This window comes from Mesorhizobium sp. Arg314, from assembly GCF_053714275.1.
The window spans coordinates 1-55,766 of record NZ_JBSKBP010000009.1 but is presented as its reverse complement, the minus strand read 5'-3'; the positions used below and the strand labels follow the sequence as shown (position 1 = coordinate 55,766).

General features: G+C 62.0%; 54 protein-coding genes, 1 tRNA gene and 2 pseudogenes (1 of these 57 running past the window's edge). 32 read left to right on the top strand and 25 right to left on the bottom strand.

The features are described 5' to 3' along the window. The 11 genes from ACWGS9_RS11985 to ACWGS9_RS11935 form a co-directional block, all read left to right on the top strand. Positions 1 to 2,808: the 3' portion of an SPOR domain-containing protein gene (locus ACWGS9_RS11985; RefSeq protein ID WP_454505443.1), read on the top strand. The gene continues 648 nt to the left of window position 1, outside the view; only the last 2,808 of its 3,456 coding nucleotides appear in the window; the start codon falls outside the window, past its left edge; the stop codon is at positions 2,806 to 2,808. A gap of 206 nt (positions 2,809 to 3,014) precedes the next feature. Then, the gene (gene nagZ, locus ACWGS9_RS11980; RefSeq protein ID WP_454505442.1) at positions 3,015 to 4,034 is read left to right on the top strand and encodes a beta-N-acetylhexosaminidase; all 1,020 of its coding nucleotides are present in this window, start codon (positions 3,015 to 3,017) and stop codon (positions 4,032 to 4,034) included. Between the two features lie 62 nt (positions 4,035 to 4,096). Further along, the gene (locus ACWGS9_RS11975; protein WP_454505587.1) at positions 4,097 to 4,897 is read left to right on the top strand and encodes a segregation and condensation protein A; all 801 of its coding nucleotides are present in this window, start codon (positions 4,097 to 4,099) and stop codon (positions 4,895 to 4,897) included. Then, positions 4,894 to 5,649, top strand: a complete 756-nt coding sequence (scpB, locus tag ACWGS9_RS11970) for an SMC-Scp complex subunit ScpB (RefSeq protein ID WP_454505441.1) — start codon at positions 4,894 to 4,896, stop codon at positions 5,647 to 5,649. Before ACWGS9_RS11975 ends, scpB begins: the two co-directional genes overlap by 4 nt. A 180-nt stretch (positions 5,650 to 5,829) precedes the next feature. Then, on the top strand, positions 5,830 to 6,051 hold the full coding sequence (locus ACWGS9_RS11965; RefSeq protein ID WP_140815787.1) for a twin-arginine translocase TatA/TatE family subunit: 222 nt from the start codon (positions 5,830 to 5,832) through the stop codon (positions 6,049 to 6,051). A gap of 83 nt (positions 6,052 to 6,134) precedes the next feature. After that, positions 6,135 to 6,860 (top strand): Sec-independent protein translocase protein TatB, encoded by a 726-nt coding sequence (gene tatB / locus ACWGS9_RS11960; protein ID WP_454505440.1) that lies wholly within the window; start codon positions 6,135 to 6,137, stop codon positions 6,858 to 6,860. Continuing rightward, entirely contained in the window at positions 6,857 to 7,732 is an 876-nt protein-coding gene (gene tatC / locus ACWGS9_RS11955) for a twin-arginine translocase subunit TatC (RefSeq protein ID WP_454505439.1), read from the top strand. The genes tatB and tatC overlap by 4 nt, the downstream gene beginning before the upstream one ends. A gap of 196 nt (positions 7,733 to 7,928) precedes the next feature. Continuing rightward, the gene (gene serS, locus ACWGS9_RS11950) at positions 7,929 to 9,227 is read left to right on the top strand and encodes a serine--tRNA ligase (protein ID WP_454505438.1); all 1,299 of its coding nucleotides are present in this window, start codon (positions 7,929 to 7,931) and stop codon (positions 9,225 to 9,227) included. 4 nt (positions 9,228 to 9,231) lie between these two features. Continuing rightward, positions 9,232 to 9,990: a 5'/3'-nucleotidase SurE gene (gene surE / locus ACWGS9_RS11945; protein WP_454505437.1), complete on the top strand. Its 759-nt coding sequence runs from the start codon at positions 9,232 to 9,234 to the stop codon at positions 9,988 to 9,990. A 13-nt stretch (positions 9,991 to 10,003) separates the two neighbouring features. Further along, entirely contained in the window at positions 10,004 to 10,657 is a 654-nt protein-coding gene (locus tag ACWGS9_RS11940; protein ID WP_454505436.1) for a protein-L-isoaspartate(D-aspartate) O-methyltransferase, read from the top strand. Positions 10,658 to 10,795: 138 nt separating this feature from the next. Further along, entirely contained in the window at positions 10,796 to 12,310 is a 1,515-nt protein-coding gene (locus ACWGS9_RS11935; RefSeq protein WP_454505435.1) for a peptidoglycan DD-metalloendopeptidase family protein, read from the top strand. A 141-nt stretch (positions 12,311 to 12,451) separates the two neighbouring features. Here the strand turns inward: ACWGS9_RS11935 and ACWGS9_RS11930 are convergent, their stop codons facing one another. Then, complete coding sequence (locus tag ACWGS9_RS11930) at positions 12,452 to 13,321, bottom strand: isocitrate lyase/PEP mutase family protein (RefSeq protein WP_454505586.1); 870 nt, start codon at positions 13,319 to 13,321, stop codon at positions 12,452 to 12,454. Positions 13,322 to 13,398: 77 nt separating this feature from the next. Next, on the bottom strand, positions 13,399 to 14,271 hold the full coding sequence (locus tag ACWGS9_RS11925) for an ATP-binding protein (protein ID WP_454505434.1): 873 nt from the start codon (positions 14,269 to 14,271) through the stop codon (positions 13,399 to 13,401). 265 nt (positions 14,272 to 14,536) lie between these two features. Here ACWGS9_RS11925 and yajC point away from each other — a divergent pair, with 265 nt between their 5' ends. The 7 genes from yajC (at position 14,537) to ACWGS9_RS11890 (ending at position 21,511) form a co-directional block, all read left to right on the top strand. Further along, complete coding sequence (gene yajC, locus ACWGS9_RS11920) at positions 14,537 to 14,875, top strand: preprotein translocase subunit YajC (protein WP_149802852.1); 339 nt, start codon at positions 14,537 to 14,539, stop codon at positions 14,873 to 14,875. Positions 14,876 to 14,925: 50 nt separating this feature from the next. Next, positions 14,926 to 15,930 carry a SecDF P1 head subdomain-containing protein gene (locus tag ACWGS9_RS11915; RefSeq protein WP_454505433.1) on the top strand — a complete coding sequence of 335 codons (1,005 nt, stop codon included), beginning with the start codon at positions 14,926 to 14,928 and terminating at the stop codon, positions 15,928 to 15,930. Positions 15,931 to 16,019: 89 nt separating this feature from the next. Continuing rightward, on the top strand, positions 16,020 to 18,569 hold the full coding sequence (gene secDF, locus ACWGS9_RS11910) for a protein translocase subunit SecDF (protein WP_454505432.1): 2,550 nt from the start codon (positions 16,020 to 16,022) through the stop codon (positions 18,567 to 18,569). 228 nt (positions 18,570 to 18,797) lie between these two features. Then, the gene (locus ACWGS9_RS11905) at positions 18,798 to 19,187 is read left to right on the top strand and encodes an Mth938-like domain-containing protein (protein WP_454505431.1); all 390 of its coding nucleotides are present in this window, start codon (positions 18,798 to 18,800) and stop codon (positions 19,185 to 19,187) included. Beyond that, entirely contained in the window at positions 19,188 to 20,054 is an 867-nt protein-coding gene (locus ACWGS9_RS11900) for a phytoene/squalene synthase family protein (protein WP_454505430.1), read from the top strand. An 81-nt stretch (positions 20,055 to 20,135) separates the two neighbouring features. Then, entirely contained in the window at positions 20,136 to 20,561 is a 426-nt protein-coding gene (locus ACWGS9_RS11895) for a hypothetical protein (RefSeq protein WP_454505429.1), read from the top strand. Continuing rightward, positions 20,561 to 21,511, top strand: coding sequence for a sterol desaturase family protein (locus ACWGS9_RS11890; RefSeq protein WP_454505428.1), 951 nt, complete (start codon positions 20,561 to 20,563; stop codon positions 21,509 to 21,511). The genes ACWGS9_RS11895 and ACWGS9_RS11890 overlap by 1 nt, the downstream gene beginning before the upstream one ends. A 5-nt stretch (positions 21,512 to 21,516) precedes the next feature. Here ACWGS9_RS11890 and ACWGS9_RS11885 read toward each other — a convergent pair. From ACWGS9_RS11885 to ACWGS9_RS11865, 5 genes and pseudogenes are all read right to left on the bottom strand, one after another. After that, a pseudogene (locus tag ACWGS9_RS11885) lies at positions 21,517 to 21,839 on the bottom strand (type II toxin-antitoxin system RelE/ParE family toxin). Continuing rightward, the gene (locus ACWGS9_RS11880) at positions 21,790 to 22,116 is read right to left on the bottom strand and encodes a type II toxin-antitoxin system ParD family antitoxin (protein ID WP_454505427.1); all 327 of its coding nucleotides are present in this window, start codon (positions 22,114 to 22,116) and stop codon (positions 21,790 to 21,792) included. The pseudogene ACWGS9_RS11885 and the gene ACWGS9_RS11880 overlap by 50 nt, the downstream one beginning before the upstream one ends. A gap of 73 nt (positions 22,117 to 22,189) precedes the next feature. Beyond that, positions 22,190 to 23,599 carry a methylenetetrahydrofolate--tRNA-(uracil(54)-C(5))-methyltransferase (FADH(2)-oxidizing) TrmFO gene (gene trmFO / locus ACWGS9_RS11875; protein WP_454505426.1) on the bottom strand — a complete coding sequence of 470 codons (1,410 nt, stop codon included), beginning with the start codon at positions 23,597 to 23,599 and terminating at the stop codon, positions 22,190 to 22,192. Between the two features lie 472 nt (positions 23,600 to 24,071). Further along, positions 24,072 to 24,212, bottom strand: a complete 141-nt coding sequence (locus tag ACWGS9_RS11870; RefSeq protein ID WP_084508100.1) for a DUF1127 domain-containing protein — start codon at positions 24,210 to 24,212, stop codon at positions 24,072 to 24,074. 50 nt (positions 24,213 to 24,262) lie between these two features. Next, a complete protein-coding gene (locus ACWGS9_RS11865; RefSeq protein WP_095765031.1) occupies positions 24,263 to 24,403 on the bottom strand; it encodes a DUF1127 domain-containing protein in 141 nt (46 codons plus the stop codon). 234 nt (positions 24,404 to 24,637) lie between these two features. Here ACWGS9_RS11865 and ACWGS9_RS11860 point away from each other — a divergent pair, with 234 nt between their 5' ends. Further along, positions 24,638 to 25,756, top strand: a complete 1,119-nt coding sequence (locus ACWGS9_RS11860) for a DUF2157 domain-containing protein (RefSeq protein WP_454505425.1) — start codon at positions 24,638 to 24,640, stop codon at positions 25,754 to 25,756. Beyond that, positions 25,753 to 26,334: a GDYXXLXY domain-containing protein gene (locus ACWGS9_RS11855; RefSeq protein WP_454505424.1), complete on the top strand. Its 582-nt coding sequence runs from the start codon at positions 25,753 to 25,755 to the stop codon at positions 26,332 to 26,334. The genes ACWGS9_RS11860 and ACWGS9_RS11855 overlap by 4 nt, the downstream gene beginning before the upstream one ends. A gap of 53 nt (positions 26,335 to 26,387) precedes the next feature. On the opposite strand, the gene ACWGS9_RS11850 is transcribed toward ACWGS9_RS11855, so the two are convergent. Both ACWGS9_RS11850 and ACWGS9_RS11845 read right to left on the bottom strand, forming a co-directional pair. Continuing rightward, positions 26,388 to 27,320 (bottom strand): COG3904 family protein, encoded by a 933-nt coding sequence (locus ACWGS9_RS11850; protein ID WP_454505423.1) that lies wholly within the window; start codon positions 27,318 to 27,320, stop codon positions 26,388 to 26,390. A 331-nt stretch (positions 27,321 to 27,651) separates the two neighbouring features. After that, positions 27,652 to 27,736 (bottom strand) — tRNA-Leu (locus ACWGS9_RS11845). Between the two features lie 343 nt (positions 27,737 to 28,079). On the opposite strand from ACWGS9_RS11845, the gene tig reads away from it, so the two are divergent. From tig to ACWGS9_RS11830, 3 genes are all read left to right on the top strand, one after another. Then, complete coding sequence (gene tig, locus ACWGS9_RS11840; RefSeq protein ID WP_454505422.1) at positions 28,080 to 29,564, top strand: trigger factor; 1,485 nt, start codon at positions 28,080 to 28,082, stop codon at positions 29,562 to 29,564. 162 nt (positions 29,565 to 29,726) lie between these two features. Beyond that, the gene (locus ACWGS9_RS11835; RefSeq protein WP_454505421.1) at positions 29,727 to 30,308 is read left to right on the top strand and encodes a hypothetical protein; all 582 of its coding nucleotides are present in this window, start codon (positions 29,727 to 29,729) and stop codon (positions 30,306 to 30,308) included. A gap of 267 nt (positions 30,309 to 30,575) precedes the next feature. Continuing rightward, positions 30,576 to 30,956 (top strand): c-type cytochrome, encoded by a 381-nt coding sequence (locus ACWGS9_RS11830; RefSeq protein WP_454505420.1) that lies wholly within the window; start codon positions 30,576 to 30,578, stop codon positions 30,954 to 30,956. 91 nt (positions 30,957 to 31,047) lie between these two features. On the opposite strand, the gene ACWGS9_RS11825 is transcribed toward ACWGS9_RS11830, so the two are convergent. Continuing rightward, positions 31,048 to 31,347: a hypothetical protein gene (locus ACWGS9_RS11825; RefSeq protein WP_454505419.1), complete on the bottom strand. Its 300-nt coding sequence runs from the start codon at positions 31,345 to 31,347 to the stop codon at positions 31,048 to 31,050. Here ACWGS9_RS11825 and ACWGS9_RS11820 point away from each other — a divergent pair. Continuing rightward, positions 31,346 to 32,164 (top strand): DUF2189 domain-containing protein, encoded by an 819-nt coding sequence (locus ACWGS9_RS11820; protein WP_454505418.1) that lies wholly within the window; start codon positions 31,346 to 31,348, stop codon positions 32,162 to 32,164. The genes ACWGS9_RS11825 and ACWGS9_RS11820 overlap by 2 nt on opposite strands. A gap of 44 nt (positions 32,165 to 32,208) precedes the next feature. Here the strand turns inward: ACWGS9_RS11820 and ACWGS9_RS11815 are convergent, their stop codons facing one another. From ACWGS9_RS11815 to ACWGS9_RS11780, 8 genes and pseudogenes are all read right to left on the bottom strand, one after another. After that, complete coding sequence (locus tag ACWGS9_RS11815) at positions 32,209 to 32,682, bottom strand: aminoacyl-tRNA deacylase (RefSeq protein ID WP_320214651.1); 474 nt, start codon at positions 32,680 to 32,682, stop codon at positions 32,209 to 32,211. Positions 32,683 to 32,782: 100 nt separating this feature from the next. Then, complete coding sequence (locus ACWGS9_RS11810; RefSeq protein WP_454505417.1) at positions 32,783 to 33,184, bottom strand: cytochrome C oxidase subunit IV family protein; 402 nt, start codon at positions 33,182 to 33,184, stop codon at positions 32,783 to 32,785. A gap of 26 nt (positions 33,185 to 33,210) precedes the next feature. After that, positions 33,211 to 33,930, bottom strand: coding sequence for a heme-copper oxidase subunit III family protein (locus ACWGS9_RS11805; RefSeq protein WP_454505416.1), 720 nt, complete (start codon positions 33,928 to 33,930; stop codon positions 33,211 to 33,213). 10 nt (positions 33,931 to 33,940) lie between these two features. Further along, entirely contained in the window at positions 33,941 to 34,645 is a 705-nt protein-coding gene (locus ACWGS9_RS11800; RefSeq protein WP_454505415.1) for a cytochrome c oxidase subunit 3, read from the bottom strand. Beyond that, entirely contained in the window at positions 34,642 to 36,411 is a 1,770-nt protein-coding gene (gene ctaD, locus ACWGS9_RS11795) for a cytochrome c oxidase subunit I (RefSeq protein ID WP_454505414.1), read from the bottom strand. The genes ACWGS9_RS11800 and ctaD overlap by 4 nt, the downstream gene beginning before the upstream one ends. Positions 36,412 to 36,432: 21 nt before the next feature. Beyond that, positions 36,433 to 37,317, bottom strand: coding sequence for a cytochrome c oxidase subunit II (locus ACWGS9_RS11790; protein WP_454505413.1), 885 nt, complete (start codon positions 37,315 to 37,317; stop codon positions 36,433 to 36,435). Positions 37,318 to 37,468: 151 nt separating this feature from the next. Beyond that, positions 37,469 to 37,627: pseudogene (locus ACWGS9_RS11785) on the bottom strand (JAB domain-containing protein); the annotation flags it as partial. A 118-nt stretch (positions 37,628 to 37,745) separates the two neighbouring features. Then, entirely contained in the window at positions 37,746 to 37,970 is a 225-nt protein-coding gene (locus ACWGS9_RS11780; protein WP_454505412.1) for a helix-turn-helix domain-containing protein, read from the bottom strand. A 596-nt stretch (positions 37,971 to 38,566) separates the two neighbouring features. Here ACWGS9_RS11780 and ACWGS9_RS11775 point away from each other — a divergent pair. Beyond that, a complete protein-coding gene (locus tag ACWGS9_RS11775; RefSeq protein WP_454505411.1) occupies positions 38,567 to 40,363 on the top strand; it encodes an adenylate/guanylate cyclase domain-containing protein in 1,797 nt (598 codons plus the stop codon). Between the two features lie 129 nt (positions 40,364 to 40,492). Here the strand turns inward: ACWGS9_RS11775 and ACWGS9_RS11770 are convergent, their stop codons facing one another. The 4 genes from ACWGS9_RS11770 to ACWGS9_RS11755 are packed head-to-tail and all read right to left on the bottom strand — an operon-like array spanning position 40,493 to position 41,866. After that, a complete protein-coding gene (locus tag ACWGS9_RS11770) occupies positions 40,493 to 41,128 on the bottom strand; it encodes a hypothetical protein (protein ID WP_454505410.1) in 636 nt (211 codons plus the stop codon). Further along, positions 41,125 to 41,418 carry a hypothetical protein gene (locus ACWGS9_RS11765; RefSeq protein WP_454505409.1) on the bottom strand — a complete coding sequence of 98 codons (294 nt, stop codon included), beginning with the start codon at positions 41,416 to 41,418 and terminating at the stop codon, positions 41,125 to 41,127. The genes ACWGS9_RS11770 and ACWGS9_RS11765 overlap by 4 nt, the downstream gene beginning before the upstream one ends. Before the next feature lie 11 nt (positions 41,419 to 41,429). Then, entirely contained in the window at positions 41,430 to 41,606 is a 177-nt protein-coding gene (locus ACWGS9_RS11760) for a hypothetical protein (protein ID WP_454505408.1), read from the bottom strand. Beyond that, positions 41,603 to 41,866, bottom strand: coding sequence for a hypothetical protein (locus ACWGS9_RS11755; RefSeq protein ID WP_140784488.1), 264 nt, complete (start codon positions 41,864 to 41,866; stop codon positions 41,603 to 41,605). Before ACWGS9_RS11755 ends, ACWGS9_RS11760 begins: the two co-directional genes overlap by 4 nt. A gap of 155 nt (positions 41,867 to 42,021) precedes the next feature. Between ACWGS9_RS11755 and ACWGS9_RS11750 the strand changes: the two genes are divergently transcribed. Further along, positions 42,022 to 42,285 carry a hypothetical protein gene (locus tag ACWGS9_RS11750; RefSeq protein ID WP_454505407.1) on the top strand — a complete coding sequence of 88 codons (264 nt, stop codon included), beginning with the start codon at positions 42,022 to 42,024 and terminating at the stop codon, positions 42,283 to 42,285. A 725-nt stretch (positions 42,286 to 43,010) separates the two neighbouring features. On the opposite strand, the gene ACWGS9_RS11745 is transcribed toward ACWGS9_RS11750, so the two are convergent. Continuing rightward, positions 43,011 to 43,910, bottom strand: a complete 900-nt coding sequence (locus tag ACWGS9_RS11745) for a LysR family transcriptional regulator (RefSeq protein WP_454505406.1) — start codon at positions 43,908 to 43,910, stop codon at positions 43,011 to 43,013. A 117-nt stretch (positions 43,911 to 44,027) separates the two neighbouring features. On the opposite strand from ACWGS9_RS11745, the gene ACWGS9_RS11740 reads away from it, so the two are divergent. The 5 genes from ACWGS9_RS11740 to ACWGS9_RS11720 all read left to right on the top strand — a co-directional run bounded on the left by ACWGS9_RS11740 (position 44,028) and on the right by ACWGS9_RS11720 (position 51,363). Next, positions 44,028 to 44,804: an isochorismatase family protein gene (locus ACWGS9_RS11740; RefSeq protein ID WP_454505405.1), complete on the top strand. Its 777-nt coding sequence runs from the start codon at positions 44,028 to 44,030 to the stop codon at positions 44,802 to 44,804. Between the two features lie 53 nt (positions 44,805 to 44,857). After that, positions 44,858 to 46,939, top strand: coding sequence for a hydantoinase/oxoprolinase family protein (locus ACWGS9_RS11735; protein ID WP_454505404.1), 2,082 nt, complete (start codon positions 44,858 to 44,860; stop codon positions 46,937 to 46,939). Positions 46,940 to 46,956: 17 nt separating this feature from the next. Further along, positions 46,957 to 48,759 (top strand): hydantoinase B/oxoprolinase family protein, encoded by a 1,803-nt coding sequence (locus ACWGS9_RS11730; protein WP_454505403.1) that lies wholly within the window; start codon positions 46,957 to 46,959, stop codon positions 48,757 to 48,759. Positions 48,760 to 48,826: 67 nt separating this feature from the next. Continuing rightward, the gene (locus ACWGS9_RS11725) at positions 48,827 to 50,131 is read left to right on the top strand and encodes an MFS transporter (RefSeq protein ID WP_454505402.1); all 1,305 of its coding nucleotides are present in this window, start codon (positions 48,827 to 48,829) and stop codon (positions 50,129 to 50,131) included. Between the two features lie 245 nt (positions 50,132 to 50,376). Further along, entirely contained in the window at positions 50,377 to 51,363 is a 987-nt protein-coding gene (locus ACWGS9_RS11720) for a GlxA family transcriptional regulator (RefSeq protein WP_454505401.1), read from the top strand. Between the two features lie 262 nt (positions 51,364 to 51,625). Here ACWGS9_RS11720 and ACWGS9_RS11715 read toward each other — a convergent pair whose 3' ends face one another. Continuing rightward, on the bottom strand, positions 51,626 to 51,757 hold the full coding sequence (locus ACWGS9_RS11715) for a hypothetical protein (protein WP_454505400.1): 132 nt from the start codon (positions 51,755 to 51,757) through the stop codon (positions 51,626 to 51,628). Positions 51,758 to 52,206: 449 nt separating this feature from the next. Here ACWGS9_RS11715 and ACWGS9_RS11710 point away from each other — a divergent pair, with 449 nt between their 5' ends. Beyond that, a complete protein-coding gene (locus ACWGS9_RS11710) occupies positions 52,207 to 55,002 on the top strand; it encodes a S10 family serine carboxypeptidase-like protein (protein WP_454505399.1) in 2,796 nt (931 codons plus the stop codon). A 360-nt stretch (positions 55,003 to 55,362) separates the two neighbouring features. On the opposite strand, the gene ACWGS9_RS11705 is transcribed toward ACWGS9_RS11710, so the two are convergent. Next, on the bottom strand, positions 55,363 to 55,521 hold the full coding sequence (locus ACWGS9_RS11705; RefSeq protein ID WP_454505398.1) for a phasin family protein: 159 nt from the start codon (positions 55,519 to 55,521) through the stop codon (positions 55,363 to 55,365). Positions 55,522 to 55,766: the final 245 nt, after the last annotated feature.

Genomic DNA, 55,766 nt, shown 5'->3' with positions numbered 1-55,766 from the left:
CCTGCCGACACCCGTCAGGATGCCGTCGAAGCCGTGCAAGCCGCGAGCGAAGGCGCGTTCGACGCCGATTTCGACAATGCGGTCCAGATGTCGCTCGAAGACGAGCTGTCGTTTGAGAACCAAGAGCTGGAGCGGCATGCGCAAGCCGCCGAGCCGGTCGAGGCTTACGCGGCCGCGCCCCCGGTTTCCGAAGGCGATTTTGCCGGTCATTTCGACCAGGCGATGACCGATGTCGACATGGATCCCGGTCGGGACATGAATCTTGGCCAGGAACAGGATTTTGAGGAGCCGGAGCCGTCGCTTGGCGATGAGCCGGAACCCATGGTCGAGGCGTCGACCGGGACGGCGCATTTTGCCGCCGAGCCCGAGCCCGAGCTTGTCGCGTCCGACCCCGCCGCCGCGCTGACCCTCGAGGACGATTTCGAACTGAGCTTCCGCGATGCGCTGAACGAGGAGCCGCAAGCTCCGGCCGTCGAGCCGGCCGCAGTGTTGCAGCCGGCCATGGTCGAGCGGGCTCCCGTCGTCGCCGCTCCGGTCCCGCTGGTGGCGGCCGCAGAACCGGCGAAGCCGGCCAGCGAGCGTAGCCTGGAAGACGAGCTCAATGCGCTGCTTGGCGCCATGACCGCGCGGCCGATGCCGGTGATCAAGGAGCCTGTTCCCGCGCCGCGGCTGGTTGCGCAACCTGCGAGCTACGAAAGCGAGAAGGCCGAGCCCGACAATCTCGATTGGGATCTCGACGAGCACCAGCCGGTGCAGAACGGCCAGGGCGTTCAGCCGGTCGAGAGCGGCTTGGACGACCTGCTCGCCGGCGAGCTCGACCGCCAGGATTTTGCAACCTCGGCCAAGGCTGAGCCCTCCAGGATCGAGCCGGGCGTTGATTTCGACGACGACGCTTTCGGCGCCGCTTTCGCCAAGAGCATAGAGGCCGAGCAAGAGGCCGCCGCCAGGGCGAAGTCTGCGGCAAATTCGCCCGAGTGGCTGCATTCAACGTCCGTCGAGCAGACAAAGTCGTGGAGCCGCTCGACCCCGACCGCCGCTCCGCCTGTGCAAGCTTCGTTTGCGGCACAGCCGGCGCCGTCGGCATCGCTGCAGACGGCCGCGCCTTCAGCATCAGCGCAGATGGCGGCGCCTGCCTACCGCAGCGAACCGGCGTCGGATTATTCCAGCTATGCCAAGCAGGCGCCGGCGGCTACGCCGCAGCCTCGCCAGCATGACGACGTACCGGATGTCGAGACGGTCGATGTGCCGGAGCGCGTGGTCGCGCTGGCGGACGACCTCGACATTCCGGAACTCAGCTTCGAAGAAGACCAGCCGGGCGCATCCGCATACGACGATCTCGACGCGGAATTCGCCAGCCTGCTCACCGACATGAACGCGACGGAGATCGCATCGGCGCCCGCGCAGAGCCGGGGCTATGATGACGAATCCTACAGTGCCGGCTTCAACGGCTACGACCGTCGCGACCTGCGCGCCGAGGCTCCGGCGGCTCCAGCCGCCCCGGCTTCGTTTGCCGCCGCCAACGATTACGACACCGACGACCTGCCCGGCAGCCGGCCGGTTTCGCAGTCGGACAATTTCGCCAACGACGAACTCGACTACGATCCCGAGCTCGACGAGGCGATGGCGATCCCCGGGCTTGCCGAGCGCGAGGCGGCACAGCCGCGCCGGCGCGGTACGATGATCGCGGCGCTCGTCGGCGCCGTGGTGGTTCTCGGCGGCCTTGGCGCGCTCGCCTTCTCCTTCGGCGGCAAGGGCGGCAGCGAGACTCCGGTGATCGTCAAGGCCGACAATTCGCCGATCAAGGTGAAGCCCGAAAATCCGGGCGGCACGGTGGTGCCGAACCAGGACAACAAGGTTTATGACGCGGTGGCCAAGGGCGGCGGCGCGGCCAAGCCCGCAGAGCCGGTGCAGCAGAAGCTGGTGAATACCACCGAGCAGCCCGTGGACCTGGTATCGAAGGAGCCGCCGCCGAGCCGCGTCGTCGACCTTTCACCCAACGATGCCGACGCCTCGGCTGGTGCCAATACCGCCGACAAACCAGACGCAGCGTTGCCTGGCGTCGCGCAAGCGGCAGCGCCCGAAAGCGCCCAGCCGGCAAGCGCGCAACCAGCGGCGCCGGCGCCGAAGTCGGAAGACCGTATCGCCCAGGTGCTGCAGCAGGATGCGGACAACGGGGCCAACAACGACGTCGTCGCCGTCGCACCACGCAAGGTGAAGACCATGATGGTGAAGCCTGACGGCTCGCTGGTGCCGCGCGAGGATCCGGCTCCGGCTGCGCCGAAGGTCGCGGCGGCCGAGCCGAGCGATCCGGCGCCGCAGCATGTCGCGCCGGCTTCCGATGGCCAGCAGACGGGAACCGTGGCTTCCGGCGCGGTCCAGGCCGACGCACCGGCTGTCAAGCCGGTGAAGCCCGCGAAGAAGACTGAAGCCAAGGCGCAGTCGGCCAACACGCCCGTAACGGTGCCGGTGGCGCCGGCGCGTCCGTCCGACCAGCCGGTCGATATCGTCGGCGAGGTCAAGCCGGACCAGGTCGCTTCCATCGATCCGGCCGTGGCAGCCGGTGGCGGCTCGTGGTCGATGCAGATCGCCTCGCAGCCGACGGTCGAAAGCGCGCAGTCGACCTATCAGGACCTGCAGCGCCGCTATGGCAGCGTTCTTTCAGGCCGCACGGCCAGCATCGTCAAGGCGGAAGTCGCGGGCAAGGGCACGTTCTACCGTGTTCGCGTTCCGGCGAAGTCGCGCAACGACGCGATCGCGCTCTGCACCAGCTACAAGGCGGCCGGCGGCAACTGCTTCGTATCGCGCTGATCGACCGATCTTTTGTTTGACGCAATTCCGGACGGAAAGCTACGGCGAAGTCGCCGAGCCCAACCGCTCCACACTTTTCCTGGAATTGCTCCGACTCTCAAAGCCGGCGCCGCCGCGAGGCCGCGCCGGCTTTTCGTTGTGGGCTTTGGCGAGCCGCAGGGCAGGGGTGATTCCCTTTGCCCGGCCAAAGCCTTAAGCTTGTGTGCATGAGCGAATCAAAATCCATGATCCTCGGCTGTGCCGGGAAATCCCTCACCGAGGACGAAATCGGCTTCTATCGCGACGAACGTCCGTGGGGCTTCATCCTGTTTGCGCGCAATATCGGCGAGGCCGAGCAGATCCGTGACCTCGTCGCCTCGATGCGCGACAGTGTCGGTCGCCCTGACGCTCCGGTCTTCATCGACCAGGAAGGCGGCAGGGTGCAGCGCCTGCGTCCGCCGCTGGCGCCGAACTATCCGGCCGGCGGCGCGCTTGGCGCGTTGTGGCGCGATGATCGTGAGGCCGGCCGCCGCGCCGCCTGGCTGCTGGCGCGGCTGCATGCCTTCGATCTCTCCCGCCTGGGCATCACCGCCGACTGCCTGCCGGTGCTCGACGTTCCGGTCGAAGGCGCCAGCGACGTCATCGGCGCGCGCGCCTATGGCAAGGAGCCCAATGCCGTGATCGAGCTTGGCCGGGCTTCGGCCAAGGGACTGATGTCCGGCGGTGTGCTGCCGGTGATGAAGCATATTCCCGGCCACGGCCGCGCCTTCGCTGACACGCATTTCGCGCTGCCGACCGTCGATACGCCGCTCGAGGAGCTGCGCCGGCATGATTTCGCCCCGTTCAAGGCGCTCAACGAGCTGCCGATGGCGATGACCGCGCATGTCGTCTACAGCGCCATCGACCCCGACAATCCGGCGACGACTTCCGCCAAGGTCGTCAATCAGGTGATCCGCGGCGAGATCGGCTTCGACGGGCTTCTGATGAGCGACGACACCTCGATGAAGGCACTTTCTGGGGATTTCCCTACAAAGGCGGCCTCGATCCTTGCGGCCGGCTGCGATCTCGTCCTTCACTGCAACGGCGTTTTCGAGGAGATGTCCGGGATCGCGTCGCGCACGACGGCGCTCACGGCCAAGTCCTTGCAGCGCGCGGAGCGGGCGCTGACCTATATAAAGAACCGCGACGTCGCCGACGAAATCGCGATGCGCGCTGAATTTGCCACCTATTTCGAAGCAGTGGCCTGAACCGAAGGGACGAAAGGCAAGTGGCGGAGACATTGGAAAGCAAGGCCGCGAAGGCCGCACCGATGGACCGTCTGTGGGCCGAGAACGATGATTCACGCCTGACCGGCGACCCGTCGCTGGTCGTCGACGTGGCGGGCTTCGAAGGCCCGCTCGATCTTCTGCTGCATCTTGCCCGCAACCAGAAGGTCGACCTCGCGCGCATTTCTATCCTGGCGCTCGCGGAGCAGTATCTGGCCTTCATCGAGAAGGTGCGGGCGCTCAGACTGGAGCTTGCCGCCGACTATCTGGTTATGGCGGCATGGCTTGCCTTCCTGAAGTCGAAGCTCCTGATCCCGAAACAGCCGGGCGAGGAGGGCGAAAGCGGCGAGGAACTGGCGGCGGTGCTGCAATTTCGGCTGAAGCGGCTGGAAGCCATGCGCGACGCCTCGGCGCGACTGGTCAACCGCAACCGTCTCGGCCGCGATGTCTTTGCGCGCGGCATGCCGGAAATGGTCATCATCGAGAAGCGCAACAGCTTTTCGGCTTCGCTCTATGATCTGCTCACCGCCTACGCGCAGCAGCGCCAGAAGCAGGCGATCAACAATGTGACGATCGCCCGGCGCGCCGTGTGGTCGTTGAAGGATGCGCGTGAGGTGCTGGCAAGGCTGATCGGCTCGATCAGCGACTGGACGGCGCTCGACAGTTTTCTGATCGAATATCTGGTGGCGCCGGAGGAAAAGCGCACGGCGATGGCAAGTTCCTTCGCGGCGACGCTTGAAATGGTGCGCGAGGGCAAATTGGAAGTGCGGCAGGATCAGGTGTTCGCGCCGATCTATCTGCGCGGCCGCGCGCAAAGTGTCAGGGCAGTCGAGGTGGTATCATGAGCGAACGCGCCAACGCTTCGGTCATCCCGTTCAAGGTAGAGGACGAACCGGAAGACGAGATGGCCGAGCAGGGTTCCATCGAAAACCCCGCCGAGCGGCTGCAGCTGTCGGAAGCCGTGCGCATGGCGGAGGCGATCATTTTCGCCAGCGCCGAGCCGGTGAGCGAAAAACAGCTTGCCGCGCGCCTGCCGGAGGGCGTGAACATCACCGCCGCAATGGCGGACCTGCAGGAAATCTATGCCAAGCGCGGCGTCAACCTGGTACGGGTCGGCGATGCCTGGGCCTTCCGCACCGCCGGCGATCTGGCTTTCCTGATGAGCCGGGACTCCGTCCAGCAGAGAAAGCTCTCGCGCGCGGCGCTCGAAGTGCTGGCGATCATCGCCTATCACCAGCCGGTCACGCGTGCTGAAATCGAAGACATCAGAGGCGTGGAGACGTCCAAAGGTACGCTGGACACGCTCCTGGAAACGGAATGGGTCAGGATGCGCGGCCGCCGCCGTACGCCCGGGCGGCCGGTGACCTATGGCACCACCGACGCCTTCCTCGACCATTTCGCCCTGGAGGAGATCCGCGATCTGCCCGGCATGGAAGAGCTGAAGGGCGCGGGATTGCTGTCGACGCGCATGCCGGCCAATTTCTCGATGCCGGTGCCGCCGGCCGATCCCGATGCGCTGACCGAGGACGAGGACGCGTTGACCGATATCGACCTCGAGGAGCTCGGGCTGCTGACGCCACGCGTCACGGAAGAGTGACCACGAAACCGGCGCAGGACGGTTTATCAGCAAGCCCTGCGCGGATTGGTAGCAAGGCGCTCACGCCGAAAGTGCGTGACATCCGCCAGCCATTTTATCAACTTCATTGCGGTTGTGTTTGAATCCCCGAGCGAAAACGCATAGATCATCGCCAGGGAAAACATTCGAGAGAGATTTGCAATGGGTTCATTTTCGATTTGGCACTGGATGATCGTGCTGGTCATCGTGTTGCTGGTCTTCGGCCGCGGCAAGATCCCCGAGCTGATGGGCGACATGGCCAAGGGCATCAAGAGCTTCAAGAAGGGCATGGCTGACGACGACACCGCGGACGACAAGCGCACCGTCGAACATCGTGCCGACGAGACCGTTTCGTCGGTCAAGGAAAAGGCCAGCAAGAGCTGAGCTCAGTTGTTGCTTTGAGCATGCCGTTGTCCCAAAACCGCGTCACATTTTTGGGCGGCATGCTCTGGTTGGAATAGATTGCCATGTTCGAAGTCGGTTGGAGCGAACTGCTGGTGATCGCGGTCGTCATGATCGTGGTCGTCGGGCCGAAGGATTTGCCCAAAATGCTGCGCACCTTCGGCCGCACGGCGGCGAAATTGCGCGCCATGGCAGGCGACTTCCAGAAGCAGTTCAACGACGCGCTGAAGGAAGCCGAACTCGATGACGTCAAGAGTTCGATAGACAGCCTTCGCGGCCTCAATCCGTTGAACGAGGTGCGCAAGCAGCTCAATCCGTTCGAGCAGGCGGCGGCCGATGTGCGGTCCGGTGTCGATACGATGATGAAGCCCAAGCCGGCCGCCGATCCGGCTGCGCCGGCAGCAGAGACGCCGCAGGCGGCCGAGCCGCTGAAAAATGGCGCGACGGATATGCCCGGCGTCAATGCATCCGAGGCAGCCCCGGCGGCGCCGATCTTCCCGGCCATGACCGACGCGTCCGTCACCGCAACGGCTCAGGAAACCGCCGCGCCGGCCAAGCCGGCGAAAAAGGCGGCTACCGCCAAGGCAAGGACGACCGGCGCCGCGGCGAAAACGGCAGCTGCGTCGAAGGCTGCAGATAATGCGCCGGCCAAATCCTCGCCGGCTCCGGCCAAAGCCGCCGCGCCCGCCAGGAAGGCCGCGCCCAAGGCTGAGGCAAAGCCCACCGCTGCGAAGAAGCCGGCCGCGAAGAAGACAACCGACAGCAAGAAGACGGCGGGAGCCGCCAAGTGAGCGTTTCGGACAAGGAAAAGGAAGAAATCGAGAAATCGTCCGCGCCGCTGATCGAACATCTCATCGAGCTGCGCCGCCGTCTGATCTGGTCGCTGGGCGGTTTTTTCATCGCCTTCCTCGTCTGCTTCTTCTTTGCCAAGCGGCTTTTCAACCTTTTGGTCGTACCGTTCAAATGGGCGACGCAATGGGCAGGGCTCGACCCGCACAAGGTCGAGCTGATCTACACCGCGCCGCAGGAGTTCTTCTTCACCCAGGTGAAGCTTGCCATGTTCGGCGGCATGGTGATCGCCTTCCCGCTGATCGCCACGCAGATCTATAAATTCATCGCGCCGGGCCTCTACAAGAACGAGCGCAGCGCCTTCCTGCCGTTCCTGATCGCTTCGCCCATCCTGTTCCTGATGGGCGCCTCGCTGGTCTATTTCTTCTTCACCCCGATGGTGATGTGGTTCTTCCTCGCCATGCAGCAGGCCGGCACCAACGACCAGGTGCAGATCTCCCTGCTGCCGAAAGTGTCGGAATATCTCAGCCTGATCATGACGCTGATCTTCTCCTTCGGCCTGGTGTTCCAGCTGCCGGTGGTGACCAGCCTTTTGACGCGTGTCGGCATACTGTCGTCGCAGGCGCTGGCCGAGAAGCGCAAATGGGCGATCGTCCTTTCCTTCGTGGTTGCCGCGGTGCTGACGCCGCCAGATCCGATGAGCCAGTGCGGCCTCGCCATCCCGACCATCATTCTCTACGAGGTGGCCATCTGGTCCTCGCGCATGATCGAACGTAGCCAGGCGCGTGATCGTCTGGCACGCGAGCAGCAGGATGCCGGGGCGACAGTGGCTGAAAAGGCGGCCGACACCTCGTCGACGCAAACGCCGAGCTAAGCAAAAGGCGAAAAACGGCGACGGCGGCGCCGGCCTGTCTTGCATCGATCAGGGATGCGGTTTACGCCCTCGATCCTTAAAGCGCGTCGCGCTGAACGGATTCAGGCGACGCGCTTTAAGTCTTTTTTTGATGCATGTCGTTGTCCCAGAACCGCTGCACACTTCTGGGCGACATGCATTGCTTTGAGGATCGACCATGCTTGATATCAAATGGATCCGCGACAACCCGAAGGCCCTTGTCGAAGCGTTGGTGAAGCGCTCGTGGTCGGCGGGAGATGCGCAGTCCACGGTCGACGATCTGGTCGCGAAGGACGAGGCGCGGCGCGAGCATCTGACGGAGCTGCAGGTCAAACAGGAGCGCCGCAACGCCGCCTCGAAGGAGATCGGCAATGCCATGCGTTCGGGCGATGCAGCGCTTGCCGAGAAGCTCAAGGGCGAAGTCAGCGAGATCAAGGCGTTCATCCAGAACGGCGAGGCGCGCGAGCGCGAGCTCGACAAGGCGCTGAATGACGGGCTCGCGGTGCTGCCCAACGTGCCGCTGGAGGATGTGCCGGTCGGCAAGGATGAGCATGACAATGTCGTCAAGCGCATCGTCGGCGAGGTGCCGGCGCGTCCGAATTGGGTGAAGGAGCATTTCGAGATCGGCGAGGCGCTCGGCATGATGGATTTCGAGCGGGCGGCGAAACTGTCGGGCTCGCGCTTCACGGTACTGAAGAGCCAGTTGGCGCGCATGGAGCGCGCGCTCGGCCAGTTCATGCTCGACCTGCACACGACCGAGCACGGCTATGAGGAGATCATCCCGCCGTTGATGGTGCGCGACGAGGTGCTGTTCGGCACCAACCAGTTGCCGAAATTCGAGCTGGACCTGTTCTTCACGCCGCATGGCGATGGTCGGCTTGGCCTCATCCCTACGGCGGAAGTGCCGCTGACCAACCTCGTGCGAGAAGAGATCACCGCGCATGAGAAGCTGCCGCTGCGCTACACGGCGCTGACGCCGTGCTTCCGCTCGGAAGCGGGCTCGGCCGGCCGCGACACGCGCGGCATGCTGCGCCAGCATCAGTTCTACAAGGTCGAGCTGGTCTCGATTACCGACCAGGAAAGCTCGATCGCCGAGCATGAGCGCATGACGCAATGCGCCGAAGAGGTGCTGAAGCGGCTCGGCCTGCCGTTCCGCACGATGACGCTCTGCACCGGCGACATGGGTTTCGGCGCGCGCAAGACCTACGACATCGAGGTCTGGCTGCCCGGCCAGAACGCCTATCGCGAAATCTCGTCCTGCTCGGTCTGCGGCGATTTCCAGGCCAGGCGCATGGATGCCCGCTACAAGGACGGCAAGGGCAATCGCTTCGTCCACACGCTCAACGGCTCGGGCACGGCTGTCGGCCGCGCTCTCATAGCTGTCATCGAAAACTACCAGAATGAGGATGGCAGCGTAACCATTCCTGAAGTGCTGCGGCCTTACATGGGTGGTCTCGCCAAGATCGGTCCAAAGTGAATCCATGCGCATTCTCCTGACCAACGACGACGGCATTCACGCCGAGGGGCTGGCGTCGCTCGAACGCATCGCCCGCACGCTGTCGGATGACGTCTGGGTGGTCGCGCCGGAGCAGGACCAGTCCGGCTATGCGCATTCGCTGTCGATCTCGGAGCCGCTCAGGCTGCGCAAGATCGGCGAGAAGCATTACGCCGTGCGCGGCACGCCGACCGACTGCGTCATCATGGGCACGAAGAAGATCCTGCCCGGACCGCCGGACCTCATCCTGTCCGGTGTCAATTCCGGCGCCAACATCGCCGACGACGTCACTTATTCCGGTACGGTTGCAGGCGCCATGGAAGGCGCGCTGCTCGGGGTTCGCTCGATCGCGGTGAGCCAGGCCTATTCCTATGTCGGCGAGGATCGCGTCGTTCCTTACGAGACGACCGAGGCGCTGGCGCCGGCTCTGCTGAAGAGACTGGTGGAAACGCCGCTCCCGGATGGCGTGCTGCTCAACGTCAATTTCCCGAACTGCGCGCCCGACGAAGTGGAGGGCACCGTCGTCACCTCGCAAGGCAAGCTGGTGCACAGCCTGTGGGTCGACGAACGGCGTGACGGGCGCGGCCTGCCTTATTACTGGCTGCGCTTCGGCCGCGAGCCTGTCGAAGGCAAGAAGGGTACCGACCTCTACGCGCTGCGCAACCGGCTGGTGTCGGTGACACCGCTGCAACTCGACCTCACCGCCCATGAACTTTGCGACCAACTGACCAAGGCATTGGCATGAGCAAGGTTTTGGCATGAACATGGCCATCGACGACCGCGAAGGGTTTGCCGCTTTTCTGCTGAGGCTGCGGGGCAGGGGCACGGCGCCGAAGGCGCTGGTCGCCGCCTTCGAGGCGACGCCGCGGCGCGGTTTCCTGACGGCACAGTTCCATGCGATCGCCTGGTCGGACGGCATGCTCCCGATCGAATGCGGCGAGGCGATCGAGGGCGCCGATCTGCAGGCGGCCGTGATCGCCGCACTCCACATCGAGCCGGGCAACCGTGTGCTCGAGATAGGCACCGGTTCGGGCTATACGGCCGCGGTCATGTCGAGGCTTGCGGCGCGCATCATCACCATCGACCGCTACAAGACCCTGACCGAGCAGGCAAAGCAGCGCTTCGAGGCGCTTGCCATCAGCAACGTCATCGTCCGCCAGGCCGACGGATCCAATGGCTTGCCCAACGAAGGACCATTCGACCGCATCGTCGCCTGGGCCGCCTTCGAAAGCCTGCCGCGTTTCCTGCTCGACCAGCTTTCGAGCGGCGGCGTCGTCATCGCGCCGATCGGCCTGGAGGAAGGTGAGCAGGTGCTGGCCAAGCTTACCAAGGTTGGCAGCCGCTTCGAGCGCGAGGACATCGGCATGGTCAGGCTGCAGCCGATCCTGCGCAGCGTTGCCGCGGTGATCTAGCGGGCCTGACGGCCTTCGCCAAAATTTTCTCCAATGTTTTAAGAAAATTTTCGCCGGATTCTAATGGGTTAACCGGCCAGTAACATTAACGCGCTTTAATCGTGGCCAGTTTGTACCGGGTCTGTGCGGGTTAGTGCGATGCAATTCAACGTTTTGAAGGCAAATAGTCGCAATCTGGCGCGAGGCTGCGCCGTCTTGATGATTGCCGGCGCGGCGGCGGGGTGCAGTTCCCAGTCAATGCGCTTCAATGGTGTCGATGACGTCTTCACGTCATCCACCAACAATCAGCGCGCCATCATCAACAAGCAGAATGTCGACCAGCCCTATCCGGGCGACACGGTCGCGCCGGCGCCGGTCGACGGCGCCCACACGCAGTCGGTGAGCCGCTCCAGCCTCGAGCCGGTCACGGCGCAGCAACTGCCGCCGCCCTCGCAGCCTGCCGCTGCGCCGGCCAGGCCGATGCGCACGGCATCAGCCCCAGCCCTTGCGCCGGCTCCGGCGCTTGCTCCCGCGCCGCATGTCGACAGGACGACCACCGGCATGGTTGCGCCGGCCAAGCCGTTCAAGACCGCCGAGCCCGATGCCGTGCGTAATGCAAGCGCTGCGCCGCATGCGACCGAGATCGTGGTCCGGGACGGCGAGACGCTATCCGGCCTGGCGGCGCACTACAGGGTGCCGGCCGACGCCATCGCCAAGGTCAACGGGATCGATCCGAAGAAGGGCATCAGGTCCGGCCAGAAGATCGTCATTCCCGCCTATGCCTATTCGAGCAAGGCGGAGCCGATAGTCGCCGAAGGCAAGCCGGTGAATACCCCGAAGCAGCCCACCGGCGCTCCTGAGAAGGTCGCGGTGCTGCCGCAGCAGCCGAAGATCAAGGACGGCAAGTCGGCTGCCCAGGTCGACACGTCGGCGGCGGCCACGGGTTCCAAGAACCCCAAGCCCGCGCCGCAGGTAGCCGAGGCCAAGCCGGCTGGCCCCGGAGGAACCTATACTGTCCAGCAGGGCGACTCGCTGTCGTCGATCGCCAGGAAGACCGGCGTCAGCGTCGTGGCGCTGAAGCAGGCCAACGGCATGCAGGCCGGCCTGCTCAAGATCGGCCAGACGCTCAAGGTCCCGGCTGGCGGTGCCGTCGTGGCGGCTGCCAAGCCTGCAGTTGATCCGGTGACGACGGCGACGACGCCGCCGCCGGCGAAGACCACCGAGACGCTCGCCTCCTACACGCCGCCGAAGAAGGATGCCAAGGTCATCCAGCAGGCCGAAGACGACAATGCGGTGGCGCCCGGCGCGACCGGCATCGGCAAGATGCGCTGGCCGGTGCGCGGCCGCGTGATCTCCGGCTTCGGCTCCGGCAAGGATGGCGTCGACATCGCCGTGCCGGAAGGAACGCCGATCAAGGCGGCCGAGAACGGCGTCGTCATCTATGCCGGAGACGGCCTCAAGGAGTTCGGCAACACCGTGCTGGTGCGGCACGAGAACGGCCTGGTCACCGTTTACGGCCACGCAAGCTCGATCGAGGTGCAGCGCGGCCAGAAGGTCAAGCGCGGCCAGGAGATCGCGCTGTCCGGCATGACCGGCACCACAGACTCGCCGAAGCTGCACTTCGAAGTTCGCAAGAACTCGGCCCCCGTCGATCCGACCGGCTATCTCGAATAGAACAAGAACCCTTGCGGGCCGCCTGACCTCCAGTCCGGCCCGCCGTCTTCAGCCCGCTCCGAAAGGGGCGGGCTTTTTCAGTGGTTCGCGGCTGGAAGAGCCGTATCGGACAAGACGTCGATACCGATCGGTACAAGTCTCTCAGACTCTTGTCGATCCAGTAAAGAAGCCTTCCAGCTCAGCGAAGCCCATGGCTTCTTGCGAAAACCGGAAGGTTCCTTCCGATCTCATCTCACGGGCGGCGCGGACGAAGCTCCCAAAAGCGAGCCGTGCCAGCGCCGAGCCGACGCTTATCCGCTTGACGCCAGCATCCGCCAGTTCGGCCAGGTCAAATGTGGCGCCGGGCATGCCCATCACGACATTGACGGGTTTCGTTACGGCACCGCAAACAGTATGGATCAGGCCCAGGTCATGCAGGCTGGGCGCATAGAGCACGTCGGCGCCTGCTCTTTCGAAGGCTTGCAATCTTCGAATGGTGTCGTCCAGGTCGGGACGCCCCCACAAGAAGTTCTCGCAGCGTGCCGTCAACACGAAATCTTCCGACAGCGCGCGCCCCGCCTGTGCTGCCGCCTCGATCCTCTCGACCGCAAGCGTGAAGTCATAGATCGGATCGTCGCGCCTCCCGGTGTGATCTTCAAGCGAACATCCGGCCAGCCCGATGTCGGCGGCGGCCTGAATGGTCTCGGCAGCGCTTTCGGGGCTGTCGCCGAAGCCTTTCTCTAGGTCAGCGGAAACCGGGAGCGGCGTCGCGGCTACAATGGCCCGACAGTGGTCCATCGTATCCTCCTTGGAGACCTGTCCCTCGGCGAGGCCAAGGGAGAACGCCATGCCAGCGCTGGTGGTGGCAAGAGCGCGAAAGCCCATGGCTGCCAGAATCCGCGCAGTGCCGGCGTCCCATGGGTTGGGAATGATGAATGCTCCCGGTTCCTCATGGAGCTTGCGAAACGTTGCGCCCTTGCTTTCCAATTGCTGTTCCCTTCCAGGCACATCAGGCCTTTGGAACAATGACATGGCGTTTGGAACAAATAAAGAACAAATGTGCCCGACCACCGGTTTGGCGATAGACAGGCCGTTTCGGATGATGGTGATCAGTCTTTCAGCGGTTTGCCGAGGCGGCCGGCGAGGTCCTGCGTGAATTGCCAGGCGACCCGGCCGGAACGGCTGCCGCGCGTCGTCGCCCATTCCAGTGCCTCGGCGCGCAACTGCCCGGGGTCGATCGCCAGGCCGTGATAGCGGACATAACCGTCGATCATGTCGAGATACTCGTCCTGCGAGCATTTGTGGAAACCGAGCCATAGCCCGAAACGATCGGAAAGCGAGACTTTTTCCTCGACCGCCTCCGAAGGGTTGATGGCGGTCGAGCGCTCGTTGTCGATCATGTCGCGCGGCAGGAGGTGGCGCCGGTTGGATGTGGCGTAGAAGATCACGTTGGCGGGCCGGCCTTCGACGCCGCCTTCGAGCGCCGCCTTCAGCGACTTGTAGGAAGTGTCGTCATGGTCGAAGGAGAGGTCGTCGCAAAACAGGATGAAGCGGTAGGGCGCGGCTTTCAAGAGACCCATCAGCTTGGGCAGCGTGTCGATGTCCTCGCGATGGATCTCGATCAGCTTCAGCGGACGGTCGAGCTTGTCCGAGGCGTTCACGGTGGCATGCACGGCCTTGACCAGGGATGATTTGCCCATGCCGCGCGCGCCCCACAACAGCACGTTGTTGGCCGCATAACCGGACGCGAAGCGCTCGGTGTTGTCGAGCAGGATGTCGCGCACGCGCTCGACGCCGCGGATCAGGCCGATGTCGACGCGGTTGACCTTGCGCACCGGCTCCAGATAGCCGGGTTCAGCCTGCCAGACGAAGCATTCGGCGACGCCGAGATCGGTCTGCGGAACGGGCGGCGGAGCGAGGCGGGAAACCGCCTCGATCAGACGGTCGAGTTTCTTGTTCAGGGCATCGAGACTGTCGGTCATATCAGGTCTTTTTTGTTCGGGCATGTCGGGCGTAGGAGCAGGTTCGATGGCGGCGCTGCAAGAACCAACTTCAAGCTTTTGTTGGAACATGAACTTCCGGCGATCCGTAGCCGCCACTGCTGCGACGCTCTAGCACGCTGCAAACAGCTGGAAAAGCAACGGATTTGCCGGGTGGCGGAGTTGCATTGGCAACTTTACCGACTATATTCCGGCCAAATTTCGCGGGGCCGCCTCTGGCGGTATTTCACCATCCAGGAGTTTCTTGATGTTCGTTACACCGGCATACGCCCAGGGCATCGGCGCCTCGCCAGACATGTTCATCTCGATTTTGCCATTTGTCCTGATTTTCGTGATCATGTATTTTCTGATCATCCGGCCGCAGCGCGCGCAGCTGAAGAAGCGCCAGGAGATGCTGTCGGCGGTGCGCCGCGGCGATACGGTGGTGACCGGCGGCGGCTTCGTCGGCAAGGTGACCAAGGTGATCGACGACAACGAGCTGGAGATCGACCTTGGCGGCGGAACCAAGGTGACGGCGCTGCGCTCGACAATCTCTGATGTCCGCGTCAAGGGCGAGCCGGTGGCGAACCAGAACGCCAAGAAGTAAGCGAAATCCCGGCGGCGATAGCCGCGCAGGATTCTGACGAACGGCGGCATATGGTCTATCTTTCGCGCCTGAAGGTCATTTTGATCGGGCTTGCCCTGATCGCGATGGTCTTCGGCGCGTCGAATGCTTTTGCTTCGATATCCGGGACGCATATTTTGCTTCGCCTGGATACTGATGAGTTGATCAACCGCCGGCTGGAAGCAACACGCGACCAGATCAGGATGCTGCTGCGTGATGTCCAACCGAGGATCAACTTCAGCGGCCTCGCCGTATCGGGCCTCACGGTTCAACTGCGCATTGGCGATCCCGTGCAAGTCGAGGCTGCCAAAGCGGCACTCAAGGCAGTGGTCGATCCCATCGCCGGCAAGGAAGGTCCGGTCCAGGAATTTGCGCTGGACGACAGCGAGCCCGGCCTGCTGAAATTCATGATGACAGACGCCGGCGCGAACTATCGGATGTCGGCCGCGCTCGCGCAGTCGATCGAGGTCATCAAAAATCGTCTGCACGAACTCGGCATCGCCGATTCCGCGATCCAATTGACGGACGAGGGCATAGTTGTTCAGGCGCCAGGCGCTGCGGATTTGCTCAGCTTGGCGCGAACCCTTGCGCGGCCCGGTCGGCTGAGTTTTCAGCTGGTCGACACGTCGATGCCGGTGAATGATGCAATCAACAGCCGGCCGCCAGCGGGATCGTCGGTGCTTTATAGCATGGACGATCCGCCGGTCCCCTATCTTGTCGAAAACCGGGTCATCGTTTCCGGTGACCGTGTGCTGGACGCTAGGGCAGCACTGGCCGGTGAGCCTGTTGTCGCATTCCGGCTCGATTCCAGGGGTACCGAGCGTTTCAAATGGGCGACGACACAGTATGTAGGCAAGCCGTTTGCAATGATTTTGGATGGTCAGGTGATTTCCGCCCCGATCGTTCGAGAACCCATCGAGAGCGGCACCGGCCAGATATCGGGAAGCTTTACCGACCTGGAAGCCAAGACGATCGCCTTGCTGATGCGCACCGGCGCGCTGCCGGCGCGATTGACAATCGTCGAGGAAGCACGATAGGGCCGGCCGTAGTTGAAATGACGATGATAGACGACAACCGAGCCGATGGCGGAACGCTGCCGCTTGTACGCCTGAACGGATAAGAACGAATGCTCTATTTCTCGCGCCTTAAGATGATCCTGATCTGGCTGGCCGTGGCCATCACAGTGATCCTCGCCGCGCCCAACCTTTTCCCGGCAAGCATGCTGGCGCAGCTGCCGAGCTGGGTGCCGAAGCGGCAGATGACGCTCGGCCTCGACCTTCAGGGCGGCTCGCACATCCTGCTCCAGATGGATCAGAACGACCTCATCAAGGCGCAATTGGAGACGGCGCGTGACGAAATCCGGACGCTGCTGCGCGAGGCCAAGATTCAATATACAGCGCTTGGTGGAACGGGCCGAACCGTGCAGGTTCGCATCACGGATCCGACCCAGATCGATGCAGCCAAGACCGCGTTGAAGCCGCTGACGGCTCCCGTCGCTGCCGGCTTGTTCTCAGGTGGCTCCGTCCAGGAAATGGCACTGAATGATTCCGAAGCTGGCCTGCTTAAATTCACGGTTACCGACGCGGGCATAAAATTTCGCACCTCGTCCGCGCTGGCGCAGTCGATCGAAGTCGTGGAACGTCGCGTCAACGAATTAGGCACCACAGAGCCGATCGTGCAGCGGCAGGGAGATGACCGCGTCCTGGTCCAGGTGCCGGGCCTGCAGGACCCGCAAAGGTTGAAGGAGATTATTGGCCAGACCGCCAAGCTAACTTTCCAGATGGTCGACGAGTCGATGCCGGTGCAGGATGCGCTGAAGAATCGTCCGCCAAGCGGATCATCCATTCTCTATTCGCAGGACGATCCGCCGGTTCCTTACCTGATAGAAAACCGCGTTCTCGTTTCAGGCGAAGACCTTGCCAAGGCGTCGGCAACCTATGATTCTCGGAACAACGAACCAGTCGTTTCGTTCACCTTCAACTCGAGAGGAGCGACCCGGTTCGGCCAGGCGACAGCTGCGAATGTCGGTAAGCGCTTCGCTATCATCCTTGACAATCAGGTCATTTCCGCGCCGCAAATTCGCGAACCAATTCTCGGTGGTTCCGGCCAGATTTCCGGCAATTTCACCGCCCAAAGCGCGAATGATCTCGCGGTTCTCCTGCGCGCCGGCGCGCTGCCGGCTAAGCTGACGGTGATCGAAGAGCGCACCGTCGGTCCGGGTCTCGGCCAGGACTCGATCCATGCCGGCAAGGTCGCTGGCGTGATCGGCTCGATCCTCGTGGTCGCCTTCATGTTCGTCGCCTATGGCTTCCTTGGCTTCCTCGCCAACATCGCGCTCGCGGTCCATGTGGCGATGATCGTGGCTGTGCTGTCGCTGCTCGGCGCGACGCTCACCTTACCCGGCATCGCCGGTATCGTGCTCACCATCGGCATGGCGGTGGACTCCAACGTTCTGATCTATGAACGCATCCGCGAGGAGCGACGAAACGGCCGCTCGGTGATCCAGGCGATCGACAGCGGCTTCTCCAAGGCTTTGGCGACCATCGTCGACTCCAACGTCACCTCGCTGATCGCCACCGTGGTGCTGTTCTGGCTCGGCACGGGTCCGGTCAAGGGCTTCGCCATCACCTACGCCATCGGCATTTTGACCACGGTCTTTACCGCCTTCACCTTCACCCGCATGCTGGTGTCGATCTGGCTGCGCCGCGCCCGCCCGAAGGAATTGCCGCGCGCGCCGGTCACGTTCATTCCGCCGGGCACCAAGATCCCGTTCATGGGCATCCGCCGCTGGACGTTCGCCTTGTCCAGCCTGTTGTCGATCCTGTCGGTCGTCGGTTTCCTGACCATCGACATCAATTACGGTATCGACTTCAAGGGCGGCTCGATGATCGAGGTGCAGTCCAAGCAGGGCGACGCCAATCTCGGCGACATCCGCAACAGGCTGTCCGAGCTCAACATCGGCGAGATCCAGGTGCAGCAGTTCGGCGCGCCGAACGACGTCCTGATCCGCGTCGGCACGCAGGACGCCGGCGAGAATGCCGAGCAGACCGTCATCGACAAGGTGCGGGGCGAACTGCAGGACCAGTATGATTTCCGCCGCGTCGAGGTGGTGGGGCCGACGGTTTCCGGCGAACTGGCCAAACAGGGCACGATCGCAATGCTGATCGCGCTGGTCGGCATCCTGCTCTATGTCTGGTTCCGTTTCGAATGGCAGTTCGCGGTCGGCGCCATCATCGCCACCGTGCACGATGTGGTGATGACGATCGGCTTCTTCGTCCTGACAGGGCTGGAGTTCAACCAGTCATCGCTGGCGGCGATCCTGACCATCATCGGCTATTCCCTGAACGACACGATCGTGGTCTATGACCGCGTCCGCGAGGATCTGCGAAAATACAAGAAGATGCCGCTGCCGCAGCTCTTGAACAACGCCATCAACGAGACGCTGTCGAGAACCACGCTGACTTCGGTGACGACGATCCTGGCGCTGTTGGCGCTCGTGCTGTTCGGCGGCGAGGTGATTCGTTCGTTCACGATGGCGATGCTGTTCGGCGTGGTGTTCGGCACCTATTCGTCGATCTTCATCGCCGCGCCGCTGCTGATCCTGTTCCGGTTGCGGCAACAGGCCGGGACCGCCGAGGAGACGAAGCCGGCGAACGGCAAGGCCGTGGCTACCTGACGCCGCTAGATCAGGATGGCGCTTCGTTGAACCGTCATCCTGATCTAATCTTTTGTTGGAGCATGATCTTTTCCGAAAACCGGTTCCCACTTTTCAGGATCATGCTTTAGAGCCGGATGATTTCAGGTCTGTTCGACCTGAAATCTGAATCCGGCTCTAAATCAAAGAGATAGAGCATGATGTCGTCCGAAAGCCGCTCCACACTTTTCGGCATCATGTTCTAGACCCATGGCCAAAGGCATCATCATCCGCGAGGCGCATTTCCCCGGCAAGGCGCCGATCGAGGCCTATGGCAATGGCGGCTTTCGCTTTGCCGACATGTCGCATCGCGGGTCGCTGCTCGTCCTGCCGTCGGGCATCCATGGCTGGGAGCCGGCCGATCCGCTGGCGCTGAAGGCCTCGGACTTCGACAGGCTGTTTGCCGAAGCCGGCAAGGTGGAGATCCTGCTGGTCGGCATGGGCAAGGAACTGCGGCCGCTGCCGGCGGCGCTGCGCTCGGCGCTCAAGGAGGCCGGCATCTCGGCCGACCCGATGTCGACGGGAGCGGCGGTACGAACCTACAATGTGCTCCTGGCCGAAGACCGCGCCGTAGCCGCCGCGCTGATCGCCGTCGATTGAATGGCCGGCACGTCCAACATCGTCAAGAATGGCGACATCGTCATGGATGCGGTGCGCGCCGCCGACCATGACCGGTATCTGTCGGCGCTATACGCGCCGGCCGGTAAGCGCGACGCCCTGCTTGCGCTCTATGCCTTCAACGCCGAAATCGCCGGCGTGCGCGATCGCATCCACGAGCCACTGCCGGGCGAGGTCAGGCTGCAATGGTGGCGCGACGTCATCGCGACCGACGGGGATGCCGAGACAGGTCACCCGACCGCCGACGCCCTGCGCGCAACGATCACCGCCCACCGGTTGCCCAAGGCTGCTTTCGAGAACATGCTCGAGGCGCGGATATTCGATCTCTATGACGACCCGATGCCGTCGCGCACCGACCTCGAGGGCTATTGCGGCGAAACGGCCGCAGCACTTATCCAGCTTGCGGCGATGGTGCTCGATCCGGTCGCGGCGCCAAGCTTTGCCGAACTGGCGGGACGGGCCGGTTGCGCACAGGCCATCACCGGCCTGTTGTTGCTCTTGCCGCTGCATCGTCGGCGCGGACAGTGTTTCGTGCCCGCCGATATCCTCTCGGCGGCCGGCACAACGCCGGACGAGTTCGTCAAAGGAGAGGGCGGGGCTGCCGCCGAGCGCGCGGTTGCAGCGATGATCGCGCTGGCACGGGAGCATCTCAACGCCTTCGAGAAAGGCGCGCCGGCGCTTCCCGTTGCACTGCGGCCGGCCTTCCTCCCGCTGGCGCTGACCCGCACCTATCTCGGCAGGATGGAGAAAGCGGGCAGGTCGCCGCTCAGCACAGTCGCGACGCTCTCCATCCTGTGCCGGCACTGGTTGCTCTTGCGTCATGCGATGAGGGGCTGGGCGCCCCTTTGACGTAAACGTCAATCATGCTAGGGATTCTCTGGCGTGGACTCGCGTCAAAGAAATGCGGGCCGCCGGAGGAGCCGCTTTTCCATGAGCCTGCCAGTCCTGGTCGTTCTTGTCGTGTTCGGCATCGCGTTGTCCGTCGCGGCCGTGCATTTCACCGGCGGCACAACAACCGCGACGCTTGCCACTGCCGATCAGGCGCTCGCACGTTTTGCCGAGGATTTTCCCGATGAAAAGCCAGGCGTTGTGCGGCTGACAGCCGACAACCAGGCCGCGTTTCTCGAACTCGGTCCGCAGCGCTGCGGCATCGTCCAGAGCATCGGCGACTGTTTTCTGACGCGCATCGTCACGCCGCACGACATTCTGGCGTTGGCGAGGGAAGGCGACGTGGTGTCGCTCAAGCTGAATGATTTCACCTGGAAAGGCGGCAGGTTCGTCTTCGCCGACGAGGCCGGCGCGGTGGCGGTGGCGGCGGCGCTGCAAGCCCGCGATCAGATCCGAGAGGCTGCGTGATGAACGAGTACAATTTCCCGCAGGTCACCCAGCTTGCCATTCCGTTCTTCGTCGCGGCGATCCTGATCGAGCTGTGGCTGGTGCGCACCGGCCGCGCCAAGGGATCGTTCGAGACGCGCGACACGCTGGCCAGCCTGATGATGGGAACGGGCAATGTCGTCGCCGGCCTGTTGCTCGGCGTCGTGGCCTATTGGGCGCTGCTGTGGCTGTGGCAGTTCCGCTTCTTCAATCTCGGCCTGTCGATCTGGGTGTTCGCCGCCGCCTTCCTGCTCGATGACCTGCGCTACTATGTCTATCACCGCATTGCGCACCGGGTGCGCTGGGTGTGGGCCGAACATGTCAACCACCATTCCAGCCAGCACTACAACCTCTCGACGGCGCTGAGGCAAAGCTGGACGAGCCTGTTCACCTTCATGTTCGTGCTGCAGGCGCCGCTGGTGCTGCTCGGCTTCCATCCGGCGGTGATCGCCTTCGTTTTCGGCTTCAACCTTGTCTGGCAGTTCTGGATCCACACCGAGACGATCGGCAAGATGTGGGGCTGGTTCGAATTCATCTTCAACACGCCCTCGCACCACCGCGTCCACCACGCCACCAATCCGCGCTATCTCGACGCCAACTACGCCGGAACGCTGATCATCTGGGACCGCATGTTCGGCACCTTCGTCGAGGAACTGAAGGAAGACCGGCCGCGCTACGGCATCGTGAAGAACATCGGCACCTTCAATCCGCTGAAGGTGGCCTTCCACGAATGGATCGGCATGTTCAAGGATGCTCTGGCGCCCGGGCTGACGCCCGGTCAGCGGTTGAATTATCTCATCCAGCCGCCGGGCTGGAGCCATGACGGCTCGCGCGACACGTCGCAGACGCTGAAGGCGGCCTATGTGCGGAGGAATCCGGGAGAGGCGGGCAAGCCGGGATTGCCGGGGGCGGGTGCAGAGCCGGCGGAGTAGCCCCGCTAGGACGCTTTGCTGCCGCCACGCATTAGCGCCTCATAGTCTCGGCCTCCGTAAAAGACGTTGACGATGAATACAGCATCGCCCTCTACAAATACGCGATGACGGCTGAATGCTCGAACGGAACTGTCCTTAGTCCCAGCACGACGTCGTCGCGGGGACGGCCGCCATGAGGGACATCGCCGATGCTGCGGCAGCGTTCCCTGATCCGATCGACGAAGCCGTTAGCGATGCTCTGACTCCTGCTGCTTTCCAAGATGTAGGCAGCAATGGCATCAAGATCGGATATGGCCGCTTCGCTTAGAACGACGGCGAGGCGCTGAATCATCACTATCTCGCGCAAGCTTCGAAATCCGACTCTTTACCCTGTCGATCGCCTCGTCGAGCGGCACGGCCGGCCTTTTGTCCTCAATTGAAGCTTTCACTCGCGCCCGGATCGAAGCCATCCGCTCGGCATGCTCTTCCTCTTCGCGCTGAAAGGCGCGCAGCGCGGCGCGGATGACTTCGCTCGCCGATCCGAAAGAGCCGTCCTCTACCTTCTCGCGGATCATGCGCGCCATTGCTGGTGTGACGGTGATGGATAATTTCTCGGCGGATTCCATCGAATGGCCTCCATGCGTATAACGTAGGACGATATCCTACTTTATACGGGTCGTCCAACGGGAACCGAAAAGCTTATTCCGCGGCTTCCGCCTGCGCCGGGAGCCCCAGCCACTGGCGGCAATCGGCCAGCGCGCGCGAGGTGATGGCGTGCCTTTTGGCGACGGTCTTGTCCTTGCCGCGCAGGCGCTTGCCTTCGGCCTTCGGCGCTTCCGCCGGGGGGAACAGGCCGAAATTGACGTTCATCGGCTGGAAGGAGCGTTTTCCGGGCTCGTCGTCCGAGACGATGTGGCCGCCGGTGATGTGGTTGAGCAGCGCGCCGAAGGCGGTGGTTGAGGGCGGCAGCGACAGCGCCTTGCCGAGCCGTTCGGCGGCGGCGAAGCGGCCGGCGAGCAGACCGATGGCGGCGCTTTCGACATAGCCTTCGCAGCCGGTGATCTGCCCGGCAAAGCGCAGGCCCGGCCGGGATTTGAGCTGCAGCGAGGGATCGAGCAGCGTCGGCGAATTGATGTAGGTGTTGCGGTGCAGGCCGCCGAGGCGGGCGAAATCGGCGTTTTCGAGACCCGGAATGGTGCGGAAGATGCGCACCTGTTCGGCATGCTTCAGTTTGGTCTGGAAACCGACCATGTTGTAGAGCGTGCCCAGCGCATTGTCCTGGCGAAGCTGCACGACCGCATAGGCCTTGACCGTCGGATTGTGCGCATTGGTCAACCCCATCGGCTTCATCGGGCCGTAGCGCAGCGTCTCGACACCGCGCTCGGCCATCACCTCGATCGGCAGGCAGCCGTCGAAATAGGGCGTGCCTTCCCACTGCTTGAACTCGGTTTTTTGGCCGTCGACCAGCGCCTGAACAAAGGCGAAGTACTGGTCCTTGTCCATGGGGCAGTTGATGTAGTCCTTGCCGGTGCCGCCGGGACCGACCTTGTCGTAGCGCGACTGGAACCAGCAAATGCTCATGTCGATCGTGTCGAAATGCACGATCGGCGCGATCGCGTCGAAGAAGGCGAGCGCATCGGCGCCTGTGGCTTCCGCGATCGACTGGGCAAGCGAAGGCGCTGTCAGCGGACCGGTGGCGATGATCGCCTGGTTCCATTCCGCCGGCGGCAGTTCAGGAACTTCCTCGCGCTGGATCGTGATCAGCGGATGCGCCTCGATTTTGGCGGTGACCGCGTCGGAAAAGCCGTCGCGGTCGACGGCCAGTGCGCCGCCGGCCGGAACCTGATTGGCGTCGCCGGCGCTCATGATCAGCGAGCCCGCCAGCCGCATTTCGGCATGGAGCAGGCCGACGGCATTGGCCGCGGCGTCGTCGGAGCGGAAGGAGTTGGAGCAGACGAGCTCGGCCAGACCATCGGTCTTGTGCGCGTCAGTGCCGCGCACGGGGCGCATTTCATGCAGCACCACGGGGACGCCGGCCTCGGCGATCTGCCATGCGGCCTCGGAGCCGGCGAGGCCGCCGCCGATGACGTGTACGGGATTTTTGTTCATGGGCGCCGGAATAGTCGCTTGGCGGCCCGATTGCAATTGCCGGGCGGCAAAGGGCGGGGCGGGAAGCAGGCGCTCGCTATTTGTTTTTGCGCAATTCCGGACGCAAGGCTCGCCGAAGTCGCGGAGCTCAAACGCTGCGCAGTTTTCCTGGAATTGCCCTGAAAAACAACAACACCCGCCGGGGGAGGAGGTCCGGCGGGTGTCGTTTTGGGGGTCGATCCTCGGGAGGAGGTGAAGATCGACCTTATTCGTCGTTGCCGGGGAGGAGGTCGGCTTTGACGAAATTCTTTTCGCCGTTTGAGGACGAAAATTCTTTTCGCCTTTGAGAAGGGGCGAAACCTTCTGGAGAACAACGCCCGCCGGGGGAGGAGGTCCGGCGGGCGCCGTTTCAGTGGTCAACCCTCGGGAGGAGGTGAAGGCTGACCGTATCCGTCAGGGTCGGGGAGGAGGTCGACCCTGGCGAAATTCCTGGTTAGATCGCCTTGCGGGCGACCATCTTGATCTCGTCGCGAACGATGCCGAGATCGTGGAGCTGGCGGTTCGAAAGCCGACCCAGCTCGGTAACGGTGTCGCGGTAAACGCGCCAGTTACGATAGCTGCGGATCAGGTTCATTGTCTTACTCTCTTCAAAACTGGTTCGGACCATTTGCGGTCCGAAGCGGATTAGACCGCCTTGCGAGCGACGTAGTGGATGTCGCTGCGGCTGATGCCGAGGTCGGTCAGTTCACGGTTCGACAGGCGGTTCAGCTCGGAAACGGTGTCCCGGTAGCGGCGCCAGTTGCGGTAGTTGCGGATCAGGTTCATGGTAGTTCTCGTTTCGTCTTTGGTTCGGATCATTCCGTTTGTGTACGAACAGAAAATAGGCGGGGTCATATCGATTTAAAAGTGCCATTGGCGCATGGCAGCAATGCAAATTGTGCAATGCAACATTAACGGCCATTCACGCCTGCGTCACAACGAAGGCCGAATCGGAAAATGCCGCTGCGTCAATGGTTTGGCAGTTCCGGCTAACGAAATGACCGGGCTCGGGGGAAACGCATGGCGAGCTACGCGAAACGGGTGGGAACGGATATCGCCCGCTGGCGGGACGCAGGACTGATCGATCCTGCCACGGCGGAGGCATTGAAGCGCGACGTCGCCGCCAATGAGCGCGCGTCGCTGAGTTTCGGCTCGATCCTGGCGATGATGGCGGCGCTTCTGTTCGGCGCTGCGATCCTGATCTTCGTCGCCGCCAACTGGGACGCCATCCCGCGCCTTGTGCGCGTGGCAGCGCTTTTTGCCGTCATCCTCGCCGGCTATGCCGGCGGCGCGGTGCTGAAGACGCGCGACCATGCTGCGATCGGCGAGGCGCTGTGGATCGTTGCCGCCGCGGCCTTCGGCGGATCGATCGCGCTCATCGGCCAGATGTACCACCTTTCGGGCGACGAGGCCGCGGCGCTGGTCACCTGGTGCGCCGGCACGGCGTTGGCGGCCGTGGCGCTACGCTCGAACCCGCTGACGGTGGCGGCGATCGGCATTGCCGACGCCTGGCTGGTCCTCAAGGGGTTCGGCTTCTACTGGCGTGCGGAAATTCCGCATCTCTTCATCGTCATGGCGATCGTCCTGTTCGCCATTTCGTTCTGGACGCGCAGCCAGGCCGGGCGCCACCTGCTCGTTCTGTCGGTCATTCTCTTTCTGGTTCTGCTGGCGACGGATCACGATACGCTGCCAGTGGCTGTGTCGCTGGCAACCGTCTCGGCGCTGCTCTTTGCCGCTTCGGTCCTTGCGGGCGATCCGATCGACAGGATCCTTCAGCTTGGCGGCCGGCTGCCCTTGCACGCCTTGCTCGGCTTCCTCACCGGCATGGCAATCATCCAGTTCGATCTGGCGGATGAGAGCACTTACAACAGTGGGTTCGCCATTGCCTCGGTCGTAGCACTTGCCGGCATCGTCGCGGCAATCATGCTGGCGGGCCGCGAGAGCAGGGGGCTGCGCTGGCTGGCCTATGCCGGCTTCGCCTTCGAGCTCGCCATCATCTACAGCGTAACCTTGCAGTCGATGCTGGATACGGCCGGCTTTTTCCTGGCGGCGGCGGTGCTGCTCGGCATACTGGCGCTGGTCATCATCCGCATAGAGAAGCGCATGAAGGCGCCTGCCGAGACAGGAGCAGCGGCATGACCGGCAAGAAGCTGATCATCTCGGCGCTGGTGCTGGCGCTTGTCCAGATCGGCTTTCTCAGCTGGATCATTGCCGGCCGCGCCGCGATCCTGCGCAACGGCAAGGAAGTGCTGCTGAAAGTCCAGCCCGTCGATCCGCGCGATCTCCTGCGTGGCGACTATATCTCGCTCAACAACAACATTTCGCAGATCCCGGTGAAGCTGATCGCCAACGTGCCGCAAGGCGCGGTTTCCAGCGACGACAGCTCGATCGTGGTGCGATTGAAGAAGGGCGACGACGGCTACTGGCAGCCGACGGCAGCCTGGTTCGGCAAGGCGCCGGTCCCGGCCAACGCGGACGAAGCGGATATCGCCGGGCACGTCACGGCAGGCTGGGACTTGCGCAGTCCCGACATGACGATCGCGCCGGACTACGGGATCGACCGCTTCTACCTGCCGGAAGGCGAGGGGATGGCGATCCAGAACGACATGCGCGTGCGCCCGTTCGGCATCAAGCTGGCGCTCTCGGCCGGTGGCACGGCGCAGATCAAGGCGCTGATGGATGGCGACAAGACGCTGTTCGAGGAGCCGCTGTATTAAGGTGTATAGGGCCCTGGCGTTGGCGCGACGGTCCGCGTTAACGGTGGTCCCGGTTATCGCTGAACACTGCCTGTCTCTGCGATGATTCTGGGATAGGGACCGATCGAAATCGTATAGCTAAAGTTTGCTACCCCTTTTTCCTGCTTGTGTATCGAGGGGCTGCGCACAATCCAGTCATAGACGCCCGAGACGTTGCAGCGGTCGTTAGCGCAGGTGACCAAAATGCTGTCATTGCGGACGCTATTTCCGCGTTCAGGCCATCGCTGGTAATAGTTCTTCTTGTCCTGAATGATCGAGCTCAGGTTCGTCAACTTGCCATAATAGTCAACCGTGGGAGCGTAGGACGCCTGAGCTTGAGCAAGAGCGAAATCGTCGTTGTCGCCATGATGCTCGATGAGATCCCTGACGAAGGCGACCGCAATGCTTTCCGGCTGTTGCCTGGCGTCGGGGGCAGGAGCAGACACCGGCGCAGGATTTGGCCTCGTTAACACCTGTGAAGTATTTGCGGGCGGTTGGTTCGCTGCGGCATTGGTCACACGCAACTCAGCCATTTCGCTGGCCGATAGATATCTTATGTCATGCTTGCCATAGCTCGAAGCCAATTCTATCAGCTTGGGGTCCACTCCCATCTCGACGACATAGGATATGATTGCAGCCGTTCCGAGCTGGACACGGGCCTTCGCTTCTTCGGTGGACATCCCGTCAGCCGGATTGAGAAACGCCCGGTGAATGCCGATGGAACTTGGTTCGGCAACACGATGGATGCCACCCAGGAAGGCCAGTGAGCAGGCTGAAGCGCACTGCAATTGGCCAATCTGAAGCGTATCCAACCCTGCTGCGCGGATCATACGCCCCAACCGAATAGCACCGCCGACGTTGCCACCAGGGGAGTTGAATACAATCACCTTGGCCCCGCTGCTCACAACCGCGCGGCTAAAGGCGTTCAAGGACTCATTGGCGCCAAACTCACCGGAGACAATGAGCATTGGCCGCTGACCCGGAGGAGAAGCCGGAGTGTACTCCAAAGCCTCAACCTGAGACGTTGCTGCCGCGAGAGCTGACCCAACCCTCAGAACTAGAGAAATTACACGCACAATCTGACAGAGCCCCAACCTGCCTATTGCAAGTAAGAACCTGTTAAAGAGCTATTTCAAGTGCACCGGATGGACAAAGCGGGATTGTCTCCGAGAGCGTGAGAGCCTTGCTTGCGCCGCCAGAAGTTGACGGCTCCGGTCCTCCTTCGCCGAGGCTTCGGAGGACACCTTCGCTCTTGGAGCTTCAGGTGGCTCGCCACCCGAAGCTCGCTAGAGCGAAGGGTGGTGCGGATGAAGGGACTCGAACCCCCACGCCTTTCGGCACTGGAACCTAAATCCAGGGCGTCTACCAATTCCGCCACATCCGCTTTCCCCGGCAATCCCATGTAGCCATCATTCTGTCAATGTCGGCGTCCACGTCATGCTTATTCGGCTAGACGCGAAGATAGTTGAAAATTTGCCTAGCCTGTGACAAAAGGCGTGTCGAATGTGACGGAACGTGAATTTCCGCATTTGCAAGATGTGAAAATTTATAGGAAAAACAAAGACTTCTTCGCATTTGGCAAAGCGTAGTTCAGGAGAGTTTGAACCGCATCAGCGGTCAAATCGCCAGGTTCCGTACCAGAAGCCATTTCCGGCAACATCATACCGGCAGGCTGTAAACGGCTAAGACCGTTTGGCAGTCTCATTGTTGAAAACAAAGGTTCTAGGATGCAGGTCACCGAAACGCTCAACTCCGGTCTCAAGCGCGAGATCAAGATCACCGTGCCGGCCGGTGACATGGAAGCCAAGCTGATGGCGCGGCTGACGGATGCCCGCGACAAGGTGCGGATCAACGGCTTCCGCCCGGGCAAGGTGCCGGTGCAGCACCTGCGCAAGATGTACGGCAAGTCGTTCATGGCCGAGGTCGTCAACGAGATCCTCAACGACTCGACCCGTTCGATCATCTCCGGGCGCGGCGAGAAGGCCGCCATGCAGCCCGAAGTGATCATGACCGAGGACGAGAAAGAGGCCGAGAAGATCCTGGCCGGCGGCTCCGACTTCGAATTCAGCCTCAACTACGAGGTCATCCCGGCGATCGAGATCAAGGACTTTTCCGACATCAAGGTGACGCGTCAGGTCTATGACGTGCCGGAATCGGAAGTGGACGATCAGGTCAAGCGCGTTGCCGAATCGGCGCGCAGCTATGAGCCGAAGACCGGCAAGGCCGCCGAGGGCGACCGCGTGACCATCGACTATCTCGGCAAGATCGGCGGCGAGGCTTTCGCCGGTGGCGCCGGCACCGACCAGCCGCTGGTGCTCGGCTCGAAGGAGTTCATCCCGGGCTTCGAGGATCAGCTGATCGGCACGAATGCCGGCGATGAGAAGCAGGTCACGGTTACGTTCCCGGAAAACTACCAGGCGGCGCATCTGGCCGGCAAGGAAGCCATCTTCGACGTCACCGTCAAGGAAGTGGCGAAGCCCGGCGAGCTCGAAGTCAATGACGAGACGGCCAAGAATCTCGGCCTGGAATCGCTCGAGCGCCTGCGCGAGATCGTACGCGGCCAGATCGAGAACCAGTTCGGCTCGATGACCCGCCAGAAGGTGAAGCGCCAGCTGCTCGACCAGCTCGATTCGGCCTATTCCTTCGAAGCGCCCTCGAAGCTCGTCGAAGCCGAGTTCAACAACATCTGGGCTCAGGTCAACCGCGACCTCGAAGCCGCCGGCCGCACTTTCACCGACGAAGAGACGACGGAAGAAGAGGCGCGCGCCGAATATATGCGCCTTGCCGAGCGTCGCGTGCGCCTCGGCCTGGTTCTGGCCGAGATCGGCGAGAAGGCCGGCGTGACCGTGTCGGACGAGGAACTGCAGCGTGGCCTGTTCGAGCAGGTGCGCCGCTTCCCGGCCAACCAGCAGCAGGAAGCCTTCGAGTTCTATCGCAGCAACCCGGAAGCCATCAACGCGCTGCGGGCGCCGATGTTCGAAGAGAAGGTCGTCGATTATCTGCTTGGCCAGATCTCGGTCAACGACGTCAAGGTCGGCAAGGACGAACTGATGGCTGACGACGAGGAGGCCGAGACCGCGACAAAGGCGAAGCCGGCCAAGAAGGCTGCCGCGAAGAAGGCCGAAGCAAAGGCGGATGAAGCCGCCGACGAGGCGGAAGAGCCGAAGAAGAAGGCCGCGCCGAAGAAAAAGGCGGCCAAGGAAGCCGAGTAACGAGGTTTCAGTGCCCGATTTTGAAAGGCCGCCTCCGGGCGGCCTTTTTCATCGTGGCGGCGCGGCAACGCAGGCAAATTGTCTTGATCAACTACCGCTGGCGATACCACCCATTGAACATTATCTGTTTTTCATCGCATTCGCGGATGTGTGGAGGCACTTGTGAGCCTGGGGTTCTTGATAAGAGGCGTGGTTATTGCCCCGGCGCTCTTGCTGGCAGCGATCGTCGGGGGCGTCCGCGCCGAGCCGGACTCCGCAGCGTTCTTGTTGGCGGCGGCCGAAGGAGGTGACCGGACTGGGCCGGATCTCGGCAACTGGCGCGTAGACACCGGCGGCGGCGGCCAGATCACGGCATCGCTGCATGCCATCAACAAGCTCATCACAGGGGGCGGCGCGCTGGGTTATAGTCCGGTGCTGACACTGGCCTGCCGGCCGGATGGCGATCCGCGCTGGAGCGAGTGGCTGAAAATCAGCGATTCCGTTTCGGCTAGCCGCAAGATCACCATGTCGGTCATCGTCGATGGCGGCAGCAAAACGGATGAAAGCTGGTCGGTCGGTCCGCACGGCAGGACGCTGGTCAGGGATGGAGGGGACGGCATCAAGCGCCTGGCTTCAGCGAGCCGGCTGACGCTGTCATGGCGCTTCGGCCTGCTGGCAGGGCGTGGCGAGGCCGATTTCGAGCTCGCGGGTCTCTCCGAAGCGATCGGCCAGGTAGCGGCAAGCTGCAAAACCGATCCGCCTTGACCCTCGCCGCCTAGAACAGGCTTTCCAGTTCGGCGGTCGTCACGGCGCGCCCGAACACCTTGCCGACGATATCGAGCATCGCATTGTGCGAGGCCTAAGCCTCGGCAAAAGCTGGCTTTTTCTATCCTTTTGGACGATTCTGTGGTATATAGGTGCCGCAATTCCACTGAAGAAACCCGGATCCTCCGCTCTAATGCGTGGCGCACAAGCGGGGCCGGTGTGGTGCCGATCGCTCTGACGCAAAACGACCATCAGGGAGGAAATGCGATGCGTACAATCGCGCTTTTCATCGTCTTGTCCGCTACGACCTTCTTCATAAGCCCATCGCAGGCGCAAGATGCTGCCGCGGGCGAGAAGGTCTTCACCAAGTGCAAGGTCTGCCACATTGCCGACAAGGACCAGAACAAGGTTGGTCCGTCGTTGAACGGCGTCATCGGCCGCACCGCGGGCACGCATCCCGATTTCACCTATTCCGCAGCCATGATCGCGGCTGGAAAATCCGGCGTCAAATGGGACGAGCCGACGCTGACGACCTACCTTCACGCCCCCCAGGCGATGGTCAAGGGGACGAAGATGACATTTCCTGGTCTCAAGGACGATAAGGACATAGCCAACGTCATCGCCTACCTGAAACAGTTCTCCAAGTAAGAGGCGCTGCCAGGCCCCATTTGGTGGTCGCCCGCTTGTTCCGAAAGCAGACTGTAGGCAATCGCGCTGCTGAATATCGCGCTCGGCGCCATCACGCCGGCAGTGCAAAAAATCCCACCAGCAGCAGAATAGCGATGCCAAGGCCGAGTATGAGAAGCGTTCGCGTGTCCATGACGTTCACCTTCGCATTCTGAGAATACCGAAAAAACAGCTCTGGAGCCAGCATGCTGCTGCGGCTGACCATTAGCCGGCGCCGAGCAGAGGGCGACACATCGAGCGCAAAGGAGTATGGTAGCCGTTGGTGCAGGTCGCGGTTTGCGTGGCCAGTCATGCGGAACGGCAGCACCATGAAGCTGCGACCTTGCCGGACTTGGTCTGGAGGGATGGTCATGGCAAATTTTCACGTGATTGCAGGGGCCAGCGAAACGCTGGAGCACACGAAAGTCCGAAGAATCGGTGTGTCCGACCTTTTCGACGCGCTTAGGCGCGGCGTGGACGATTTCATGGTCAAACCGTCCCACATCGTGTTTCTGTGCCTGATCTACCCAGTTGTCGGGGTGGTGCTTGCGGCGTGGACCTCGGGCGCCAATGCGCTGCCGTTGTTGTTTCCGCTCGTCTCCGGCTTTGCATTGATCGGTCCATTCGCGGCGATCGGGCTCTACGAGATCAGCCGCAGACGGGAAGCCGGTCTCGATGCATCCTGGCGCCACGCGTTCGAAGTCAGGAACTCCCCGGCACTGCCGGCCATCGCAGCGGTTGGAATCATGTTGTTTGCGATCTTCATCGCGTGGCTTTTGACCGCCAAGATTTTCTACGAGCAACTCTTTGGCCCCGAGCCACCGGCGTCACTGTCCAGCTTCATCACGGAGATATTCGCCACCGGACATGGCTGGACGTTGATCGTGCTGGGTCACGCCGTAGGGTTCGTATTCGCCGTGGTGGTGTTATGCACGACCGTGGTCGCTTTCCCGCTGCTGCTTGATCGCGACGTGGGCGCCTACGAAGCCATCCATACTTCGGTGCGCGTGGTCCTGACCAATCCGGTTGTAATGGCCGTCTGGGGACTTATCGTCGCCGTAGGGCTGATCATAGGCTCGCTGCCGGTGTTCGCGGGACTGGCGGTGGTGCTGCCGATCCTCGGCCATGCCACCTGGCACGTCTATCGCAAGGTGGTGGGATCGCCGGCAGCCCCCAGACCGGCGAACTGAGCGAACCTGTCGTGAGAGCACCGGCAAGAATGCCGGTGCTGCTCTCACCGGGCCGGGTGGCTGAACCTCGCCTGACGCGCGCCCGTGGTCAGGTTGCGGAAATCCTTGCCGCTGACATGCACAAGCGTCTTATGGTCGCCGCCCTCGAAATAGATATCGGCGGCATCGCGCAGGCTTTCGTCCAGAATGACCGGCACATCATAAGCCGCGCCGATCGGCGGTACAGCGCCGATGTCGCAATCGTCGAAGAGCGATACCACCTCCTCCTCGGACGCGAGCCCGAGGCGCCTGTCCATGACGTCCTGCAGCCTGCCGAGCTCGATCCTGTGGGTGCTTGGGACCACGGCCAGCGCGTAACCGAGCTCGTGGTGGACGACCACGGACTTCGCCATGACGCTGCCGGGCACGTGCGCGGCAATGGCGGCCTGCCTGCTGGTGGCAGTTCGATGATGCGCGACGGTGTCGTACGGAATTCCTTTGCCGTCGATAAAATCTTTCAGTCGGTTTGCTATCGTCATTGTCCGCGTCCTTTGCTTGAGTTCACGACGCATACGTCAAACCAGATAAATCGGCGGCCTGTTCCAAAGCGCCGGGCACCCTGGGGTTCCCGGCCGAGTGTCAGGGGCCAGGGCCGAAAAACGCGATACGGGTCAGCAGCGTGTAGTCGGCCTCGAAGACCATCATCGTCACGAAAACCAGCACCAGTACCGGCGGCAGGATTATCGCGTACATCATCGCCAGCCGCTCCCAGGCCATGTGCATGAAAACGGCGACGATCAGGCCTGCCTTGAGCACCATGAAGATCAGGATCAGCGACCATCTGAGGTAGCCGTGGAGGCCGAAATAGTCGACCAGATAGGAGCAGGTGCTGAGAATGAACAGCCACGCCCAGACCACCAGATAGAGCTTGATCGGGTGTTCTTGATGAGCCTCGGCGACGACCACTGCCGCCGAGGCTTCATGCGCATGGGTAGGGTGCAATGCCTGCTGCCCGAGACCGTTTGCGGTTGCTTCAGCCATATCTTCCTCTCAACAAAGCCTGCCTCTCACCAAAGATAGAAGAAGGCGAAGATGAACACCCAGACCAGGTCGACGAAGTGCCAGTAAAGGCCCATGATCTCGACATTCTCGTAACGGCCCCGGCGGCTGGTGAAGAAGCCGGGCCGCCCTGTGTCGAAGTCGCCTCGCCAGACCTTGCGCGCCACGATGATCAGGAAGATCACGCCAATCGTCACGTGGGTGCCGTGGAAGCCTGTGATCATGAAGAAGCACGAGCCGAACTGCGCCGCGCCCCAGGGGTTGCCCCAGGGCCGCACCCCTTCGGTGATGAGTTTGGTCCATTCGAAGGCCTGCATGCCGACGAAGGTAGCGCCGAGCGCGGCGGTCAAAAGCATCAGGATCGCGGTTTTGCGGCGGTCGCGGCGGTAACCGAAATTGACCGCCATGGCCATGGTTCCGCTGCTCGAGATCAGCACGAAGGTCATGATGGCGATCAGGATAAGCGGGATTTCCGAACCGCCGATGCGCAAGGCGAAGACCTCGCTCGGGTTCGGCCACGGCACGCGCGTGGAGATGCGCGCCGTCATGTAGGAAAGCAGGAAGCAGCCGAAGATGAAGGTGTCGCTGAGCAGGAAGATCCACATCATGGCCTTGCCCCAGGACACGTTCTTGAACGCGCGCTGATCCGAGGCCCAGTCGGCCGCGATCCCGCGCCAACCGTTGGGACGCGCCATCGGGCTGGAATGCGTCAGTGTCGTTTCAGCCATCGCCGGTCTCCTAGGTCAGCAGCCGTTGGCAAATGTCGACGAACGTCGCCGCCCAGCCGGCCAGAACGGCGAAGATGCCGAGCCAGATGAAAAGCAGGAAGTGCCAATACATGGCGCAGAGCTCGACGCTGAGCCGCAGCCGCTCCGGTCGCGTTCCGCTCCAGGCGCCGATGCTTGTCCTGCCAAGGCCTACCAGACCGCCCAGTATGTGCAGGCCGTGCATTCCGGTGATCAGATAGAAGAAGCTGTTGGCCGGGTTGGACGCCAGCAGGTAGCCGTCTTCGGTCAGTTCCCTCCACGCCATCAACTGGCCGGCGAGGAAGGCGAGGGTGGTCAGCCCGGCCGTCGCAAGGCCAAGCCTGACCATGTCCGTCTGGCCTCTGCGCGCGGCGACTACGGCACATTGCAGCGCGACGCTGCTCAGTAGCAGCACGCCGGTGTTCAGCCACAGCAGGCGCGGCAGCGGCAGCGGTTGCCAGTCCGACAGGCCCATGCGCATGAAATAGGCGCTGGTGAACAGCGAGAACAGGCAGCCGACGACGGCGAGGAAGACCCCGAGGCCGATCTTGGCGGTGGGCAGGACCGACCGGTCGAGGCCGACGAAATCCCCGGCCAGGCCTTGCTCCAGCCACGGCTTGGACGTCAGTCGCTGATGCGAAAGCCACCAGCCGGCAAAGCCGGCGATCACAGTCAAGAAGACCAGGATGACGCTCATGCCGGCTCCCTTGAGGGGGCGAAGGAGCCCGGCACGTTCTGCGGGATGAAGTCTTCCTTGGCCCCAGGCACGCTGTAGTCGTAGGCCCAGCGGTAGACGATAGGCAGCTCCTTGCCGAAATTGCCATGCGCTGGCGGCGTCTGAGGCGTCTGCCACTCGAGGGTCGTCGCCCGCCACGGGTTGCCGCCGGCCTCGCGGCCATGGCGGATGCTCCAGATCAGGTTGAACAGGAACACCATCTGGGCGAAGCCGACGGCGAAGGCCATGATGCTGATGAACGAGTTCAGATGGTGGGCCGATTCAGTCATCACATTCATGTCGGTCAGTTCGGCGTAACGCCGCGGAATGCCCATCAGGCCGAGATAGTGCATGGGGAAGAAGATCAGGTAGGCGCCGAGGAAGGTGACCCAGAAATGGAAACGGCCGAGCGTCTCGTTGAGCATTCGACCGGTGACTTTCGGGTACCAATGGTAGATCGCGCCGAAGATCACCAGGATCGGAGCGACGCCCATGACCATGTGGAAATGGGCGACGACGAACATCGTGTCGGACAGCGGCACGTCGACGACGACATTGCCGAGGAACAGCCCGGTCAGGCCGCCATTGACGAAGGTGACGATGAAGGCCAGCGCGAAGAGCATCGGTATGGTGAGGTGGATGTCGCCGCGCCACAGCGTCAGCACCCAGTTATAGACCTTGATCGCGGTCGGGATGGCGATGATCAAGGTGGTGGTGGCGAAGAAGAAGCCGAAATAGGGATGCATGCCGCTGACATACATGTGGTGCGCCCAGACCACGAAGCTCAGGGCGCCGATGGCTATGATGGCCCAGACCATCATGCGGTAGCCGAAGATGTTCTTGCGCGCATGCGTGCTGATCAGGTCGGACACGATGCCAAAGGCCGGCAGGGCCACGATGTAGACCTCTGGGTGGCCGAAGAACCAGAACAGATGCTGGAAAAGGATAGGGCTGCCGCCATTGTGCAGCGACTGCTCGCCCATCTCGACGATTGCCGGCATGAAGAATGAGGTGCCGAGCACACGGTCGAGCAGCATCATCACGCAAGCGACGAACAGCGCCGGGAAGGCAAGCAACGCCATGACGGTGGCGGTGAAGATACCCCAGACGGTGAGCGGCAGGCGCATCAAGGTCATGCCGCGCGTGCGCCCCTGCAGCACGGTCACGACATAATTCAGGCCGCCCATGGTGAAGCCGATGATGAACAGGATCAGCGAAGAGAGCATCAGGATGATGCCCCAGTCCTGGCCGCCTGGCGTTCCCGACATGATGGCCTGCGGCGGATAGAGCGTCCAGCCGGCGCCGGTCGGCCCGCCCGGCGCAAAAAAGCCCGAGACCAAGACCAGAACAGCCAGCAGATAGACCCAGTAGCTCAGCATGTTGACATAGGGAAAGACCATGTCACGGGCGCCGACCATCAGCGGGATGAGGTAGTTGCCGAAACCGCCGAGGAAGAGCGCGGTGAGCAGGTAGATCACCATGATCATGCCGTGCATGGTGATGAACTGGTAATAGGCCTGCGGGGTGATGAAATCGAACGTGCCAGGGAAACCGAGCTGCAACCGCATCAGCCAGGACAGCACCAGCGCCACCAGGCCGATCGCAGTTGCCGTTATCGAATACTGGACCGCTATGACCTTGGCGTCCTGAGAGAAGACATATTTCGTCCACCAGCTGTGCGGATGGTAGAGTTCCATCTCCCCGACTTCGGCGGGCGGGACAGCATCTGCGGGTGTGACGTCGACCATGGGAGCGCCTCCGGGCCGTGTTCAGCGGGCCTCGACCGGTTCGAATTTTGCCGCGACGTCCAAACCGGACGCCATCGTCTTTGCTGACAGTGGATTCGCCGAGCCTGTTTGCTTGGGCGCCGACAACTGCGCGAAAGTCTGCTGCTGGCCGAGCCAGGCCAGATAATCCTGCTCGGTGTCGACCACCACCACGCCATGCATCAGCGGGTGCCCCTGGCCGCACAGCTCGGCGCAGAGAACCTGGAAGGTTCCGGTCCTGATCGGGGTGAACCAGAAATAGGTGACCGAGCCTGGGATCATGTCCATCTTGGCGCGGAATTCCGGAATGTAGAAATCGTGCAAAACATCGATCGAGCGCAGCAGCACCTTGACCGGCTTACCGACCGGCAAGTGCAGGTCCGCCGCCTCGACAACGACATCGTCCTGGCCATTGGGGTCGCTGGATACAATGCCGAGTGGGTTTTCAGCCGATACGTTACGGGTGTCGGACGTGCCGAGCTTGCCATCCTTGCCGGGCAGGCGGAAGCTCCACTGCCATTGCTGCCCAATAACCTCGATATCGGTCGCCTCGCTTGGAACATTGACGAAGCGGCTCCAGACAAACAGGCCTGGAACCAAAAGGGCCGTGACCCCGACGGCGGTAACGACAGTCAGCCACCATTCGAGGCGCCTGTTCTCCGGTTCATAGGCGGCGCGGTTGCCTTCGCGATGGCGGAAGCGGAACACGCAATAGGCCATGAAAAGGACGACGGCGGAGAATACGACGCCGGTGATCCAGAAGCTGATGATGATGGTGTTGTCGATATAGTCCCAGTTCGACGCAATCGGCGTCCACCACCATGGGCTCAGGAGGTGGAACAACACCGAGCCCACGACGATCAAAACGAGCACAAGCGCAATCGCCATGTCCCGTCCTCCGGTATTTCACAGGCGCGCGAAGCAGGCCAAGGAAATACCAGCCCGCATCATGCTCGATTTCCGGTTGAAATTCCAGAGCCGACTATCCGATGGGGAGAAGATGTTGTCCGCCTGCAATTTCGGACGTCGGACAAACGCCTCAAATCAGCAGCAGGCCCTTCATCGAGGCATTGCCCTTGCGGCCGATGATGATGTGATCGTGCACGGCGATGCCGAGAGGCTTGGCCGTATCGATGATCTGCCTGGTCATCTCGATGTCGGCGCGTGACGGCGTCGGGTCGCCGGAAGGGTGGTTGTGAAACTTCCTTCACCTATGTTCTATCTTATTGAAAAATATAAATAATATTGTTCGCATCAACGATGCGGGGGTGGGCGCTTGGGGGCGGTGCGGCAGGCTCTTCCGTCGCCAATCACGCTCACTCATCGGCGTCTACGGCCAATCGTGTTGACGCACGGCAGACCACCGTATTCTTTTGATCCCACGCCTCAAGTTCGTCAACCGGATACAACACCGCTTTGCCAAGCTTGACGTAGGCCGGTCCAATCCTCTTGGCGCGCCAATTTCGAAGCGTTCCAAGCGAGATACTGCCGCGATATCGCTCCGCCACCTCTTCAGCTGTCAGAAATTTCCTGTAATCCATCAGACTCTTCCAGATTTCCGGAATCGGGCCGAATGAGAAGGCTCGAGCACGTTCCCAATCCGCGGATAACGCAGTTACACAGACATGAGTGAGCATGTGGCCGAGGAATAGAAGCCACCGTGCGCGGGAGTAGAACCTGCGGATATCGCCGGATAGAAATCGGATTGACTGCTAACCCATTTGGAGGGTCGACCCTTATGCGCGGCATGAAAAGCGCGATGTAGCGCGCCCTTAAAGGTAAGTGATTGTTTTTATTGCCGACCGTTACCGGTCGCTCGCGCTCAGCGCTGCGCGATGAATGTCAACTTGAAAATCTGGACAAGCTTCGAGGCCGGGAAGGGCAGCTATGCGCCTCAAATGTCGGCGTAGAGGTCGGCTTCGCAGCTTCCTGAAAGCAGACCTTGCCGGCCATCAGGCTGGAGGTCGTGATTGCGCCACTTCCGGACTCTTTGCCAACGATGCCGCGAAGGTCGCGTCTCGACCCGCTTGCGGACACCGACCAATGGCTGGGGCTATCTTCCTTCAGCTTGACCGCCCTGTGCTGAGACGGAGCGGCTCTAGTCGGCTATAGTGGCGGGCTGGATGGGGAGGACGGCATGAGCGAGTCCCGAAAGCTTGCTGCAATCCTGGCAGCCGACGTTGTCGGATACAGCCGGCTCGCAGGTGCGGACGAGGATCGCATCCTGGCTCGGCTGCGGGCACTGCGCAGCGATCTGATCGATCCCACGATCGCCGTGCATCATGGTCGAGTGGTAAAGCGCACCGGGGACGGAGCCCTCGTTGAGTTTCGCAGCGTGGTCGATGCAGTACGCTGCGCCATCGAGGTGCAGAACGCAATGGTCGAGCGCAATGCGGGCGTACCTTCTGACCGTCGTATCGAGTTCCGCATCGGCATCCACATCGGCGACGTCGTTGAGGAGAGCGACGGCGACCTCATGGGCGACGGCGTCAACATTGCGGCGCGCCTGGAGGGCGTTGCTGCCCCCGGCACCATCTGCCTTTCGGAGGATGCCTATCGGCAGGTCAGGTCGAGGCTCGACCTCTTGGTCAGCGATCTCGGCCAAACCCAACTCAAGAACATCGCTGAACCGATGCGGGTCTATTCGTTGGAGGTCGGCGTTTCGGCCAAGGGTGGCGCCATCGCGGCTCAGGCTACGCCCGTCCAACCTGCCGCCGCCAGCCCGGCCGCGCCGACAGATCTCCCGGAAAAGCCTTCGATTGCCGTCCTGCCTTTCACAAACATGAGCCGCGACCCTGAACAGGAGTATTTCTCGGACGGCATAACCGAAGACATCATTACCGACCTTTCGAAGATTGCCGGGCTTATGGTGGTAGCGCGCAATTCGAGCTTTGCTTACAAGAACAAAAGTCCCGACGTCCGGACGGTTGGGCGTGAACTCGGTGTCGCATCAGTGCTCGAAGGCTCGATCCGTCGCGCCGGCAATCGCGTCCGCATCACCGCCCAGCTCGTCGACACCACAACCGGCGGCCATATGTGGGCCGAACGCTACGATCGCGACCTCACCGACATTTTCGCAGTTCAGGACGAGGTGACTCTCCAGATCGTCGATGCCCTCAGGGTCACGCTCCGGCCGGCTGAAAAGGCGCTTCTAGCGGATAGCCGTATAAGCAACGTCGAAGCGCATGACAGTTTCTTGCGCGGGCGCGAGCTTACGCTTGGATCAACTAAGAATCGCGACGTCTTTGAGCGAACGATTGCGGCCTTCAAGCGCGCGATCGAGCTCGACCCTGCCTATGCAGAGCCCTACGCAGGTCTCGCCTACGCCTATTGCCAGGATTTCCAGAACCATTGGGCCGACACACCCGACGCACTTGGTCTAGCCGCTCACTTCGCCGCGCAGGCGATCGAAAAGGGTCCCAACGAGCCGTATGTGCATTGCGTCGCCGCTATCATCACGCTGTGGCAACGCGACCTTGTGGCGGCGAAAGCTGCGGCGGAGAAAGCCTTGGCGCTTAACCCGAACTACGCCCTTGCTTACGGCACGAGTGGCATGATCGAGGTCTATTTGGGGAATCCACTGTCGGCGATCCCATACATTGATCGTGCCATGCGCCTGGACCCGGCCTTCACACATCAATACCTGCACTTCCTCGGTTCAGCCTATTTGGTGGCCGGTCAATACGATGCCGCTGCGACTGCCTTGCGCGAGCGGATCCGTCTTACGCCGAAGACCGACCTGTCGCGCGCCTTCCTTGCTTCCGCACTTGGCCACCTCGGCGAGTCCGGCGAAGCGCGGCGCGTCTGGCACGATCTGAGAGACATAAACCCGAGATATTCCTTCGAAGAGCACTTGGCTCGGTTGCCGTTTCAAAACCAAGCCGACGGAGAGAGGATCAGAGAGGGTCTGGCAAAAGCGCAGCTTCCCGACTGAGCGCGACGCGCCACCTCGCCGCAGTGCCCATTGTTAGCGACGGAGCATGCCGGCGCGCTGCCACCGACGGGCTTGGCGAAGGAAAAGGCCGAATGGCTGAAACCAGGGTTGGTCGGTCTCGTGAAGTTCCTAAAGGGCGAGGAAAAGCTTCGTCACGCGTCTCTCAAGGACTTTAGGGAAGAGGACGTTCGCAGTAGCCACAAGCGCCGCCGGCTTTTCTGGCCAGTGGAGCGATTGGCAAAGAAACTCCGGCACCTTAGGCCGTTCGGGCAGTGGCGGCGGAACTTCGTCAGGGTCATGCGCCTTCGGCCCGAGCGCGTACCTCAGATTCACGGCAGCAAGAAGGGCATAAGTGGTCAGGTCTTCCGTCGCAAAGACTTCCTCCTTGGAGAGAGTCTTGTCCTTGGACCTCGGGTGAAAAAAGTGGTTCTTGCCGCCTTCGGTCCAAAGCAGGATAGAGTGAACCAGATTGTTTCTTACCGGCTGTATAGCCCGCATGACGACGTCCAATTCTTTGAACAAAAAGGCGGCTTCAGGTGTGACGGTATTGAGCTTGATCAGTTCTTTGATGCGCTCCCGACGATCTGCAGCGCTGAGCTTGAAGACAATTGGGACAGCTTCTTCCGGGGTGAGGCGCAGGAGTACGCGCAGGCAGTTGCCTATCGTGTGCTCGATCAGGGACCAGCGCAGCGTGAGTTGCCCTATTTTTTGGAAATCCGCCGAAGCAAGCACTTTTTCGTAGCGAAGAAAATCTGTCGGGATCACGCCGCCCCCTCCGTCTCGCTATCCTCGTCCAACTGGCGGGGCACCGGCAGGTAAGCGTTTGCCACAAGCCATTCCCCCACGATCGTTTCTACCAGATCCGGCTTTGCCGCGCCCATCTCGGCCGCCAAGCTGGTCAGGGCGTCGTCGGTACGCGCGTCAAGGCTGATCCCACCGACGTTCCGGAGCACCAGCGCCGCCCGTCGGAGCAGCACCTGTAGGTCGGCGCGCTCAGCTTCAGCGATGTGGTCGGCGGCCCTTTCCAGTTCATGCACAAACTGATGACGGGACATCTGCTTCGCTCCTAGAGGAATTGCTCACCTTCGCCGCGGTGCCCAAAGCAGAACCAGTGCGGCGCCTGCTTCGGCTTGGCGAAGCCCCAACCGGCATCTTTGCTGCAGCCGTCATGCTCGCAAACATGATGCTGCACACCAGGCGGCGTGGCGTATTCCGGCTTGGGCAGTCTGATTTCATCGCTCATTCCATGTCAGGCACGTCGCCGCTCACAAACAGGGTGTTAGGCGGGCCGTAGTCCCCGAGCGCAGGATCGGCATCCCGACTCCAAGCGATGACGCCAACGTGCTTGCCAGCTAGTGCTTTCGCCGTCCGGATCGCCCGCTCTTCGCTCTGCTGATCAGTTGGGCCGTACATCGGAAATAGCTCTCCATCGTCGCCGCGGTCAAAGGCGACGACAACAATAAGCTTCGGCTTTTTCTGCTCTGGAAGGACGTGGGTCGACATTCAACGGCCCTTCCTGTGGCTGTCGGGCTAACAGTGAACGAAATGGGAACAAAGAGTCAAGCCGCCTCTTGACCACGCAGGAATATGTTCCTCATTTCAAGGGATGCCTGAGCAACCCGAGAAGTGGCGGAGAGGCGTCGCCTGGACCCTGACGCATGCCCACGACGCCGGGCAGGTGGCGGGCATCCGCTGCGCGCTGCAACGTCACGCGCTACTACAAGCCGCTCGAGTTGCGGGAGGTCATCGGCAACGTCACGATCGACGAGGTGCGGGATAAGGCTCGCTGCCAGAAGTGCGGCAGCCGCGAATGGATGAGCGCGCAGCTATTCCACGCGACCGGCGAGCAGGCCCACACGATCCGTTTTCGGAGACTGGTGGAAATCCGATGGGAAAAGCGAGTGATCTGGCGCGATGAGTAGAGCGGCCCGGCAGGTTGGCGGGCTAGGCCAACACACGCAGGGCCTAACCGGTGGGGACTCAGGGGCGAGACACGGCACCGGCCGACGAAACACCAGCGTCGTTAATTCCCGCGCGGTCTGGCTCTTGGTGGCAAGCTTTCACACGGATTTGCAGCCAATCTGGCGATTCGCCGATCTCTTAGCCACAGAGATTTCTTGCTTTCCAGTGTCTCATGGCAATCGTCATCAGCGGCCGATCGGCCTTGCATCGAGGCGATCGCATAGTCGGCTCTGTTCGTTCGATAGTCTTCTTTTTGGACAGACATCGCTTTCCTCCCGGTCCGCGGGCGTTTCCCTCCCTTAGCCTGGACGGAGACACTAGCTGCCGATGCATCGCAGGAGTCTACAAATTGAGGATTGTATTAAAATGATACACTTCGCTCCGCGCCCAGCATCAACGCTTCGGCGGGAAGCGAGCTTGCCGAAAACTGCCGTTAGCCGCAATCCTAGTCAGGTGTGGCGGGTCCCCGCAACCAATTTTATCATAAATCAATAACCGTCCCGGTCTAACCGGGGCGGTTTTTGCGTATTGCGTTTCTATGTTTCTAAAGGCCGCACTTCTCTCATCGTCATCGCGGGCAACCCACATAGCCTACCTGCAGCCTGGAATTTCGCAAAACCGCAGCCGGCAAGCTCTTTGATCTTTTTTGCAGTCTCAGTGGCGATACTGGGGACACTGATGGCAATCATCCGCGCGCCGGCAGGTGCTTGGCGACCTCGACGAAGTTCAGAACCGCCTTGGCGCGATTGGTACGCTTCCATACGAGCACCGTCTGGATGCGAAAGCCCGGATGCAGGATCGGCCGGACCTCGACGTTGCGTCCGAGAAAGTTGATTAGGCTCTCGGGATAGATAGTGATGCCGAGCCCTGCGGCGACAAGACCAAGCAACGCAAGCGTATTGGAAGCCTCCAACTTGATGTTGAGCGGGACACCTTCCGCGGAAAACATATCGTCGAGCCGCCAACGATATGCCTCCCATTCGATCATGTCCCCAAGAATAAGATCTTCTTCGGCAAGGTCGGCAGGGCGCACCTCATGAAGCCGTGTGAGGCGGTGATTTCTTGGCGTCACCACATAAAGTGGGTCCTCCGACAGGAGCAGCGAGTGGAAATCACTGTGATCGAACGGACCGATCATGTAGCCGATATCGACTTCGTCATGCGCCAGCGCCACTTTCTGGCCCTGAGTGCGGATATAGCGGAGGCTGACGTCGATGTGCGGATAAAGCCGTCGGTACCGCGATACGGCGAACGGCATAAGTTCGGTGGCGGCAAAGGCCATGTAGGCCACACGCAGGCTGCCGGTCTTGCCCTCCGCAACCAGGCGGGCCGCCTTCACCGAATTCGAATAGGTCTGCATGAGCCGGACATTTTGCTCGTAGAAGGAGCGTCCGGCAGGGGTCAGCGCCACCTCGCGCGTCGTGCGCTCAAAGAGGGCGAAGCCAAGTAGATATTCGAGCTTCTGGATGCGTCGGCTGAGCGCTGACTGGTCAACGTTCAACCGCTCGGCGCTGCGGCGGAAGCTCAGTTCCTCCGCCACGACGAGAAAGGAATGGGTAAGCTCCAGTCCCGCTTCGGTGTCCATTACCGGCTCCCGATCAATTGATGCGTTTGACGCATGAATAATTGGCCAAAGACCATTTCAGCTCAAGATCGAGACACGGCAATCTTTTGGCGGATAACCGATGGACGGAAATGTCCGATGGTCATCGGAGAGCAACGACGCCGCATTGCCGGCACAGATAGAGGAACCGTCATGAGCGACGTGGACAATAAGGAACTCGACCGAATGCTTGAGCAGGCGTTCGCGGCATCGACAAAAATCTACCAGGAACGCGGCTTTCAGCGCCGTGTCGGTTTCGGGAGCCGCCCGGCGCTGGTTAGCGTTGATCTGGCCAATGCCTGGACCCGGCCAGGCAATCCGTTCACTTGCGACCAGGATGCGATGGACAACGAAATCATCCCTGGCATGCAGAGGTTGCTCAAGGCCTGCCGCGCCAACGGCCACCCTGTCATTCACGTCACGACGGCTTACGAGATTACCGATCGCGATGCCGGTTTCACCGACATGGGTCTGTGGCACTGCAAGATCCCGATCGACGTCGTGAACCTGAAAGACAAGGAACTGTGGGCGATCGACTCCCGCATCGCACCGATCGAAGGCGAATACACGCTGCTCAAGAAGCGGGCGAGCTCTTTCCATGGCACCGGCTTGGCCGGCCTGCTCCGGGCCGCCGGCGTCGACACTATCCTGGTGACCGGCGTCACTGCGACGGCCTGTGTCCGTACCACGATCTGTGATGGCCTGGCCGACGGCTTCCGCACCATCGCGGTGCGTGAGTGCGTCGGTGATCGCGTTCCGGGCGCCGTTGCGTGGAACCTTTATGACATCGACGCGAAGTTCGCCGACGTGCACAGCGTGGATGAGTGCGTCGAGTATCTCAACACTGTCAACACCGCCCGCATTGCAGCGGAATGACTTGGCTGGCGCGTCTGTAAGGGACGCGCCTTCGTCTCTCGGGAGGAGTGAACATGGCACGCATCGGCGTTGACGTCGGCGGAACAAATACGGATCTGGTGCTCGAATGCGCCGGGGGGGTGTTCTACCACAAGGTTCCGACGACCTTGAAAAACCAGTCCATCGGTGTGGTCGAAGGCGTCAAGGCCATTTGCGGCCTGGCCGGGATCGAGCCGTCCGAGGTGGATGTCATCGTCCATGGGACGACCACAGCGACCAACATCACGATCGAGCACAACGGCTCTGAAACCGGAATGCTGACGACGCGCGGCTTTCGCGACATCCTGCACATCGGGCGGCACAAGCGGCCGTACAATTTCTCACTTCACTTCATCGTGCCATGGCAAACCCAGCCACTGGTGAAGCGTCGCAACCGCATCGCTATCTCAGAGCGCATCCTCCCACCGCGCGGCGATGTCGAGACGGCGCTTGACGAGAACGAGGTGCGCGAGGCGACCAGGCTCTTCAAGAAGCGCGGCATCAACTCGGTCGTGATCGGCTTCATGTTCTCGTTCCTGAACGATGCCCACGAGCGTCGCGCCAGGGACATCGTGCTCGAGGAGATGCCGGATGCTTATGTGACGCTGTCGAGCGAGGTCGCCAACGTCATGAGGGAATACGAGCGCTTCTCGACCGCGGCGATGAACTCGTATGTGGGCCCGAAAACCGCGTTCTATCTGCGCGATCTGGAATCGAAGCTGCGCGAGGCTGGCGTGTCGTCCAAGCTGCGCATCATGCAGTCGAACGGCGGCGTCTCCACGGTCGAGGCCTGCGCGACGCGCCCGGTGCGCATACTGATGTCCGGTCCGGCCGGCGGGGTCATCGGCGGCGCTTCGGAAGGCGAGATGGCGGGGGTGAGAAACATCATCACCGTCGATATCGGCGGCACCTCGGCCGACATCAGCACCATTCCGGACGGACGGGTCAAGATCATGAATCCGCGCGACACCTACGTGTCCGGCCATCCCGTGCTCACTCCGATGATCGATCTCGTCACCATCGGCGCCGGCGGCGGCTCGGTCGCCTATATCGACGAGGCGGGCGCCTTCAACGTGGGTCCGCGTTCGGCGGGATCAGAGCCAGGCCCAGCCTGCTATGGCCGCGGCGGCACGGAGCCTACGGTTACCGATGCCCAGATCGTGCTTGGCCGGCTTGATCCTGACCTGGTGCTGGGCGGCGACCTGAAACTCGACCCTGCGCTTTCAAGGGCAGCGATCGAGCAAAAGATCGCCAAACCGCTCGGCCTGTCGGTGACGGACGCGGCGCTTGGGATCATCAAAATCATCAACAACAACATGGCCCTCGCCATCCGCTCCAATTCGGTTGCGCGCGGCATTGACCCGCGCCAGTTCTCGATCCTGCCGTTTGGCGGAGCCGGGCCGCTGCACGGTGTCGCGCTGGCGGAGGCGATCTCTGCGCGAGACGTGATCGTTCCGGTGGCGCCCGGCATAACGGCAGCCGTTGGCCTGTTGAAGACCGACTTGCAATACGAGCAGACCGAGGCGGTCATCGTCGAGCTCAACGCGGCCAGCGATGCGCAGCTCGAGCGCATCAACCGCGCCGCCGCGGCGTTGCGCGAGCGGGTCGTGGCGGACTTGGACGCGGACGGCATCGCGCGGGACCAACAGAAAGTCGAGATCGCGGCGGAATGCCGCTATCACGGCCAGGGCTTCGAACTGCGCGCAAAGATGCCGGAAGCATCAGTCACGCAAGCCAACAAGGCCGTGATCATCACCAGCTTCCACGACCAGCATCAGCTCGACTACGGCTACAGCTATCGCGAGCAGGAGGTGGAACTGATCACCTTGCGCGCCATCGGCCGCGCCGCCGTGAAACGCATCGCGATCCCGAAGGTGAGACCCACAGACGGTTCGAGCATCGACCGGGCGCTGATGTTCGTCCGGGCGACGACCTTCGACGACGGCCGGATGCTGGAGACGCCCCGCTACGATCGCACGAAGCTTTACGCGGGCGACAAGGTGAGCGGACCGGCCATCCTCGTCCAGCACGATTCAACGACTCTAGTGCCGCCCGGCTACGTCGCCGAAACGCTCGAATACGGTAACACGCGTGTCCATCGCGCCGGCGTGGCTTGAGAAAAAGGGAGGAAATCATGATCAGCATGGCCCAGGCCGTGGCGCTCAAGGGGACGCCGGCCGAAATCGATCCCATCACGCTGCAGGTCATCCGCGGGTCGTTCGAGACCATCGCCGAAGAAATGGCGCATGTGCTCTACCGCATGTCCTTTTCCTCGATCATCCGTGAATCCGAGGATCTCGGCGCCGGTCTGTTCGACGTCGAGTTCAACACGCTGTGCGAGTCGGAATCGACCCCGATGCATATCGGCTCGATCCCTGGCTACCTGCGCGGCATCCAGACAACGCTAGAGGATGGCGAGTGGTACGAAGGCGACGTGGTCGTCCATAATCATCCCTACCACGGCTCCAGCCACACGCCTGACCTCGCGATCGTGGTGCCCGTGTTCTGGCATGGTCGACTGATCGGTTTTGCCGCCAATACCGCCCACCATGTGGATATCGGAGCGGCGACGCCCGGCCTCATCATCGACGTACCGGATGTCTTTGCCGAGGGCATGCTGTTTGCAGGCACCAAGCTTTACCGCAAGGGCCAGCCCAACAATGCCATGTGGAACTTCATCCGCAACAACAGCCGCGCGGCCCAGCAACTGGTGAGCGACATCGAGGCCCAGGTCGCTTCGGCAAGACTAGGCGCGAAGCGCTTCGTCGAGCTGATCGAGAAGTTCGGCGAAGACACGGTCTTCCAGGCGGCCAGCCAGCTGATGGACTATGCCGAACGCATGATGCGCCAGCGCATCCGCGACATTCCCGACGGCGAATATACGGCCGAGGGCTGGCTCGACGACGACGGGCGCAATCGCGATCAGCGCTTGAAGGTCAAGGTCACCGTCCGCGTCAGGGGCGACGAGCTCGACGTCGATCTCACCGGCTCGGCCGACCAGACGCCGACCGCCTACAATGTGCCTTTCGAGGGTTCGACCAAGGTTGCCGCCTATGCGGCTTTCCGCAAGCTTCTATTAGATGCCTACACATCCGACGTGCGCGTGCCCTCCAACGAAGGTTCGTTCAGGCCGATCAACGTGATCGCGCCGCTGGGCTCTATCTTCAACCCGAAGCCGCCGGCATCCGCGGAGGCGCGCTTCACCCAGTGCAATCGCATGATCGATCTGATCATCCGCGCGCTGGCGCCCGTGATGCCGGATACAGTGATCGCAGGTAGCTCGGCGTCGATCTCGTTCGCTGCCTATTCGGGCGTGCGGCCGAGCGGCGACTACTGGGTGTTTCTCGAAGTGAACGAGGGAGCCTATGGCGGTCGCCCGCGCTCGGACGGCCCCGACAGCATCGATAACCTGATGGCCAACACGCGCAACAATCCGCTCGAGGACTTGGCGATGCATATTCCGATGATCTGCGATCGCTACGAATTGCGCGACGACGTGCCTCCCGGCGCCGGGGAGTTCAGGGGAGGGCTCGGCGTGGTCAAGGCGCAACGCGTGCGGACCGATGGCTTCATCACCCATGAATCGGAACGTCACAAGGATGCGCCATGGGGCATCTTTGGCGGCACCGACGGCGCGGTCGGCAAATGCCTGATCTACAATGCGTCGACGCCAGGCGAGGCCCGCGAGATGCATTCCAAATTTTCCGGACTCGCCGTAAAGGCCAACGACACCATGGCCTATTTCAGCCCCAATGGGGGCGGTTACGGCTCGCCGCTCAAGCGGCCTGCCCAGAAGGTGCTCGAGGACGTGCTCGACGGCTTCTATTCGGCGGAGCATGCGCGCGATGTCTACGGCGTCGCGGTCGATGTCGAGCAGGAAACGGTCGATGTCGAGGTGACCGCCGCGCTACGGGCAGCGCTCGCAACAGCCTCATAGCACCCGCGAATTTACTCTTGGGCGTTCTGAAACACGCCCTGGTCCACGACAACAATGGGAGGAGAGCATGTTCGAGAATACCGCAAACAGCGCTGGTATGAGCGCGAAGGACGTACGCTACGCGACCTGGGTAACCCTTTTCGCCTGGGTTTTCGCGGTTTACGACTTCATCCTATTCGGGACGCTGCTCCCGGAGATTGGCAGGCACGAGGGCTGGAGCACTGCCTTTCAGGCAGAACTCGCGACGTGGATCGCCGTCGGCACGGCGGTGATTGCCTTGCTAGTTGGACCGGCGGTGGATCGTATGGGGCGCCGAAACGGGATAATCCTGACCGTCTCAGGGGCCGCTGTCTGCTCGGCGCTTACTGCGATCGGCGGCGGCTTTGGCAGCTTGGTGCTAGTGCTGATCCGCTCGCTCGGCGGCTTTGGGTATGCCGAGCAGACGGTGAACGCTACCTATCTCAGTGAACTTTATGCGTCAGCACCTCCCAGCGTGGTTCGACGCCGAGGCTTCCTCTATAGCCTCGTACAGGGAGGTTGGCCGATCGGCGCGCTTCTAGCCGCCGCGCTGACGGCAATCCTGCTGCCATTTATCGGCTGGCAAGGTTGCTTCATTTTTGCGGCGCTTCCTTCTCTCGTGATCGTGTTCTTCGCACGCAGGCTGAAGGAAACCCCGCAGTTCCTGGCACACCAGCTGAAACGCAGCCAACCCGCAGGTCAAGATCGGGATCAACACGGGCTGCGCGCGACGCTGCGAGGCTCGACGCGGCGGACGACGCTGGTTCTTGGAGCCGCGTTCCTGCTCAATTGGTTTGCCATCCAGGTATTCAGCGTGCTTGGGACGACCGTGATCACCGACGTTCATCATGTCTCGTTCGAGAACTCGTTGATCGTCCTGATCCTATCCAATCTTGTCGGCTATCTAGGCTATCTCGCCTTCGGCTTTCTCGGCGACCGCATCGGCCGACGCAATGCGATCGCTTTGGGTTGGACCATAGCCGGCATATTATTCACCGGCATGCTGTATGCGCCGCATAGTCTCGGTCCGGTCATGGCGCTCTACAGCCTTGGTCTGTTCTTCCTTATCGGTCCTTACGCGGCGCTGCTGTTTTTCATCGGCGAGAGCTTCCCGACGACCATCAGGGCCACCGGTGGCGCGCTCGTTGCCGCAATGGGGCCGATCGGCGCAATTCTGGCAGGACTGGGTGCAACCTACCTTCTAAACGCTGGGTCGACATGGCAGCTTGCCGCGCTCTATTTCGGAGCCGTGCCGTGCTTCGTGTCCGGATTGCTGATTTGCGCTGCCCCGAAGGTCATTCCTGACGACGTCTCGGATGCTAAACTTAGTGGCGTGGCGGGCTCACTGGCTTGATGCGCACTTGACCTCTATCCGGGCTTGTTCAGACAGTAGCTCTGCAAATCTGCCGGCGTTTATAGGCGCGGAGGGAATCATGGGAGAGGGTCGCCGCCTCTCCCATCGATCATATTGCTGTGTTGCACACCATTCGACCTCACGATCGAGTTTGTGAAGCGGATTGATTTTGTCGAGGTATCCGCGGCGGCATAACGGACCGCCCTACCCAGCAGGCGCACTGCCGCTGAGAGCTCTGAAGAAAAATGGCTAAGAAGTTTGCGTTTCTCCTGGTTCGCGATTTCACGTTGTCGCCGCTTTCGCTGTTCATCGACACCTTGCGCCTTGCAGGCGATGAGGGCGACCGCAGCCGCAGGGTGGAGTTCGACTGGCAGATCGTCGGCGAACGCGGCCTGCCGATCAGGGCGAGCTGTGGCGTAGAACTGCTGCCGACCAAGGAGATTGGCAATCCGGAGGATTTCGACAACGTAGTCGTGGTCGGCGGCCTGCTCGACACCAACCGTGCCTTGAGTTCGGAAAAGGAAGCGTTCCTTCTGCGGGCCGCCGAGAAGGGGGTGCCCGTGACCGCGCTTTGCACGGGAAGCTTCGTGCTCGCGCGCTACGGCTTGCTGGACGGCTACAGCGCCGCTGTCAGCTGGTTCCACATCAAGGATTTTCGCGCCCAGTTCCCCGACGTGAACGCGCATGCGGACAGTCTGTTTTCCGTCGACCGTGGCCGCGCGACCTGCGCCGGCGGCACCGGCGCTGCGGACCTTGCCGGCTATTTCGTGTCGCAATTCATCGGCCAGAAGGCGGCGGAGAAAGCCGCCAAGATCCTGGTGCTGGACCGCATCCGCAACATCAGGGACGTGCAGCCGGTCGGCGACCTGTTTCCCGAGGCCGCGAGCCGCGCGGTGAAGCGGGCTCTGCTTCTGATGGAAAGCAATCTGCAGGAGAAGGTCCCGGTCACCGAGATTACCAGCCGGCTGAATTGCTCGCGCCGCCAGCTCGAGCGTCTCTTCGCCACCGAGCTGGGTACCAGCCCGATGGCCGCCTATCTGGCGCTGCGCGTGCACTACGCCAAGTCGCTGCTGGAAGGCAGCGACTTGGCAGTTGGCGACATCGCCTATCGCTGCGGCTTTGAAAATGCGGGGCATTTCAGCCGGGTGTTCCGCCAGCACACCGGCATCACGCCGACGCATCTTAGGCATCCCAACCGCTTGGCCCCAAGAGATGACCTGAAGCCGGCATAAGCCTGGGTCCTCTCGCACGCGGAGATGGCCCTGGCTGAGACAAAGCCCGCCAGAGTGCATATAGTTCGCCTGGGGTTCCTGGAAGCTTTTCGAACTTTCTTGGTTGCGCCGCAACCCGAATTGCGGGTGCTTATGGACAAAGTGGCACACTAGATTCGGTGTTTGGATAGTTTGGAAGTTATTGACCTTGGCAGGTGTGCCTCCTGATGGCACGCTCCTCAAAGTTCTCGACATTCTGAACGGCAGCTTAGCCGCATAGTCACTAGTCGGAACTCACCAAGCACATCACGACTGCCACCAACGTGGCGAAGGCCGCCGCAACGGAGCGTTCGTTTTCAGCGTTGGCGGCGTCCAGATACTGCTGCGCCGTGGGGAGGTCCGATGACAGCTTCACGATCTGCGCATCCTTCGCGACCACAACGCAACCTTGGCCGCGCAACTCGCCGAAGCAGACGCCCTTTCGGCCGCGCTCCCGCTCAACGTGACGGATTCCGCGTCGGCCGCGAGCTAACGATCCACGACCGTATGTCATTTCAGATGCGTTGCGTAAGAGTGTTTCGGCGTTTGTGGATCAGGGCAACCGCAACCGTGCGGTGTCGCGTCATTTGATAGCTCGATTTGGCATAGATGTGCCCTGGCAAGATAGCGGCCCACCCGGCTAATAGCGCCGATGCTCACGACTTGTAGGCTCTGCCAAACGGGCGTATGGTATTGTATGAATTTCTATATATTTCGGAAGTATAAAATAAGAATTTAGCAAATTTGAAAAGAAAGACATTCGCCGGGGCGGAGGGCAACCGAGGAGTATCGGTTGGCGTGAACTCGAGGTCTTGGAGGCCGGCGATGGCGAAGACGATCAACAACGGCCTCGGCTCTGGCACGCCTGTACCTGACCAGCCGTTCCTCGACATCACCGCTTATGGATCCGGGCCGGACGACGCTGTGTCTGACGCGATCGAGAACGCCGCGATCACACACCACGTGGTCGCGGTGAACGTGATTTCCATTCCCTACACCGCCACGGCCGGTCATCTCGTCGCGGTCGATCCGTCGAGTTCGAAACCCGCCGCCAAGGTCTTCTATGTCGCCTTTACAGCGGACGGCATGGACGCAACCACCCGCCCGGTGACCTTCTTCTACAATGGCGGACCTGGCTCGTCGTCGGTCTTCCTGCTGCTCGGCTCGTTTGCGCCCAGGCGCATCAAAACCAGCATGCCGGGCTTCACGCCCCCTCCGCCCTACACCATGGAGGACAATCCCGACAGCCTGTTTGACCGCAGTGACCTGGTCTACATCAACCCTGTCGGCACCGGCTATTCCGCGGCGATCGCACCCTTCAAGAACCGCGACTTCTGGGGAGTCGATCAGGACGCCGTCTCGATCAAGCAATTCATCAAGCGATACCTCAGCGCTTTCAACCGTTGGAACTCGCCGCGCTTCCTGCTCGGCGAATCCTACGGCACGGCCCGCAGTTGCGTGCTGGCCTGGCTGCTGCACGAGGACGGTCTCGACCTCAACGGCATCACGCTGCAGTCCAGCGTGCTCGACTATCCCGCCAATTTCTCCAACGCGGTCGGCCTTATGCCGACCTTTGCCGCAGATGCGTGGTTTCACAAGAAGACCGGCATCGAGCCGCTGCCAGCCGACCTCGCTTCATACATGGAGACCGTCACTCAGTTCGCGCAGGGGCCTTACGCCGCGGCGCTAAAGGCTTTCCCGAAGGCAGATCCTACAGCGGTGGAGACGCTGAGCCGCTATCTCGGCCTTTCCGCCGGCGAACTCGGCGGCTGGCGGCTGAACGTGGAGGCTGCCGACCGTCTCGGCCATTCCGCCTTCCTGGTCGAGCTTCTGCAGGACCGAGGCCTGGCGCTGGGCGCCTATGACGGGCGCGTGACCGGCATCGATACGGGCATATCGGCCATCGTCTCGCCCGACGGCGGCATGAACGACCCCACCATGGCGGCCGTGGGCGGCGTCTACACCACTATGTGGAATACCTATCTCAACAACGACCTCAAATTCACGGCCACCTCTAACTTCATCGACCTCAACGACCAGACCTTCCAGTTTTGGGACTTCAGTCACACCGATCCGACGGGCGCGGTGCAGAAGCCCGATCGCCGGGGCAATCCGACGCTCTATATGGCCGGCGATCTCGCGGCCACAATGGCCGCCAATCCCGACTTGCTGGTGCTTTCGGCCAACGGCTACTACGATTCGGTGACGCCCTTCTTCCAGACCAGGCTGACGCTGGACGCCATGCCGCTGAAGGACACCCAGGTCCGCGGCAATCTCGCGATCAGGAACTACTCCTCGGGACACATGATCTACCTCGACGGCGCCTCGCGAACGGCCATGAAAGCTGATCTAGCGGCCATGTACGATCGGGCTGTCGGCATGCGCCGCGCCCGCCTGCACGCAATGTCGGCGCTGTCGCGCGCGGTGCCCAACATCATCCGGCCCTATTTCAAGCTGCCCGGCATCGGTGATGTTGCCTTCCGTCCGGCCGCCGCCGGCGCGGAGCCGTGGAATGTGCCGGAACTGTGCCGGGCCTATGCCTGGCCGAGCGGCCTCGTGGGCGGTGGCGTCATCGCGATCATCGAGTTCAGCGGCGGGTGGGTGCAGAAGGATATCGACGCTTACTTCCGCTCGGCGGGCCTGCCGGTACCGACCATCGTCGATGTGCCGGTCGGAGCCGGCAGCAACCATCCGAACAAGCACTCCGGCGACCCGGCTGCCGACCCAGACCGCGAAGTCGCGCTCGACATCGAAGTCGCCGCCGCAGCCTATTCCGTCGCCACCGGCGATGCGGCAAGCATCCGCGTCTACTGGGCTGACGCCAGCGACTGGGGTGCGATGGCGACTGCGATCACCGCCGCCGCGGCCGACGGTTGCGACGTCTGCACTCTCTCGTGGGGGGCCGACGAAGCCAATTGGAAGGCGGCGGCTGCAATGGCAGGCATCGATTATCCCGGCAAGCTGAACAGGGCCGCGGAGGCCGCCACCAAGGCCGGGATGATCGTCTTCGCCGCCTCGGGCGATAACGATTCCTCGGACGGCGGGGCCGATCCTGCCAATGTTGACCTGCCGTCCTCCAGCCCGTTCGTCGTTGGCTGCGGCGGCACGATGAAGCCGCACGGCGCCAACGAGGAAGAAACCGTGTGGAACGACGATCCCGGCAACCCTAACGGCTCGGGAACGGGCGGCGGCTTCTCCAGTCTGTTCAGCCCCATGCCGCTATGGCAGGCGGGAGCTCCGCACGGCCCAGGTCGCATGGTGCCCGATGTCTCCGCCAATGCCGATCCCTATACGGGCTACAGCGTCTTCGTGCACGGCCGGCAGGAAGTGATTGGCGGCACCAGCGCCGTCGCGCCGCTCTATGCCGGGCTGTTTGCCGCCTTCGGGCGCAAACTCGGACTTGTGACGCCGCAACTGTGGCTGAACCATACCTGCTTCAACGACATCACCAGCGGCGACAACGGCTTTTTCCGCGCCCGCGTCGGCCCCGACGCGTGCACCGGCATCGGCACTCCCATCGCGGACAAACTGAGCTCGCTGTTTGAGGCGCCACGCAAGCCTGTTGACGAAACGGCGCGCCCAGCACGTCGCCGAGGGCGAAATACGACGACGGCTGCCTGATCTGCCGATGTTTCCAATCGAGTGGAGCACGGGGCTACATGAAAGTTGACATTTGACTAACGTTTCGGCGTCCGAATTCACTTTGGAAAATGCTTGCTGGGACTGGTCAACGCCCTGGTCGACAACAGCGCGTGCTTGCTCTCTAGCGGCGACTTCGATTGCGATCAGAAGCACCTTCTCATGCAGCACATGACTTTTACTCTTGGCCCAATTTTTGGAACGAGTAACGGTGAATAGTCATAGCGCTCGCCGTTAGCGCTTCGGTCTCGGGGTGCCTTTGGCATTAAGCAGCCTTGCGTCCCTTCAAAGCCTTCTCGAAGGCATCCTTGATCGGCTTGGACATGTCCTCGCTAACTCTTACTACCGCGGCCTGGATGCCTCTGGCTCGGCAGACTTTTCGATCTGCGTGCGCACGAAATCGGTCTGCAGTTCGACGAACTCGGACGGCGACTTTGCGGCAGCCGGTGCCTCAAGGTGCGTGAAGCCGGCCTCGACATTGTCCCTCAAAGCCGCAATCATCTTCAGGGACTCGGAGAGGCCGCTAAGCGCCGATATCGTTGAAAAAGTCGCGGGCTACGGTCGGCGAATAGTACTTAGATGCCTAGAATAGCCTTCCGGACGTCATCTGTTTTCGGAATCGATTGTCGTCCGGCCACATTCTTGCTGTCGGCCGTGGTACGCGCGACACCTCACTCGCTGCGGGAATTTCCGCCGGAGTGCGTTCCGAATGCGCCCCCTCGTCGGCGGCTATTCATGAAGGAAGT

Coding starts and splice junctions, on each gene's coding strand:
- nagZ (WP_454505442.1), top strand. CDS start 3,015: ATGAGCGAATCAAAATCCATGATCCTCGGCTGTGCCGGGAAATCCCTC.
- ACWGS9_RS11975 (WP_454505587.1), top strand. CDS start 4,097: ATGGACCGTCTGTGGGCCGAGAACGATGATTCACGCCTGACCGGCGAC.
- scpB (WP_454505441.1), top strand. CDS start 4,894: ATGAGCGAACGCGCCAACGCTTCGGTCATCCCGTTCAAGGTAGAGGAC.
- ACWGS9_RS11965 (WP_140815787.1), top strand. CDS start 5,830: ATGGGTTCATTTTCGATTTGGCACTGGATGATCGTGCTGGTCATCGTG.
- tatB (WP_454505440.1), top strand. CDS start 6,135: ATGTTCGAAGTCGGTTGGAGCGAACTGCTGGTGATCGCGGTCGTCATG.
- serS (WP_454505438.1), top strand. CDS start 7,929: ATGCTTGATATCAAATGGATCCGCGACAACCCGAAGGCCCTTGTCGAA.
- surE (WP_454505437.1), top strand. CDS start 9,232: ATGCGCATTCTCCTGACCAACGACGACGGCATTCACGCCGAGGGGCTG.
- ACWGS9_RS11940 (WP_454505436.1), top strand. CDS start 10,004: ATGAACATGGCCATCGACGACCGCGAAGGGTTTGCCGCTTTTCTGCTG.
- ACWGS9_RS11935 (WP_454505435.1), top strand. CDS start 10,796: ATGCAATTCAACGTTTTGAAGGCAAATAGTCGCAATCTGGCGCGAGGC.
- ACWGS9_RS11930 (WP_454505586.1), bottom strand. CDS start 13,321: ATGTCATTGTTCCAAAGGCCTGATGTGCCTGGAAGGGAACAGCAATTG.
- ACWGS9_RS11925 (WP_454505434.1), bottom strand. CDS start 14,271: ATGACCGACAGTCTCGATGCCCTGAACAAGAAACTCGACCGTCTGATC.
- yajC (WP_149802852.1), top strand. CDS start 14,537: ATGTTCGTTACACCGGCATACGCCCAGGGCATCGGCGCCTCGCCAGAC.
- ACWGS9_RS11915 (WP_454505433.1), top strand. CDS start 14,926: ATGGTCTATCTTTCGCGCCTGAAGGTCATTTTGATCGGGCTTGCCCTG.
- secDF (WP_454505432.1), top strand. CDS start 16,020: ATGCTCTATTTCTCGCGCCTTAAGATGATCCTGATCTGGCTGGCCGTG.
- ACWGS9_RS11905 (WP_454505431.1), top strand. CDS start 18,798: ATGGCCAAAGGCATCATCATCCGCGAGGCGCATTTCCCCGGCAAGGCG.
- ACWGS9_RS11900 (WP_454505430.1), top strand. CDS start 19,188: ATGGCCGGCACGTCCAACATCGTCAAGAATGGCGACATCGTCATGGAT.
- ACWGS9_RS11895 (WP_454505429.1), top strand. CDS start 20,136: ATGAGCCTGCCAGTCCTGGTCGTTCTTGTCGTGTTCGGCATCGCGTTG.
- ACWGS9_RS11890 (WP_454505428.1), top strand. CDS start 20,561: ATGAACGAGTACAATTTCCCGCAGGTCACCCAGCTTGCCATTCCGTTC.
- ACWGS9_RS11880 (WP_454505427.1), bottom strand. CDS start 22,116: ATGGAATCCGCCGAGAAATTATCCATCACCGTCACACCAGCAATGGCG.
- trmFO (WP_454505426.1), bottom strand. CDS start 23,599: ATGAACAAAAATCCCGTACACGTCATCGGCGGCGGCCTCGCCGGCTCC.
- ACWGS9_RS11870 (WP_084508100.1), bottom strand. CDS start 24,212: ATGAACCTGATCCGCAGCTATCGTAACTGGCGCGTTTACCGCGACACC.
- ACWGS9_RS11865 (WP_095765031.1), bottom strand. CDS start 24,403: ATGAACCTGATCCGCAACTACCGCAACTGGCGCCGCTACCGGGACACC.
- ACWGS9_RS11860 (WP_454505425.1), top strand. CDS start 24,638: ATGGCGAGCTACGCGAAACGGGTGGGAACGGATATCGCCCGCTGGCGG.
- ACWGS9_RS11855 (WP_454505424.1), top strand. CDS start 25,753: ATGACCGGCAAGAAGCTGATCATCTCGGCGCTGGTGCTGGCGCTTGTC.
- ACWGS9_RS11850 (WP_454505423.1), bottom strand. CDS start 27,320: ATGCTCATTGTCTCCGGTGAGTTTGGCGCCAATGAGTCCTTGAACGCC.
- tig (WP_454505422.1), top strand. CDS start 28,080: ATGCAGGTCACCGAAACGCTCAACTCCGGTCTCAAGCGCGAGATCAAG.
- ACWGS9_RS11830 (WP_454505420.1), top strand. CDS start 30,576: ATGCGTACAATCGCGCTTTTCATCGTCTTGTCCGCTACGACCTTCTTC.
- ACWGS9_RS11820 (WP_454505418.1), top strand. CDS start 31,346: ATGGCAAATTTTCACGTGATTGCAGGGGCCAGCGAAACGCTGGAGCAC.
- ACWGS9_RS11825 (WP_454505419.1), bottom strand. CDS start 31,347: ATGACCATCCCTCCAGACCAAGTCCGGCAAGGTCGCAGCTTCATGGTG.
- ACWGS9_RS11815 (WP_320214651.1), bottom strand. CDS start 32,682: ATGACGATAGCAAACCGACTGAAAGATTTTATCGACGGCAAAGGAATT.
- ACWGS9_RS11810 (WP_454505417.1), bottom strand. CDS start 33,184: ATGGCTGAAGCAACCGCAAACGGTCTCGGGCAGCAGGCATTGCACCCT.
- ACWGS9_RS11805 (WP_454505416.1), bottom strand. CDS start 33,930: ATGGCTGAAACGACACTGACGCATTCCAGCCCGATGGCGCGTCCCAAC.
- ACWGS9_RS11800 (WP_454505415.1), bottom strand. CDS start 34,645: ATGAGCGTCATCCTGGTCTTCTTGACTGTGATCGCCGGCTTTGCCGGC.
- ctaD (WP_454505414.1), bottom strand. CDS start 36,411: ATGGTCGACGTCACACCCGCAGATGCTGTCCCGCCCGCCGAAGTCGGG.
- ACWGS9_RS11790 (WP_454505413.1), bottom strand. CDS start 37,317: ATGGCGATTGCGCTTGTGCTCGTTTTGATCGTCGTGGGCTCGGTGTTG.
- ACWGS9_RS11780 (WP_454505412.1), bottom strand. CDS start 37,970: ATGGATTACAGGAAATTTCTGACAGCTGAAGAGGTGGCGGAGCGATAT.
- ACWGS9_RS11775 (WP_454505411.1), top strand. CDS start 38,567: ATGAGCGAGTCCCGAAAGCTTGCTGCAATCCTGGCAGCCGACGTTGTC.
- ACWGS9_RS11765 (WP_454505409.1), bottom strand. CDS start 41,418: ATGTCCCGTCATCAGTTTGTGCATGAACTGGAAAGGGCCGCCGACCAC.
- ACWGS9_RS11760 (WP_454505408.1), bottom strand. CDS start 41,606: ATGAGCGATGAAATCAGACTGCCCAAGCCGGAATACGCCACGCCGCCT.
- ACWGS9_RS11755 (WP_140784488.1), bottom strand. CDS start 41,866: ATGTCGACCCACGTCCTTCCAGAGCAGAAAAAGCCGAAGCTTATTGTT.
- ACWGS9_RS11750 (WP_454505407.1), top strand. CDS start 42,022: ATGCCCACGACGCCGGGCAGGTGGCGGGCATCCGCTGCGCGCTGCAAC.
- ACWGS9_RS11745 (WP_454505406.1), bottom strand. CDS start 43,910: ATGGACACCGAAGCGGGACTGGAGCTTACCCATTCCTTTCTCGTCGTG.
- ACWGS9_RS11740 (WP_454505405.1), top strand. CDS start 44,028: ATGGTCATCGGAGAGCAACGACGCCGCATTGCCGGCACAGATAGAGGA.
- ACWGS9_RS11735 (WP_454505404.1), top strand. CDS start 44,858: ATGGCACGCATCGGCGTTGACGTCGGCGGAACAAATACGGATCTGGTG.
- ACWGS9_RS11730 (WP_454505403.1), top strand. CDS start 46,957: ATGATCAGCATGGCCCAGGCCGTGGCGCTCAAGGGGACGCCGGCCGAA.
- ACWGS9_RS11725 (WP_454505402.1), top strand. CDS start 48,827: ATGTTCGAGAATACCGCAAACAGCGCTGGTATGAGCGCGAAGGACGTA.
- ACWGS9_RS11720 (WP_454505401.1), top strand. CDS start 50,377: ATGGCTAAGAAGTTTGCGTTTCTCCTGGTTCGCGATTTCACGTTGTCG.
- ACWGS9_RS11710 (WP_454505399.1), top strand. CDS start 52,207: ATGGCGAAGACGATCAACAACGGCCTCGGCTCTGGCACGCCTGTACCT.
- ACWGS9_RS11705 (WP_454505398.1), bottom strand. CDS start 55,521: ATGATTGCGGCTTTGAGGGACAATGTCGAGGCCGGCTTCACGCACCTT.